Origin of the sequence: Pseudomonas lini (assembly GCF_030812475.1) — a bacterium.
Classification (GTDB): Bacteria; Pseudomonadota; Gammaproteobacteria; order Pseudomonadales; family Pseudomonadaceae; genus Aquipseudomonas; species Aquipseudomonas lini_A.
Genome location: NZ_JAUSSR010000004.1, coordinates 341,426 through 397,823, shown reverse-complemented (window position 1 = coordinate 397,823; position 56,398 = coordinate 341,426). Strand labels below are relative to the sequence as shown.

General features: G+C 59.9%; 55 protein-coding genes (2 of these 55 cut by a window edge). 29 read left to right on the top strand and 26 right to left on the bottom strand.

What is annotated here, in order from left to right; all coding sequences use genetic code 11:
• Positions 1-105: the 3' portion of an MFS transporter gene (locus J2W17_RS10625; protein ID WP_307333285.1), read on the top strand. 1,095 nt of this gene lie to the left of the window's left edge; 105 of the gene's 1,200 nt are visible here — the last part of the coding sequence; its start codon lies off the left edge, out of view; its stop codon occupies positions 103-105.
• Here J2W17_RS10625 and J2W17_RS10620 read toward each other — a convergent pair.
• A complete protein-coding gene (locus tag J2W17_RS10620; RefSeq protein WP_307333284.1) occupies positions 97-654 on the bottom strand; it encodes a hypothetical protein in 558 nt (185 codons plus the stop codon). The two genes, J2W17_RS10625 and J2W17_RS10620, sit on opposite strands and share 9 nt — an antisense overlap.
• 213 nt (positions 655-867) lie before the next feature.
• Between J2W17_RS10620 and J2W17_RS10615 the strand changes: the two genes are divergently transcribed.
• The gene (locus tag J2W17_RS10615; RefSeq protein ID WP_307333282.1) at positions 868-1,470 is read left to right on the top strand and encodes an eCIS core domain-containing protein; all 603 of its coding nucleotides are present in this window, start codon (positions 868-870) and stop codon (positions 1,468-1,470) included.
• On the opposite strand, the gene J2W17_RS10610 is transcribed toward J2W17_RS10615, so the two are convergent.
• The gene (locus tag J2W17_RS10610) at positions 1,448-2,359 is read right to left on the bottom strand and encodes a LysR family transcriptional regulator (RefSeq protein ID WP_307333280.1); all 912 of its coding nucleotides are present in this window, start codon (positions 2,357-2,359) and stop codon (positions 1,448-1,450) included. The two genes, J2W17_RS10615 and J2W17_RS10610, sit on opposite strands and share 23 nt — an antisense overlap.
• Before the next feature lie 123 nt (positions 2,360-2,482).
• On the opposite strand from J2W17_RS10610, the gene J2W17_RS10605 reads away from it, so the two are divergent.
• Positions 2,483-3,568 carry an AbrB family transcriptional regulator gene (locus tag J2W17_RS10605; protein ID WP_373459973.1) on the top strand — a complete coding sequence of 362 codons (1,086 nt, stop codon included), beginning with the start codon at positions 2,483-2,485 and terminating at the stop codon, positions 3,566-3,568.
• Between the two features lie 177 nt (positions 3,569-3,745).
• Here J2W17_RS10605 and J2W17_RS10600 read toward each other — a convergent pair whose 3' ends face one another.
• The 3 genes from J2W17_RS10600 to J2W17_RS10590 form a co-directional block, all read right to left on the bottom strand.
• Complete coding sequence (locus J2W17_RS10600; RefSeq protein WP_307333276.1) at positions 3,746-5,917, bottom strand: ATP-binding protein; 2,172 nt, start codon at positions 5,915-5,917, stop codon at positions 3,746-3,748.
• A gap of 258 nt (positions 5,918-6,175) precedes the next feature.
• Entirely contained in the window at positions 6,176-7,240 is a 1,065-nt protein-coding gene (locus tag J2W17_RS10595; protein ID WP_307333274.1) for an alpha/beta fold hydrolase, read from the bottom strand.
• A gap of 503 nt (positions 7,241-7,743) precedes the next feature.
• Positions 7,744-9,870 (bottom strand): TonB-dependent receptor family protein, encoded by a 2,127-nt coding sequence (locus tag J2W17_RS10590; protein ID WP_307333272.1) that lies wholly within the window; start codon positions 9,868-9,870, stop codon positions 7,744-7,746.
• Between the two features lie 261 nt (positions 9,871-10,131).
• Between J2W17_RS10590 and J2W17_RS10585 the strand changes: the two genes are divergently transcribed.
• A complete protein-coding gene (locus J2W17_RS10585; RefSeq protein WP_307333270.1) occupies positions 10,132-10,827 on the top strand; it encodes a tRNA (adenine(22)-N(1))-methyltransferase in 696 nt (231 codons plus the stop codon).
• A 69-nt stretch (positions 10,828-10,896) separates the two neighbouring features.
• Here the strand turns inward: J2W17_RS10585 and J2W17_RS10580 are convergent, their stop codons facing one another.
• The 5 genes from J2W17_RS10580 to J2W17_RS10560 form a co-directional block, all read right to left on the bottom strand.
• Positions 10,897-11,835, bottom strand: coding sequence for a carbohydrate kinase family protein (locus J2W17_RS10580; RefSeq protein WP_307333269.1), 939 nt, complete (start codon positions 11,833-11,835; stop codon positions 10,897-10,899).
• A 102-nt stretch (positions 11,836-11,937) separates the two neighbouring features.
• Positions 11,938-12,597 (bottom strand): nucleoside triphosphate hydrolase, encoded by a 660-nt coding sequence (locus tag J2W17_RS10575; protein ID WP_307333268.1) that lies wholly within the window; start codon positions 12,595-12,597, stop codon positions 11,938-11,940.
• Between the two features lie 117 nt (positions 12,598-12,714).
• Positions 12,715-13,641 (bottom strand): ABC transporter substrate-binding protein, encoded by a 927-nt coding sequence (locus tag J2W17_RS10570; RefSeq protein ID WP_307333266.1) that lies wholly within the window; start codon positions 13,639-13,641, stop codon positions 12,715-12,717.
• A gap of 47 nt (positions 13,642-13,688) precedes the next feature.
• Positions 13,689-14,651, bottom strand: coding sequence for an ABC transporter permease subunit (locus J2W17_RS10565; RefSeq protein ID WP_373459972.1), 963 nt, complete (start codon positions 14,649-14,651; stop codon positions 13,689-13,691).
• Positions 14,652-14,707: 56 nt separating this feature from the next.
• A complete protein-coding gene (locus J2W17_RS10560) occupies positions 14,708-16,267 on the bottom strand; it encodes a sugar ABC transporter ATP-binding protein (protein WP_307333263.1) in 1,560 nt (519 codons plus the stop codon).
• A gap of 457 nt (positions 16,268-16,724) precedes the next feature.
• Between J2W17_RS10560 and J2W17_RS10555 the strand changes: the two genes are divergently transcribed.
• The 3 genes from J2W17_RS10555 (at position 16,725) to J2W17_RS10545 (ending at position 21,224) form a co-directional block, all read left to right on the top strand.
• The gene (locus J2W17_RS10555) at positions 16,725-17,729 is read left to right on the top strand and encodes a LacI family DNA-binding transcriptional regulator (protein ID WP_082930365.1); all 1,005 of its coding nucleotides are present in this window, start codon (positions 16,725-16,727) and stop codon (positions 17,727-17,729) included.
• A gap of 392 nt (positions 17,730-18,121) precedes the next feature.
• Positions 18,122-19,786, top strand: a complete 1,665-nt coding sequence (pgi, locus tag J2W17_RS10550) for a glucose-6-phosphate isomerase (RefSeq protein ID WP_307333261.1) — start codon at positions 18,122-18,124, stop codon at positions 19,784-19,786.
• A gap of 211 nt (positions 19,787-19,997) precedes the next feature.
• Positions 19,998-21,224: a maltoporin gene (locus tag J2W17_RS10545; protein ID WP_307333258.1), complete on the top strand. Its 1,227-nt coding sequence runs from the start codon at positions 19,998-20,000 to the stop codon at positions 21,222-21,224.
• 145 nt (positions 21,225-21,369) lie between these two features.
• Here J2W17_RS10545 and J2W17_RS10540 read toward each other — a convergent pair whose 3' ends face one another.
• Complete coding sequence (locus J2W17_RS10540; RefSeq protein ID WP_373459969.1) at positions 21,370-22,182, bottom strand: helix-turn-helix transcriptional regulator; 813 nt, start codon at positions 22,180-22,182, stop codon at positions 21,370-21,372.
• A 96-nt stretch (positions 22,183-22,278) separates the two neighbouring features.
• Here J2W17_RS10540 and J2W17_RS10535 point away from each other — a divergent pair, with 96 nt between their 5' ends.
• Positions 22,279-23,235 carry a threonine dehydratase gene (locus J2W17_RS10535; protein WP_307333254.1) on the top strand — a complete coding sequence of 319 codons (957 nt, stop codon included), beginning with the start codon at positions 22,279-22,281 and terminating at the stop codon, positions 23,233-23,235.
• 138 nt (positions 23,236-23,373) lie between these two features.
• On the opposite strand, the gene proP is transcribed toward J2W17_RS10535, so the two are convergent.
• Both proP and J2W17_RS10525 read right to left on the bottom strand, forming a co-directional pair.
• Positions 23,374-24,876, bottom strand: coding sequence for a glycine betaine/L-proline transporter ProP (gene proP / locus J2W17_RS10530; protein WP_307333252.1), 1,503 nt, complete (start codon positions 24,874-24,876; stop codon positions 23,374-23,376).
• Positions 24,877-25,072: 196 nt separating this feature from the next.
• Positions 25,073-25,846, bottom strand: coding sequence for a ParA family protein (locus J2W17_RS10525; RefSeq protein ID WP_307333250.1), 774 nt, complete (start codon positions 25,844-25,846; stop codon positions 25,073-25,075).
• A 560-nt stretch (positions 25,847-26,406) separates the two neighbouring features.
• Between J2W17_RS10525 and J2W17_RS10520 the strand changes: the two genes are divergently transcribed.
• Entirely contained in the window at positions 26,407-26,769 is a 363-nt protein-coding gene (locus J2W17_RS10520; RefSeq protein ID WP_307333248.1) for a histone-like nucleoid-structuring protein, MvaT/MvaU family, read from the top strand.
• 276 nt (positions 26,770-27,045) lie between these two features.
• Here the strand turns inward: J2W17_RS10520 and gudD are convergent, their stop codons facing one another.
• On the bottom strand, positions 27,046-28,398 hold the full coding sequence (gudD, locus tag J2W17_RS10515; protein WP_307333246.1) for a glucarate dehydratase: 1,353 nt from the start codon (positions 28,396-28,398) through the stop codon (positions 27,046-27,048).
• A gap of 42 nt (positions 28,399-28,440) precedes the next feature.
• Positions 28,441-29,808 carry an MFS transporter gene (locus J2W17_RS10510; RefSeq protein ID WP_307333244.1) on the bottom strand — a complete coding sequence of 456 codons (1,368 nt, stop codon included), beginning with the start codon at positions 29,806-29,808 and terminating at the stop codon, positions 28,441-28,443.
• Between the two features lie 375 nt (positions 29,809-30,183).
• On the opposite strand from J2W17_RS10510, the gene J2W17_RS10505 reads away from it, so the two are divergent.
• Positions 30,184-30,894, top strand: coding sequence for a FadR/GntR family transcriptional regulator (locus J2W17_RS10505; RefSeq protein WP_307333349.1), 711 nt, complete (start codon positions 30,184-30,186; stop codon positions 30,892-30,894).
• Between the two features lie 11 nt (positions 30,895-30,905).
• On the opposite strand, the gene J2W17_RS10500 is transcribed toward J2W17_RS10505, so the two are convergent.
• Complete coding sequence (locus J2W17_RS10500) at positions 30,906-31,577, bottom strand: class I SAM-dependent methyltransferase (RefSeq protein ID WP_307333346.1); 672 nt, start codon at positions 31,575-31,577, stop codon at positions 30,906-30,908.
• Between the two features lie 177 nt (positions 31,578-31,754).
• Between J2W17_RS10500 and J2W17_RS10495 the strand changes: the two genes are divergently transcribed.
• From J2W17_RS10495 to J2W17_RS10475, 5 genes are read left to right on the top strand one after another with little or no spacing between them, the layout of a single operon-like run.
• On the top strand, positions 31,755-33,467 hold the full coding sequence (locus J2W17_RS10495; RefSeq protein ID WP_307333242.1) for an FAD-dependent monooxygenase: 1,713 nt from the start codon (positions 31,755-31,757) through the stop codon (positions 33,465-33,467).
• Entirely contained in the window at positions 33,464-33,646 is a 183-nt protein-coding gene (locus J2W17_RS10490) for a DUF2783 domain-containing protein (RefSeq protein WP_307333240.1), read from the top strand. The genes J2W17_RS10495 and J2W17_RS10490 overlap by 4 nt, the downstream gene beginning before the upstream one ends.
• A gap of 42 nt (positions 33,647-33,688) precedes the next feature.
• A complete protein-coding gene (locus J2W17_RS10485) occupies positions 33,689-34,489 on the top strand; it encodes an MFS transporter (protein WP_307333238.1) in 801 nt (266 codons plus the stop codon).
• Positions 34,456-35,013 (top strand): MFS transporter, encoded by a 558-nt coding sequence (locus J2W17_RS10480; RefSeq protein WP_307333236.1) that lies wholly within the window; start codon positions 34,456-34,458, stop codon positions 35,011-35,013. Before J2W17_RS10485 ends, J2W17_RS10480 begins: the two co-directional genes overlap by 34 nt.
• Positions 35,010-35,828 (top strand): helix-turn-helix transcriptional regulator, encoded by an 819-nt coding sequence (locus J2W17_RS10475; RefSeq protein ID WP_307333234.1) that lies wholly within the window; start codon positions 35,010-35,012, stop codon positions 35,826-35,828. Before J2W17_RS10480 ends, J2W17_RS10475 begins: the two co-directional genes overlap by 4 nt.
• A gap of 23 nt (positions 35,829-35,851) precedes the next feature.
• On the opposite strand, the gene J2W17_RS10470 is transcribed toward J2W17_RS10475, so the two are convergent.
• On the bottom strand, positions 35,852-36,151 hold the full coding sequence (locus tag J2W17_RS10470; RefSeq protein WP_307333232.1) for a hypothetical protein: 300 nt from the start codon (positions 36,149-36,151) through the stop codon (positions 35,852-35,854).
• A gap of 156 nt (positions 36,152-36,307) precedes the next feature.
• Here J2W17_RS10470 and J2W17_RS10465 point away from each other — a divergent pair, with 156 nt between their 5' ends.
• The 3 genes from J2W17_RS10465 to J2W17_RS10455 all read left to right on the top strand — a co-directional run bounded on the left by J2W17_RS10465 (position 36,308) and on the right by J2W17_RS10455 (position 37,647).
• Positions 36,308-36,787 carry a VOC family protein gene (locus J2W17_RS10465; protein WP_307333230.1) on the top strand — a complete coding sequence of 160 codons (480 nt, stop codon included), beginning with the start codon at positions 36,308-36,310 and terminating at the stop codon, positions 36,785-36,787.
• A gap of 74 nt (positions 36,788-36,861) precedes the next feature.
• Positions 36,862-37,254: a GFA family protein gene (locus tag J2W17_RS10460; RefSeq protein WP_307333229.1), complete on the top strand. Its 393-nt coding sequence runs from the start codon at positions 36,862-36,864 to the stop codon at positions 37,252-37,254.
• 177 nt (positions 37,255-37,431) lie between these two features.
• Positions 37,432-37,647: a hypothetical protein gene (locus J2W17_RS10455; RefSeq protein ID WP_307333227.1), complete on the top strand. Its 216-nt coding sequence runs from the start codon at positions 37,432-37,434 to the stop codon at positions 37,645-37,647.
• Between the two features lie 448 nt (positions 37,648-38,095).
• On the opposite strand, the gene J2W17_RS10450 is transcribed toward J2W17_RS10455, so the two are convergent.
• The 4 genes from J2W17_RS10450 to J2W17_RS10435 all read right to left on the bottom strand — a co-directional run bounded on the left by J2W17_RS10450 (position 38,096) and on the right by J2W17_RS10435 (position 42,194).
• Positions 38,096-38,986, bottom strand: coding sequence for a DUF2950 domain-containing protein (locus tag J2W17_RS10450; protein ID WP_307333225.1), 891 nt, complete (start codon positions 38,984-38,986; stop codon positions 38,096-38,098).
• Between the two features lie 13 nt (positions 38,987-38,999).
• On the bottom strand, positions 39,000-40,601 hold the full coding sequence (locus J2W17_RS10445; protein ID WP_307333223.1) for a DUF3300 domain-containing protein: 1,602 nt from the start codon (positions 40,599-40,601) through the stop codon (positions 39,000-39,002).
• A 144-nt stretch (positions 40,602-40,745) separates the two neighbouring features.
• Positions 40,746-41,180: a GFA family protein gene (locus J2W17_RS10440; RefSeq protein WP_307333221.1), complete on the bottom strand. Its 435-nt coding sequence runs from the start codon at positions 41,178-41,180 to the stop codon at positions 40,746-40,748.
• Positions 41,181-41,252: 72 nt separating this feature from the next.
• Positions 41,253-42,194: a carbon-nitrogen hydrolase family protein gene (locus J2W17_RS10435; RefSeq protein WP_307333219.1), complete on the bottom strand. Its 942-nt coding sequence runs from the start codon at positions 42,192-42,194 to the stop codon at positions 41,253-41,255.
• 104 nt (positions 42,195-42,298) lie between these two features.
• Here J2W17_RS10435 and J2W17_RS10430 point away from each other — a divergent pair, with 104 nt between their 5' ends.
• Both J2W17_RS10430 and J2W17_RS10425 read left to right on the top strand, forming a co-directional pair.
• Positions 42,299-42,982 (top strand): winged helix-turn-helix transcriptional regulator, encoded by a 684-nt coding sequence (locus J2W17_RS10430; RefSeq protein ID WP_307333218.1) that lies wholly within the window; start codon positions 42,299-42,301, stop codon positions 42,980-42,982.
• Positions 42,983-43,284: 302 nt separating this feature from the next.
• A complete protein-coding gene (locus J2W17_RS10425) occupies positions 43,285-44,427 on the top strand; it encodes an AraC family transcriptional regulator (protein WP_307333217.1) in 1,143 nt (380 codons plus the stop codon).
• 160 nt (positions 44,428-44,587) lie between these two features.
• Here J2W17_RS10425 and J2W17_RS10420 read toward each other — a convergent pair whose 3' ends face one another.
• Positions 44,588-45,484: a LysR substrate-binding domain-containing protein gene (locus tag J2W17_RS10420; RefSeq protein WP_307333216.1), complete on the bottom strand. Its 897-nt coding sequence runs from the start codon at positions 45,482-45,484 to the stop codon at positions 44,588-44,590.
• Positions 45,485-45,706: 222 nt separating this feature from the next.
• Here J2W17_RS10420 and J2W17_RS10415 point away from each other — a divergent pair, with 222 nt between their 5' ends.
• From J2W17_RS10415 to J2W17_RS10375, 9 genes are all read left to right on the top strand, one after another.
• A complete protein-coding gene (locus J2W17_RS10415) occupies positions 45,707-46,783 on the top strand; it encodes an ABC transporter substrate-binding protein (RefSeq protein WP_307333215.1) in 1,077 nt (358 codons plus the stop codon).
• A gap of 69 nt (positions 46,784-46,852) precedes the next feature.
• A complete protein-coding gene (locus J2W17_RS10410; protein ID WP_307333214.1) occupies positions 46,853-47,926 on the top strand; it encodes an ABC transporter ATP-binding protein in 1,074 nt (357 codons plus the stop codon).
• On the top strand, positions 47,913-48,785 hold the full coding sequence (locus J2W17_RS10405; RefSeq protein WP_307333212.1) for an ABC transporter permease: 873 nt from the start codon (positions 47,913-47,915) through the stop codon (positions 48,783-48,785). The genes J2W17_RS10410 and J2W17_RS10405 overlap by 14 nt, the downstream gene beginning before the upstream one ends.
• Before the next feature lie 6 nt (positions 48,786-48,791).
• The gene (locus J2W17_RS10400; protein WP_307333209.1) at positions 48,792-49,589 is read left to right on the top strand and encodes an ABC transporter permease; all 798 of its coding nucleotides are present in this window, start codon (positions 48,792-48,794) and stop codon (positions 49,587-49,589) included.
• The gene (locus J2W17_RS10395; RefSeq protein ID WP_307333207.1) at positions 49,586-50,728 is read left to right on the top strand and encodes an NAD(P)/FAD-dependent oxidoreductase; all 1,143 of its coding nucleotides are present in this window, start codon (positions 49,586-49,588) and stop codon (positions 50,726-50,728) included. The genes J2W17_RS10400 and J2W17_RS10395 overlap by 4 nt, the downstream gene beginning before the upstream one ends.
• Entirely contained in the window at positions 50,718-51,071 is a 354-nt protein-coding gene (locus tag J2W17_RS10390) for a (2Fe-2S)-binding protein (RefSeq protein ID WP_307333205.1), read from the top strand. Before J2W17_RS10395 ends, J2W17_RS10390 begins: the two co-directional genes overlap by 11 nt.
• Positions 51,068-52,444, top strand: a complete 1,377-nt coding sequence (locus J2W17_RS10385; protein ID WP_307333203.1) for an FAD/NAD(P)-dependent oxidoreductase — start codon at positions 51,068-51,070, stop codon at positions 52,442-52,444. Before J2W17_RS10390 ends, J2W17_RS10385 begins: the two co-directional genes overlap by 4 nt.
• Positions 52,437-53,615 carry an NAD(P)/FAD-dependent oxidoreductase gene (locus J2W17_RS10380; RefSeq protein WP_307333201.1) on the top strand — a complete coding sequence of 393 codons (1,179 nt, stop codon included), beginning with the start codon at positions 52,437-52,439 and terminating at the stop codon, positions 53,613-53,615. Before J2W17_RS10385 ends, J2W17_RS10380 begins: the two co-directional genes overlap by 8 nt.
• 9 nt (positions 53,616-53,624) lie before the next feature.
• Positions 53,625-53,978 carry a RidA family protein gene (locus J2W17_RS10375; protein WP_064678426.1) on the top strand — a complete coding sequence of 118 codons (354 nt, stop codon included), beginning with the start codon at positions 53,625-53,627 and terminating at the stop codon, positions 53,976-53,978.
• 284 nt (positions 53,979-54,262) lie between these two features.
• Here the strand turns inward: J2W17_RS10375 and J2W17_RS10370 are convergent, their stop codons facing one another.
• The 4 genes from J2W17_RS10370 to J2W17_RS10355 form a co-directional block, all read right to left on the bottom strand.
• Positions 54,263-54,709 carry an RES family NAD+ phosphorylase gene (locus J2W17_RS10370; RefSeq protein WP_307333198.1) on the bottom strand — a complete coding sequence of 149 codons (447 nt, stop codon included), beginning with the start codon at positions 54,707-54,709 and terminating at the stop codon, positions 54,263-54,265.
• Positions 54,706-55,155, bottom strand: coding sequence for an antitoxin Xre/MbcA/ParS toxin-binding domain-containing protein (locus J2W17_RS10365; protein WP_064678424.1), 450 nt, complete (start codon positions 55,153-55,155; stop codon positions 54,706-54,708). The genes J2W17_RS10370 and J2W17_RS10365 overlap by 4 nt, the downstream gene beginning before the upstream one ends.
• Before the next feature lie 105 nt (positions 55,156-55,260).
• A complete protein-coding gene (locus J2W17_RS10360; protein WP_307333193.1) occupies positions 55,261-56,274 on the bottom strand; it encodes a proline racemase family protein in 1,014 nt (337 codons plus the stop codon).
• 37 nt (positions 56,275-56,311) lie between these two features.
• On the bottom strand, positions 56,312-56,398 hold the 3' portion of the coding sequence (locus J2W17_RS10355) for an ABC transporter permease (RefSeq protein ID WP_307333190.1). 702 nt of this gene lie beyond the right edge of the window; only the last 87 of its 789 coding nucleotides appear in the window; its start codon lies off the right edge, out of view; the stop codon is at positions 56,312-56,314.

Here is a 56,398-nt window from a genome sequence, read left to right as displayed (position 1 = left end):
GGTTACCAGGTTACGTTCATCGCGGGTGGAGTGTTTCTTCTGGTGGCTGCCGTGCTTGCACTGGTTGTTTCGCGGACGCGGACGGATTTGCCTCCATTACGATGACGATGACGATGACGATGACGATGACGATGACGATGACGATGTTGCTGTTGCGTTAGGGGACAAGTCTGTGCATTTTTTTTCCCCGAAACCTTCAGGCTGATGTCTGTTAACAAATTGCCAAAGGCGGGTTTTAAAATGCTTTTCCAACTCGTCCTGTTTTTCTGCCGCAGCCTGGCTAAGTAGTTCTGAGAACACTAGTGTTGCTGTATCGCGGTACATATCCAGCGCTGGCAGTTCTGAGCAATGTACGTGGTTGGCAAGCTCTGCATCAGTCGGACCTCTGCCATTCAAATTCTGAAATTCGCGAAGATATTGTTGTTTGCTTTGTTTGTATAGACAATACGCAAGCTGGCCAATGATGTCATTTTCCTCTTTGACCAACTTTTCGTAGACGATATTGTACTCGGCTCTCGGTTTGGAGATCAGAGCACTAAAAGCAGATGGGGTGGATTCAGCAGGTCGAGACGCTTTAGGAAGTGGGGAATTTTTATGTCCGTTTCGCCTCATGCTATTTGGCTGCTTTATGTTTGGCCTTTGCGAAACGAACATCAATGCTTTCGGCACTTTCGGAGTTGAAAAGCGCTCGTGCAAAAGAGCGTACAGTTTTTGGAGCTATAACGTTCCAGCACCTTGGACGCAAAAAGGCCATAACCCTTCATGCGATATCTTGAGCGCGCCTGGTTCCGGACTACGCTAAAGCTATGCCGATCGTTGCCCAATGACGACCCACCGTTCGCGCTGCGTCCGCCCCTGGAGCGTCCAATGCCGCCCATCACCGCTCGCCTGATGGCGCTGTTTGGCCTGTGCCTGACGCTTGAAGCGCCAGCCCAGACCAACGCCTGCCCACCTGGCGAGAAACAAGTGTGCCTGGACAGCTGCATCTGTCTGCCGGACCCCATGGGCCTGCTCGGCATGCCTGATGGCATCTATCAGATCGCGGCACCTGCCCTGACGCTGTGGCTGGCCCAAGCCCGCGCTGAAGCTGCCAGCGCCGGCACCCAACCCATTCCACCGCACATCCGCGAGCAACTGCTGCGCTGGTACGAACCCAGCGTCCTCGATGCCGCGCGCTACAAAGTCAGCGACAACGGTCAATTCAGCGCCGCCACGGCCATGCTGCAAAACCCCGACGTCGGTGCCGTGACGCTGATCGACATTGTTCTCTTCCGGGACGCTCAAAGCGCGGAGCAGGACATTGCGCTCTGGGCGCACGAATTGAAGCACGTGCAGCAGTATCAGGAATGGGGTGTGGAAGGATTTGCCCAGCGCTATACCCAGGATTTCAATGCGGTGGAGGCGCCGGCATATGCCATACAGGTTGAGGTCAGACGCTGGGGCGGCGCTATACAGCCTGCACGCCCGTAATAAACTGCGACCCTTCATTTTTCAAGATGCCCAGCAGCAATTGCGCGCTCGGCGACAGGTAGGCGCCCATCCGAACGAACACCACGATGGTGCGTTTCATCGTGGTTTCCTTGAGCGTCACCTCTCGAAGGTGCGTCACGCCTTTGACGTCTTCAAGGGTTTCCCGGGCCAGGAAGCACAGCAGGTGGGTCTCGCCGATCAGGCGCGGCAACAGGGAAATTGAAGTGGTCTCGATCTGTACCCGGGGCAGGGGCAGGTCTCGTTCTTGAAAGGCATTGTCTATCCAGCGCCGCGCGGCCACGGTGGTCGCTGGCAGCACCCAGCGGTATTTGCACAAGTCGCGCAGCTGATAGCTGGCATTGAACAGCGGATGGTGCCGGCTGGCGACCACTACCGCTTCATCATCGAACAAGGCATGGGTATCGAGCAGCGGGTCCGCTTCGTACTGCGGGCAGATCACCATGTCCAATCGACCGGATAACAGCCCTTCGCGCAAAAAATCGTCCTGGCCGATCACCAGGTTCAAGGTGACTTCCGGTGCGCGGGACAGCAATGCCCCGGTCAGGTGCGGTAGCAGGTTGTCGGCCATGGATGCGGCGCAGCCCAGGCGTATGTTGCCCATGACCCCGCTGGCAAAATCGCGAACTTCGCGCCGGGTTTCAGCGATGCTCTGCTGCAACTGCGTGCCGCGCACTTTCAGCAGCTCGCCCACGGGCGTGAGTTTGATCCGTCGCCCATCGCGTTCGAACAGGCGGGCACCCAATGACTCTTCAAGTCGTTGAATGCTCTTGGTCAGTGCCGGCTGACTCCGGTTGAGTTTTTCCGCTGCCTTGCCCAGGTGGCCCAGCGCGGCAATGGTTTCAAAATAGACGAGGTCGCGCAGTTCCATACCTATAACCCGCAGTTATCAATTCATCACTATTAGAAAATAGACTTGATCGAAGTCACTATCAATAATTGCCCTTGTCAATAGCGCGCCACCGCCCCGGGGGCGTTCCACGTTTGGAGCGTGATTGTGTCTTTTCTTCCACAGCGACTTCTCCATACCCCTCCCGTCCTATGGATTGCGTTGTTGTTGCTGGCCGGGGCAGGCGGTCAGTTGTTGAAATTTCTGCAGGTGCCCGCCGGAGAGTTTCTAGGGCCGATGCTCGTGGCTATCGGGTTTGGCGTGTGCGGTGCGAACATTCGTGTGCATCGCCATGCGTTCAAACTGGGTCAGGGCGCCGTGGGTATTCTTGCCGCGCATTCCACGACCCTGGCGGTGCTCACTTCACTCGCCCAGTCCTGGCCCATGATCCTTTTTGCAACGATGCTCACCGTGTGCCTCAGTGCGCTGGTCGGCCTTGCCATGGTGCGTCTGGGCGGTATCCCCGCCAGTACGGCGGCTTGGGGGGTAGCACCGGGTGCTGCCTCGGTGATGGTCTCGATGGCTGAAGACTTCGGCGCCGACTCACGGGTGGTCGCCACCATGCAGTACGTCCGGGTGGTGTGCGTGGTGCTGATCGGTTCGCTGGTCAGCCATTGGCTGGGGGCTCCTACCGGACGCAGCGAATTGCACGCGGCCAGCGTTGCGTTGCCACACCTCAACCTGCTGGACGTGGGGCTCACGCTTGCCACGCTGCTGGCGGGTGTCGCATTGGGTAACGCCATTCCGGCCGGTGCACTGCTCATGCCTTTGCTGCTGGGGGCCGCCTTGCAAATGAGCGGCTTATTGCAGATAACCATGCCTGGCTGGCTGCTTGCCACGGCCTACGGGGCGATTGGTTGCTACGTGGGCCTGGGCTTTGATCGCCTGACGATCTTCTACGTTTGGCGGCGGATGCCGGCGATGATCCTGGGCGCGGTGGTGATGATTGCAGTGTGTGCGTTGTCCGCCTTTTTGCTGGCGGCGCTGCTCGATAAGGATTTTCTCTCGATTTACCTGGCCACGAGCCCAGGCGGGCTGGATTCCATGGCGATCATCGCGGTCGACACCCACTCCGATGTCGGTCTGGTACTGGCAATGCAGACCTTGCGCTTGTTCGTAGTGCTGCTGACGGGCGCATATTTGGCGCGCTTGATCATTCGGTTGGCGAGTCGTTGGGAAGTGGCAAGGTAGGGCAGGTGGAACGCGCTTTTCTGGAGGGCGCGGTGAGTTACTTGGAGCGAGTGATGTAGCGCGTTAACCGACCATTACCTGACCCCTGCGTGGGATGCAACGATCTGCGAAGCGACGAACAGGCCCAAGCCTGATCCTTCACTCGGGCCAGTGTCACTGGCTATCGGCAGGGGCGCGCTATGGGCTGTCTGGATGCGCGTTGATCAGCGAGCGGACCCGCTGGCTGAGGTCGTTCAGACTGAAGGGCTTGGTCAGCACCTTGGTCGTTGCATCAGTGGGGACCAGGTTCGAACCGCCGGCAAACCCGGTAATGAACAGCACCTTGAGCTGCGGGTACCTCTCCTTGAATTCCGCTGCCAGACTGACGCCGTTCATCAATCCGGGCAGGCCGATATCCGTCAGAAGTAAATCCAGCTGTTCGAGCTTTTCCGCCTGCTTCAAAGCGGAAACGCTATCCACCGCTTCAATCACGCGATAGCCAATGTCGGACAAGAATTCCGAAGCCATTTTGCGGACGGCGGTTTCATCGTCCACCAGCAAGATGGTTTCGTAGTGACCTGAAGGTTCCGGTGGTTGAATGACCTCCGGGTTGTGCTGGTGGGGGACGGCTTGAGACTGATCGACGGGAAAATACAGGGTGACGGTCGTGCCCAGGCCAAGGCTGCTGTGAACTCTGACTTGCCCGCCGGATTGTTGGGTGAAGCCGTAAATCATCGACAGGCCCAGACCGGTGCCTTCGCCGATTTTCTTTGTGGTGAAGAACGGGTCGAAGATGCGCGACAGATGTTCAGGACTGATGCCCATGCCTGAATCCGTCACGGAGATCGTGACATAGGCCGCCTGGGGCATCATTTTCTCGCGCGACGATGCTTGATCGATCAGGCATCGATCGACCTCCAGGCTCAGGGTGCCGCCATTGGGCATGGCGTCCCGTGCGTTGATCGCGAGGTTGAGCAGGGCATTTTCCAGCTGATTGAGGTCGCAGCGGATACGATCGTTGGCTCGAAACGAGCAATCGACGACGATGCTTGGGCCCACTGAGCGGCGGATCATTTCTTCGAGACCGGCGACGACCGTCCGGGGCTCGAGCACTTCAGGTTCGAGCGATTGCTGCCTGGAGAACGCCAGTAGACGTTGGGTCAATGCAGCCGCGCGGGAGGCGGAGGTCATGGCCACGGTGTTATATCGAGTCAGATCGCTATAACGCCCGGCATCGATACGCCGTTGCATCAGTTCAAGGCTACCGATGATGCCGGCCAACAGGTTATTGAAATCATGGGCTATCCCGCCCGTGAGCTGACCGACCGCTTCCATTTTTTGACTCTGGCGAAGTTTGGTTTCCGCCACCGCACGTTCACGCTGTTCGGCCTCGAGCTGTTCGGTACGCTTGGCGATACGTTCCTCGAGCAGGTCGTTCCAGTCCCGTAGCGCGATCTCCAGCTGCACCCGATCATCGATGTCCTCTATGGTGCCGTACCACTGTTCACATGCCCCGTCGATGCCGAAGCTGCACAAGGCGCGGACTCTGAACCAACGATAATCACCGGTGTGTCGGCGCAAGCGGACCTGCAAATCCAGTGGCTGCAATGTCGCCAGTGAATGATCCCAACGCTTGGCCAGGGCTATCCGATCCTCAGGGTGGGCCGCGTTGGCCCACTGCCGCCCTAATGTCTGTGCAGAGGACAGGCCGGTATAGTCATGCCAGCGCTGATCGATTGAAGTCAGTACGCCGAGCGTGTCAGCTGTCCAGGGCCACAGCGGATTGAGCTCCGCCGCGATTCGGTAGTGCCTTTCGCTTTCACGTAACTTCTTCTCTGTGGATCGTATGGCCTTTAAGGTCTTGGAACGCTTCAAAACGGCGCCAAGCAGGTTGCCGTAGCTGCGCAGAAAATCGATATCGCTGTCGGTGAAATGCCGGGGCGTTCGACTGTCGACCTCGAAAATCCCGAAGGGGCGTTTCTCCGTGGCCCCGAACACCAGGACGTTGACGAAGGCCTGGACGCCATTTTCTTTTTGGAAATCGTGATAACGGAAGCGTGTTTCGGTGGAAACATCCACCGAGATTACGGGAGCGCCGGTGTCGAGCGAGTACTTTTCCGGGCTGCCGTCGATCGCTTGTACCTCAACCTTGCCTACCACATCGGGCGTCCAGCCTACGCCGTTTCGCACGAGGAACGTGATGCCGTCCTCCTTGAGCAGCATGAACTTGGCCAGATGAGTCTCAAGCGCGTCACCCACCAGTCGACAGGCCTCGTTGAGGATGTGCTCCAGGTCGTCGGACAGCAAGGCCAGTTCGCCAAATTCGGCAAGCACTTTGCGCTGTCGTAGTAACGTATCCTCGATCGCCATGGGGCCACTCCGCAGAGGTTTCTATATCCGAGAGTGCTGCTTCGCCGAGGTTCAACTGGCGTGATCAATTGCTCGAACACGGCTAAAAACGCTGTTCAATATAGGAGCGAGCCTGCTCGCGATGGACTCCAGGACACCGCGTTATCCAGCAAACACGCGTTATCGTTGGCGACCATCGCGAGCAGGCTCGCTCCTACACTTGCACAGCACTGTTTTTGAGGTAGCGGTCAGGTTCAGTGCCCGGCTGTCAGCCCGGCCTCAAAGGTGATCCGCATCGATCACCGCCTTGGCGAACGCCTGCGGGTCTTCCTGGGGCAGGTTGTGGCCGATGCCGCCGCTGATCAGCCGGAACTCGTATTTGCCTGTAAAGCGCTTGGCGTAGTCCTCGGGGGCAGGGTGCGGGGCGCCGTTGGCATCGCCTTCCAGGGTGATGGTCGGCACACTGATGGAAGGCGCCGTGGCCAGTTTCTGCTCGAGCGCATCGTAGCGGCTTTCGCCCTGGACCAGGCCCAGGCGCCAGCGGTAGTTGAAGACGGTGATGTCGACATGGTCGGGGTTATCCAGCGCCTTGGCACTGCGCTCGAAGGTGGCGTCATCGAAGGCCCATTGCGGCGATGCCAATTGCCAGATCAGCTTGGCAAAGTCGTGGGTGTTTTTCTCGTACCCGGCGCGGCCGCGGTCGGTGGCGAAGTAGAACTGGTACCACCACTGCAACTCAGCCTTGGGCGGCAGCGGGTTCTTGCCGGCCGCCTGATTGCCGATGAGATAGCCGCTGACCGAAACCAGCGCCTTGACCCGTTCCGGCCACAGCGCCGAGACGATCCCGGCCGAACGCGCGCCCCAATCATAGCCACCGAGCACGGCTTGTTTGATGTTCAGTGCGTCCATGAAGTCGATGACGTCGCTGGCCAGCGCGGCGGGTTGACCATTGCGCAGGGTTTTTTCCGAAAGAAAATGGGTGTCGCCGTAGCCCCGAGCATAGGGCATCAGCACCCGATAGCCCTTGGCTGCCAGCAAGGGAGCGACCTCGTCATAGCTGTGAATGTCGTACGGCCAGCCGTGCAGAAGAATCACCACCGGCCCGTCGGCGGGGCCTGTTTCAGCGTACGCCACGTTGAGCAGCCCGGCGCTGACATGCTTCAACGGGCCGAACGGAGAGGGGGAAGCATGAGTGGCACCGGCAGTGGTCGCGGCGGGCTGCGCGGCAGCGGTGGTTTGCGCCTGGGCCGCACCGAGAACGCCGAACAGGGCGAACGCGAGGAGCGACGAGCCGAGCAGACGGCGGCAAGTTTTGCCTGTTGTATCCTGCAGTGCCATTTTCATGCTGATGTCTCCGTTACAAACCGTTGGTCAGAGGGCTGAATGATCCCGTTGAATCCTGGGTTGCATTTGAACGCGGCGACGTATCCGGCCTGTGTCGAATCCCGGGTCGGGTGCAAACTTGTGTATCAAGATCCCAGTTAGACATACGTTGATACATAGTGCGGCAGCACAATCGCTACGGATGATTGAAAACTAAGCGGGCAGAACGATCCGGCGCCACACGGCGCCGATCACGCAGTATTGCTCGCGCCGGATCGGGTTTGAGTCTTGCGTGTCATACAACCGATTGGAGGTAAATCCGCCAATCCTTGAGTCAATAACAATATGTATATTCCTACCCAATGGTCCAAAACATTCAGTGGGGCGCCTATTGAACGACAAACTGAGCGTCTTCGCTGGATGAACCGGTCAGACCTGCCTGTGACACCGCTGCGCGAGAACACCAGCCATACAAAAAGCAGCACACTGCAGCCAGGCGCGACGAAAACGCGGCGCCTGAGCGCTCAGCGCAAGCTCCAGGACACCCCGACATACATCGCCAGCCCCTCGCCCGGCGTGGACCGCGCCGCATCCAGCCCCTGGTCGTCGTAGCCCGGCGTGACGGTGCCGGCGTAGTGCTTGTCGGTCAGGTTGCGCATATCCAGCCAGGTCTGCCAGTCGCCCTTGGGCGCGTTGTAGCCCAGGGTCGCGCCGAACAGCGCGTAGGGATCGGCGTAGTAGCTGTTGGCGTAGTCAACCGCCACCTTGGACACCCACTGGGTATTGAGCGCAGCGAAGAAACCCTGGGGCCAGTCATAGCGCAGTTCGCCCTGGTAGTAGTGCATCGGCAGGCCGGGCAGGCGGTTGTCGCCGAAGCGCTCGTCGTCGCGATAGTGGAAGTCACTGAAGGTATAGCTCTGGCGCAGGCTCAGCTGGCCGCCATCGTCTGGCGACCACAGGTTGCTCGACAGGCTGGCTTCCACGCCCTGGTGCACGGTGGGGCTGGCGTTGAGTTCGTAGGGCGTGGTGGCGTTGGCATCCGGCAACACCGAGAGCAGTTCGTGGCGCACCTGGGCGTAGTACCAGGCCAGGCTCCATTGCCCCATTGTGCTGTCGCCGCGGCCGCCGATTTCCAGGGTGGTCGCGGTCTGGTTTTGCAGCTTGATCGGGTCGCGCTGGGCGCCGGTGGCGGCGCCGCTACCGGCCGGGAAGCGCTGGTTGGCGCTGTAGATCAGCGACCAGGGGTGTGGCGCTTCGACCGAGCGGCTGAGGTTGCCGAACAACTGCAGGTCAGGTGTCAGTTGGTAGCGTAAGCCCAGGCGCGGGGCGTAGTCCCAGTCGCTCAGGCTGGTCTTGCCGCCGCCTTGGGGATAGGTGACGGCGCTTTCGCGGCGGGTGTAGATGGCGGCGAGGCCGGTGGTCAGCCACAGGTCGTCGGCGATCTCCAGGTCATTGCCCAGATGCAGGACGGTGTCCGAACCCTGGTAGGTGAAGTTGCGCATGGGCGTGCCTGGCGCGTAGCCGGCGGTGTTGCCGGTGGGGATGCGCACCCGTTCGCTGGCGCCGGCATTGGGCAGGTGCTTGGTCACCCGCAGGCCCACCGTGCTCCGGCTTTCCAGGCCCCAGAGGGTGTCGCGTCGCTTGTAATCGAAGGTGCCGCTGACGTCGGTGTACGCCACCTTCAAACGGTTGGGTCCCTCGCGCAAGTCCATGGGATAGTCGTGGTAGACAAGGCCGGCCTGGACGCTCGAATCGTCATCGATGTAGTAGGTGGTCTTGTTGCCGATGAAAGTGCTGCCCGGTTGCTCGCGGCTGTCATCCCGCGAGACGTAAGCGGGGTTGGCGGCCCGTGGATCGTGCTCGATGGCGTGCTTGGTCACGCGCCCGGCGAGCTCGTTGTCGGTCTGGCGGTAGCGCAGGTAGAAGCGGGTTTCCAGGTTCGGGTTGAAGCGATAGCCGAAGTTGGCAATGACGCCCTGACTGTCGCTGGCGGTATGGTCCTGGTAACCGTCGGCACGCGCGTCGGTCATGGCCACGTAATAATCGAAGTCGCCCAGTACTTGCCCGGAGCTGACCTGACGCTGTTGATAGCCGTGGCTGCCCATGGCGTAGCGCACCTGCAACCGCGGTGCGTCGTAGCCGGTGTGGCTGATGTAATCGATGGCCCCGCCCAACGCCAGCGCGCCCCGGTCGAAGCCGTTGGCACCGCGCAGCACTTCCACATGGTCGAGCCACAGCGGCTCGAGCAATTCATAGGGCGTGCCACCAGGGCCGCTCAGCGGCAGGCCGTCGAGCATGGCGTACAACCCTGAGGCATGGGCGCCGGGTGCGCGGTTGATCCCTGATCCGCGGATCGAAATCTTGACCCCTTCGTTGCCCGCCGACTGGGCATAGACCCCCGGTTGATAAGCCAGCACATCCTGGTTACTCGCTACGCGGCCTTGCAGGGGCCGGCGCAGGTCGACCACATTGGTGCCGCCGGGCACTTGGGCCAGTCGGGCCTTGGCGTCCTCGATCGACGCGTCTTCGCCGCTACGGTCCTCAGCCCCGATCAGCACTTGTCCCAGCTCCAGGCCTTGGGTCTCGGCCATGGCCGGACAGGCAAGGGCCAGCCCCAGCAGCGCAGCGGGCAAGGATTTGGGCGAGGGCATTGGGAGAACTCCAGACGGACAGGAACGGGCAGTGAAGAACTGCGACGTAGAGAAGAACGAAGGAAACACATGTTTAATTTAAGTCAGTGAAGATTCCAGCGCTTTGCTTCTCTGAGTGTTTCGGGTTGAAACGGTCCCGGGTGGGTGGCAAGGTTTCCGGCCGTTGCCGCAATAAATTTGAAATGCTCGGCGTAGCTCGACAGAATCGCACCCCGATCCGGCGCCAAGGTGCCGCACGTCCGTGGTGAAAAGGAACTGCAGTTGAACGAACAGACATTGTCCATGCGCCTGGAGCGGGTGGCGGCGCAGGTGCCGGCCGGTGCGCGCCTGGCCGATATCGGCTCGGATCACGGCTACTTGCCGGTGGCGTTGATGCGCCGTGGCGCCATCGCGGCGGCGGTGGCCGGTGAGGTGGCATTGACGCCGTTTCGCTCGGCCGAACGCACCGTGCGCGAGAACGGCCTGGAACTGCACATCACCGTGCGCCTGGCCAGCGGCCTGGAGGCGATCGAGCCGCAAGACGGGATCACGGCGATCAGCATCTGCGGCATGGGCGGCGAGACCATCCGCGACATCCTCGACAGCGGCAAGACGCGCCTGAGCGGCCGGGAACGGCTGATCCTGCAGCCCAACGGCGGCGAGCAGCCACTGCGCCAGTGGTTGATGGAAAATGACTACCGCATCCTCTACGAGGAATTGCTGCGGGAAAACCGCTTCGACTACGAAATCATCGTCGCCGAGCGCGCCGGGCCGGTGTTGTACACCGCCGAGGCGCTGTACTTCGGCCCGCTGCAGATGCAGGCGCGCACCCCGGCGTTCCTGGCCAAGTGGCAGCGCAAGCTGCGCCACAAGCAGCGGACCCTGGACGACTTCGCCCGGGCGCGGCAGGCCGTGCCCGAGGAGAAGGTGCAGGAAATCGCCCGGCAGGTCCGCTGGATCACCGAGCTGCTGGCTTGAGCCCGGTCCAGGCGGTGTACGAAAATCCATGCTTGCCGGCGTTCGGCATCATCCAGTCCTGACCGGATCTCAGTCCAGCTGATGCCGAAAAGGCAAGTCCGGCCCTGTCTTGCCGCAAGTCAGGGCGGCGGCGCTGACGGCGAAGCCGAGCATTGCGTCGATCTGTTCCCGGCTCAAGCGCTGCAAGCTCTCCACCGAATCCGACCGCTGCTCGGTCAGCCAAGCGATCAATGCCGCCTGGAAGGTGTCGCCGGCGCCCACGGTATCGACCGTCACCACGGCACGGGCCGGCACCGACCAGGTGCCATGGCGGCGGCTGAACACGGTCGCGCCCTGACCGCCGCGGGTGAGGAACACCAGTTGGCAGCGGTATTCCAGCCAGCTCCCGATCACGTTCTGCGGATCGCGCCCGGGGTAGAGCAGGTTCAGGTCTTCGTCACTGACCTTGATCAGGTCGGCATGCTCGACCAGCGTGCTGATCCGTTCGCGCCAACGTTCGATATCCGGCTCTGGGTTGAGTCGCACGTTGGGGTCGAGGCTGATCAGGCGTTTGCCGCTTTCCCGGCGGACCAGCGCCAGCAGGGTATCGGCAATCGGCTGCACCACCAATGAGAACGAACCGATATGCAACCCACGCACCCCAGCGTCCAACTCAGGCAAATGCTTTGGCAACAGCTGGCGGTCGGCGCAACCTTCGCCGCGGAAACTGTAGTGCGGCGAGCCATCGGCACCGACGGCGACCATGGCGAGGGTGGTCGGTGCATCGAAGTCCTGCAGGTAGTCCAGGCGCACGCCTTCCTCCAGCAGGACTTGCTGCAAACGCCGGCCCAGGTGGTCGGTGGACAATCCGGCAAATAGCGCCACATCGATGCCCAGGCGACGCAAGCCGATGGCGACGTTGAACGGCGAGCCGCCGGCAATCGCCCTGTAGTTCACGTTTGAAACTTTAGCGCCGGCGTCGTTCTCACTGAAGAAATCGAACAGCGCTTCGCCACATACCAGATACATAGTCGTTTGCTCTTTAAAGGTTCGATACAGGTTGTCATTGAATCAATTGCGGCAAGGCGGATAGCAGATCAAGCGCAGCTGTTGGTCAACGGCATGATTGATTCAAGGAGAACCAGCGGGTTGTTCATCGGTGAGCGTAAAATCGGCTTCGCGGCTGGCCGACATCACAAGTTCGGCATTCGGAAGGTCGTTTCGACAGACTTTTTCAGACGAGGCCGATTCATCGAAACCGAATGACCGCCATCGATCAAGCAGTCGCGCCTCCAGGGTTTTGCGATCGACGTGCAGCATAATGGTCGCGTCAAAACAGTCTCTCAAGGACGCCCATGGGGCGACGTTCAATAGAAGGTAGTTGCCTTCCACGATGAGATATTTCACTTCAGAGCAAACCAGTCGTCCTGCAGCACGGGATATCTCCAGGCGTCGATCGAATACCGGAACGGCAACCGTGGGTTCGTTGTTCGCACGAAGCCGCAGCAGTAGATTCCTGAAGCCACCCACATCGAATGTATCCGGGGAACCCTTACGATCCAGGAGGTTCAAGGATTCGAGAACCGCGTCATCGTAATGAAAGCCATCTCCGGGAATGACCGCTGCGCTCCCAGGCACACTATTATTGAGGGCCTGTACCAAGGCCTCGGAGACGGTGGACTTACCGGCACCAGGCGGTCCCGCTAACGCAACGACGATTCGATCGCCAGGCCGTGCCTTGATGTAGTCGAGTAGCGCTGTGCTTACAATAGTGTTTGCGTAGGTATACATGCCCGGATTTCTCTTCAGCAGGTGTCGCCCTGTCTTTGCCCAGGCTGCTGCGAGCACCTCGCAGCAGCCATTCCCGGCATCACTGGCTCAAGATCCTTATGCCGCTGGATTCAACCGTCAATGGTCAGCTTGCCAGCCTTTGTACTCCGTGACATTGGCCCGGGTTACCAGCGAGGGTTGCAGCAGTACCGTTGTGCTTTCCAGGGTTTTGCCATTGAGCAGGTCATTGCCCATCGTGACCGCCTGTTGTGCCTGGCCCCAAGGGGACTGAGATGCAGAGGCCTGGATCTGTGTATCGCTCTTGAGTGCTGTCTCTATGTCGGGCGCTCCGTCCACCGATCCGATAATGATGCCTTTACGCTTGAGCTGCTTTGCGGCCAGGTCTGCACCTATGGCTTGGGGATCATTGATGGCGAACACTGCGTCGACTTTTGCGAAGCGTGTCAGGTCGCCTTGCATCACGCTGTAGCCACCTTCGCGCGAGCCTTTTGCATCCTGATTATCGGACAGTACCTTGATATCGGGTGCCTGTGCGAAAACACTTTTGCAACCGTTGACCCGGTCCAGGACTGCGGACGTTTGCGTTCCGTTCTGGATAATAACGTTACCCTTGCCACCCAACTGCTCGGCAATGTACTGACAGACTATCCTGCCGGCTTCGACATTATCCGTCTGTACGGTAGCGTTGGCACCTTGCACCATGACATCCACACCCACCACCACGATGCCGGCCTTTCTCGCTTTGGCAATCGCAGGCGCAATTGCCACAGGGTCGACGGCATTGACAAGAATCAGGTTGACGCCCGATGAAATGAAGTTATCGATCTGGGTGAACTGCTTGTTTAAATCGTAGTCGGCCGAGACTGAGGTAAATTTTGCGGCTGGATTGATTTGCAAGGCCTGCGCTTTGGCGCCATTTACCATCGCAACGAAATAAGGATTACCCAACGAGCCAACGGTTATTCCTACGGATTTCAATTCTTGCGCTTGAGCGGTGTTAAATGCCAGGCATGCACACGCCGCGGCCAATATTGTTTTCTTCATGAGTGCAGTCTCTTATTGTTGGAATATCAGAGGGGGGGTTACAGGATTCAGGTGCGTGCGCCGGTCTGCCGAAAGCGATCGAGTGCTACCGCCCCGATAATGACGACACCCTTGATGATGTATTGCCAGATATCCGAAACGCCCAGCAATATCAGGCCGTTGGACAGTGTCGCGATGATGAGGGCGCCAATCAGCGTACCGACGATGGTGCCGACGCCCCCGGTGAAACGCGTGCCTCCCAGGATAACGGCGGCAATAGCGTCGAGTTCATAGGACTGGCCCATTTGCAGTCCGTTGGCAGCCATCAATCGAGCGGACGTCATGATGGCTCCCACACCCGCCAGCAAACCGGATATGGCATAGACGAAGAGCAGGACTTTCCAGACCTTGATCCCCGATAACCGTGCGGCCTCAGGATTGCCGCCCACTGCGTAAATCTGTACGCCTAAAACGGTCCGACGAAGAATAAGCCACGACAGCGTCACGACTACCAAGGCGATCACGACCAGCCATGGCACCCCGAACAACGTATCGTTACCAATATAGGCAAACGACAGATCGGGGTTGAACACTGTCTTGTCTTCGCCAATGAGGCGTGCGATCCCGCGCATCGCCGTCAATCCGCCCAGTGTGACGATAAAGGCAGGCAGCTTGCCGAAAGCGACCAACACGCCGTTGACGAGCCCCAGCAACAGGCCGATTCCAAGCCCCGCAGGAATGGCCAGGGCAGCCAACTCGGGAACTAGCGATACCAACAGCGCCACTACCGCGGAAACAGCCAGGATCGAACCCACCGAGAGGTCGATACCCCCGGTCAAAATCACGAACGTCAGACCGGATGCCAATACCACGTTGATAGAGGCTTGCTGGCTGATGATGGAGAAATTTTGCGCCGAGAAAAAGCTGTCGCTCATCAGGCTGAAGCCCACACACAGGAGCAGCAGTACGGGGAGCATGCCCGCCACCCTCATCAGTTGGCGCATTTTATCCTGTGCGCCAGGTCCGGCCATGTTCCGTGCATTGGGGGTGATGAAATCACTTGCTACTTTGCGTTGCAGTGGGGAAGTCATTGGACTAAGTCTCCGTTGGCTAGAGTCAAGCTGTCGCTGCCTGTGGCAAACGCGATAATGGTTTCAGGTGTGATATCAAGACCGCTGCGGCCACCGAGTTCGGCGACAAGTTTTCCTTCACACATGACCAACACACGGTCAGCAATTGCGACAATCTCTGGCAGTTCACTTGAAATCATCACTACACAAACGCCGGCGGCGGCCAATGCATTGATTATTTTGTATATTTCGGTTTTGGCTCCAATATCGACTCCCGAAGTAGGCTCGTCGAGGAACAGCACTCTGGGCTTCATTTCAAGTAGACGAGCCAGCAAAACCTTTTGTTGGTTGCCCCCAGACAGCGCGCCGACATTGATGTCCGGGGAGGCTTTGATATTGAGTGCTTCAATGGCTTGTTTAACGCGTGCGGTTCCAGCCGATCGGTTCACAACACCCGTCAATGAAGCATCACTTCCCAATACACAGACATTGATATTGTCGTGGACACTCATATCGAGAAAGAGGCCCAAGGCTTTACGGTCTTCCGTCAGATAGGCGATACCTGCATTGCCTGCATCGCGAGGGGAGCGTATGGCTACAACTTCGCCATCCAGTTCGATGTGTCCACCGGCGTACGCATCGACACCTGCGATCAATCGGGCAAGTTCCGTTCTCCCTGAACCCACCAGTCCTGCAATCCCGAGAATTTCGCCCGCGTAAAGATCGAAGCTGCAATCCTTGATCTTGAATCCGTCTGTCAGGTTGCGAATGCGCAGTACTGGTTGCTCATAAGTACATGACGCACGCTCGTGGGCATAGAAACCGGAGACATCGCGGCCCACCATCATCCGGACCAGGGTTTCGGCCGATAGCGTGCCACGGTCCAGCGAACCCACGTAATGACCGTCCCGAAGCACCGAAACAAAATCGGACAGCGCATATATTTCAGCCATTCGATGGCTGATATAAATGATCGCGACACCGTCATCACGTAACTGGCGAATCAGGGTAAACAGTTTTTCAGTCTCTTTTGAGGAGAGCGGCGTCGTAGGCTCGTCCATCACCAGGATTCGCGTATCGGCATGAATTGCACGGGCGATTTCAACCAGTTGCTGGTCCGCAATCGACAATGTAGAGACTAACGCGTGTGGATCGAATGTGACGCCAAGTCGCTTTAGTACAACCTGCGCGCCTTCGGCCATGGCCTTGTGGTTTATAACGCCGAATCGACGAATTTCTCTACCCAGGTAGATGTTTTCGACCACGGTCATATTCGCGCACAAGCTGAGCTCTTGATAGATAACCGAAATGCCATGACGCTTCGCATCATTGAGGCCGTAATGTCGAATATCACATCCATCGATCCGGACAGTGCCACTGTCGGCGATATAGGCCCCCGACAGTACTTTCATCAGCGTGGATTTTCCGGCGCCGTTTTCGCCCATCAGCGCGTGGATTTGTCCGGGGAAGATACTGAGATCGATGTCATGCAGGACGCGTACGCCATTGAATGACTTGGAGATGGCGCGCATTTCCAGTAGAGCAGGGGGAGGACTTTCAGATCCGGTATTCAGCATAGCGGTTGACTCCTTATCTACCGATTTGAGAAGCGGTGAAGCCCCTCATCGGTTGTTCTTGTTCGACAAACATAGTTCAAAGGAAAGCGCTTGCGCAAGCGCTTTCCTTTGCCGGAAGAGGGAATGTTGAAAGTTAGGAAAGCGCTTGCGCAAGCGCTTTCGTCTCGGCTATGCTTTTTCCACAGCGTCCCTGCTCCCGTTAACGGTTAGCCAGGGGATCGCCAAAATAATAAAAAGGAGTGCCCGGCCATGCTGCATAGCGCAGTCCATCATCTCGCCGCACCCGCTGTCGGTGTACAGCGCACCTCGCCGGGTCTGACCCGACATTGCACGCCTGTCCCGACATCGATTCCCGGAGCTTGCGACACATTTTCTCGCCGTGAGCTTTACAATGGCTTACTGCCGGGCATGCGCCCGGCGCTATCCATGAATTCACGCGAGAAAGGAGTGGTACACAGTGGGCGCAAAGATGAGTGATGTCGCGCGGGCCGCAAACGTATCAATGTCTACGGTATCCCACGTACTCAACGGTACTCGCAAAGTACATCCGGACACCGTTCGTAACGTGAATCAGGCTGTAGAGGCCGTAGGCTATATTCGAAACTCCCTCGCACGGTCCCTGGCCCGTTCCTCATCAGGGGCCATAGGGGTGGCGATCGCTACGCTGTCAAACTATTACTTCAGTGAAACAGTACGTGCCATCGAAGCGGCCTGCGCGAAAAGCGGTTTGATGATGATACTGGTCAATACGCAAAAAGATCCGGAGCAAGAGCTCAAAGCGGTCAAGGCACTGCATGAAAGACGGGTTGACGGCATAGTACTGGCCTCGGAATATGATCCGGAAAATAGAGTCTTCAATTACTTGAAGGCCAACAATATACCCACGGTTCTCATCGATCGGCTGCTGTCGACGTCTTTCGACCAGGTGGGAGTAGAGAACAAGCAATCATCTCAAGAGTTGATTGCACATTTGATTAAACTTGGACATCGGCGTATCGGGATGGTCTCCGGGCGATTGACCCAGTCTTCTTCTCTTGAGCGTATTGACGGTTACCGTGCGGCCTTGGCTGAGGCTGGAATTGCCTACGACGAGCAATTGGTGTGCTGTGGTGAATCGGCAATTGCACCTGCCATGGAAGCCACTCGCCGTTTGCTGGCGCTGGAGCACCCGCCGACCGCCATCATGACTGCCAATAATCTGATGACCATCGGTGCGATGCAGGCTCTTCGTGCAGCAGGTCTTGAAGTGCCAAAGGACATTGCGCTGGTCGGCTTTGACGACTTCGACTGGGCGGATGCTTTCAGCCCCCGATTGACTGTTATGGCACAACCTCTCGAGGAATTGGGAGCCCAGGCGGTGAAGCTTCTATTGAAGCGTATCAAGCAACCTGAGGGGCGCCGCCAGACGCTTCGATTGAAACCCTCTTTAATTCAGCGGGACTCTTGCGGCTTTCCCAAATAATTGTACTCAGGGATTGATCCTGATGAACCGGCGGTTGCGGGCGTGAAGTATTTTGATTTATTTCCACGTCTGGCCGCCTGAATGGACGTTGAAAGCAAGCGGCCAGTATCTCGTTTTTCGTTTGTCGTGCACATTTACATAATGTTCATCTTTTTTATTGATTGATCGGCGTTCATTTTTTTAATTGTTTGATGGCTTGGTTCTGAGACTGGATCTATTTAGATTGCGTTGGTCATGCCGGTTTCTTGCAAAAAAGTCCGATAATGCAAAGTAATTAAACACTGTAGCGCGTACTGCTGCCCGGCACTTGTGCATCCGCAGAAGTATAAAACAACCCGATTGAAATCGTTGGTTAAAACGGCGCAAGCCGGATTGGCAAAGAGGGACTGAGCATGAATAACTATAACAAAGCGAGTGACGTGACTGCATTGCCGGCATGGCGCAAGCTGCTCGACCACCGGGAGAGCATGAACAATTTCAGTATGCGCGACGCTTTTCGGGATGACAGTCAACGCTTCCAGGATTTTTCCCTGGCAGGCTGCGGACTGTTTCTGGATTACTCCAAAAACCTGATCACTCACCAGACGCGTTCACTGCTTGTCGACCTTGCGCGTGAGGCTGGCGTGGAACAGGCCGCGCACGCCATGTTCAGTGGAGAAAAAATCAACTGTTCCGAGGGGCGTCCTGTGCTGCATACCGCGCTGCGGCGTCCCGTGGGGGAGCCGTTGATGGTCGATGGCCGCAATCTGATGCGCGATGTGCATGGTGCCCTGGCGCAGATGACCGACGTGGTGAGCCGTATCCATAGCCACCTTTGGCGTGGTTACAACGACAAGGTCATCACTGATGTCGTGAACATTGGTATCGGCGGCTCATTTCTGGGCCCCGAGCTGGTCTCTGAAGCCCTGGCGCCTTTCGCTCGGCATGGGGTGCGGTGCCATTACCTGGCTAATATCGACGGCAATGAGTTTCGAGAGGTGACTGCCGATCTGAACGTGGAAACTACGCTGTTCATCATCTCCAGCAAAACCTTCGGGACGCTGGAAACCTTGAAGAACGCGCACGCGTGTCGAAGCTGGTACCTGGCAAAAGGCGGGACGGAAGAGAAGCTGTATCGCCATTTCATTGCCGTGACCAGTAATCGCCAGGCTGCACTGGATTTCGGCATCCGTGAAGCCAACGTTTTTCCCATGTGGGACTGGGTCGGAGGTCGTTATTCACTATGGTCGGCAATCGGACTGCCGATTGCGCTGGCCATTGGCATCGCTAACTTCAAGGAACTGCTGTCCGGCGCCTACGCGATGGATCAGCATTTTCTGAATGAACCGTTGGAACAAAACCTTCCCGTTCTTTTAGCAGTACTCGGGGTTTGGTATCACAACTTTTGGGGGGCGCAAAGTTATGCGTTTTTGCCCTATGACCACAACCTTCGCAACTTCGTAAAGCATTTGCAGCAGATGGACATGGAGTCCAATGGTAAAAGTGTCCGTCGTGACGGCACGCCGGTTTCCTACACCACTGGCCCGGTCATCTGGGGCGGCGTGGGATGTAACGGACAGCACGCTTACCATCAGTTGCTGCATCAAGGCACGCCTCTGATTCCGGCTGATTTCATTGTACCGGTGGTCAGCCATAATCCAGTGGCTGACCATCAGGAATGGCTGTACGCCAATTGCTTGTCTCAAAGCCAGGCGCTGATGCGCGGAAAAACCCGTAGTGAAGCCGAGGCAGAACTAAAAGCCAAAGGCCTGTCATCCAGTGAGATTGAACGGCTGGCGCCGCATAAGGTAATCCCCGGTAACCGACCAAGTAATACAGTCGCTCTTGAAGTCATCAATCCACATAGCCTGGGGGCGCTGATTGCGCTTTATGAACATAAGGTCTTTGTCCAGGGTGTCATTTGGGGAGTCAATTCGTTTGATCAATGGGGTGTGGAGTTGGGCAAGGAACTGGGCAACAGCGTCTACAACCTTCTGACTCGCTATAACGCGGAACCGGCAGATGATTCCTCGACGCAGGGCCTGATAGATTTCTTCCGGGGACGTCATCGGGGTTAGAAGTTACTTAAGTTGTGATGTCATTACTGTGCTCTCGCACCGCCTGGTTTTCTAATGTTTTTAGTCAAATAAGGTGGTGTGTTTTCTGTTTGATTTAACTTGGCATTCCGTCCGGGCATCTGTGTGCGGTGTTAGCTGCGCACGCGTGTAAAAAGTGCTAACTCGCATTATCAGCCTTATCCAACAACTATAAAAACGAAAGGTGTCATAAATGAACGTCAAGACTCTCAGTGCAGTTCTGGGTGCGTCCTTTGCTGTCGGTTTTTTACCTGTCGATGCGTATTCAGCCGATTTCAGTGGTTATTTCAGAACCGGGGTAGGGGATTCGACCCAAGGGGGGAGACAGTCGTGTTTTCAGCTGCCCGGCGCGCAATCCAAATATCGTCTTGGCAACGAATGTGAGCAATATCTGGAGCTGGATTTGCGCCAGGATCTGCTTTCACTGGACGACGGCTCGGTGGTTAGCGTGGAGGGCATGGCGCAGTTTTACAACGAGTATGGCCATGAGCCGAAATTTGACGGAGATCACGGTTATACGCGAATGAGTCAGCTCTACGCAGAATGGAGCAAGATGCCGGCATTGAATGGCGGTTCTTTCTGGGCGGGCCGTCGTTACTACAACCGAAACGACATCAATATTTCCGACTACTTCTACTGGAACCAAAGCTCAACAGGCTTTGGGTTCGATCAGGTCGCATTGGGAGATCTGAAATACAGCTACGTGTTCTCGCGCAAGGACAATGTCTTCCAAAAGGATTTTGTTACCCGGCATGATGTAACCGTCAGCGGATTCAACACAAATCCCGGTGGCGAGGTTCAGTTGGGCGTCAGCTATCTGGACAAGCCGAGTCGCGAGGACGCTCATCAGGGCTGGTCGGTGGTCGCCCAGCACAAGCAGGTCGCGTTTCTGGGCGGAATCAACAAGTTCGCGGTTCAATACGGCCGAGGGCCGGGCACCGCCTTGGGCTACACCGGTGATTCCACGCTGGATCAGAGCAACAAGAGCTGGCGGGTCGTGGAGTTTTTCGATTGGCAAATGACCCATGCCTTCAGTGGCCAGGTCGAATTGGTCTATCAAAAAGACACGCGTCCTGATGGTGATGACCAGAACTGGTTATCCGTTGGTGTCCGGCCAATCTATGCGATCACGGATCAGTTCAAGTTGATCACCGAAGTGGGGCGCGACCAGGTTGAAGCCGCAGACGGTACCCGAAAACTGACTAAATACACCGTCGCGCCGACGTGGTCGCCGAAGGGACCGGGGTTCTGGGACCGGCCGGAAATTCGCCTGTATTACACCTACGCCACCTGGAACAAAGCTGCGCAACGCGCAGCCGGCTTGCAGTCTCCGGGATCGGCTCTGTCTGATACCGGTGCGTTTGGCACAGACCTGCACGGCTCCAACGTCGGGGTCCAGGTCGAGTATTGGTGGAAATAAACGCCCGGGATGACGTTACGCTATGGGTTGCGCATTGGGGTCCATAGCGGTCCAGCGGACCCCGTGTTCGACGCGTCGCTTCAACGCTTCGCTACTGTTGATCAGGTTGATCACAGACTAAAGCGGTAAACGGTTTTTTACGGTGCTATGGACGCGTTCGTAATTGCGCCGGGCTAACACCCAGCCGCTGCTTGAAAGCCGTCGTCATGTGCGCCTGGGAGCTGAAACCGCAGGTGAGGGCGATCCCGGACAGGCTGGCTGTCGAGTCGCGCAGCAGGACGCGGGCCTTGGCGAGTCGTCGGTCGATCAGGTAGCTGTGCGGGCTTTTGCCCGTGGCCTGCTTGAACGCCCGCATGAAAAATCCTTCGGACAATTCCAGCAGTCCTGCCATCGCCTGCACGCTCAGCGAACCTTCAAGGCCTGCGTCGATGAATTCATCCAGCAGGCGCAGGCGGCGGCCGGTGATGGAGCCTTGGGGTGGCGTCGGCAAGGTCTTCTGCGCCATGGCCCGGTCAGCCAGGGCCAGCGCCCAGGTCTCCCAATCGTCATCTACCGAGGCGTGCAACAGCGCGTTGCGCATTCGCAGTGCAAGGGCAATGGCCTGTGGATCGATGCGGTTGTTGAATGGCCGATCACCCATCAATGTCATACCGTCGGCGCGCACGACCCGCAGATATTCACCGCCCTCGGCGGATTCGGACAACACGTCACACCCGGCCGGGACAAATGCCAGGCCGTTCGGCGTGGCAACGAACGGCAGCACCCGGTCACTGCCGATGGCGTGCAGGCCTTGCTGGCTGTCGAAGGCAAAGCCGATCGCCGCATGGCTCGCCACGTATCGGGCTGCGTAGGCGGAGCCGGGCAACAATTCGATCGTCCAGGGCCCGGCCTCGACACGGCGGACCGGTTCGGTCAGGAGCGAGGGCGGCGGGTGGTTTCGAAGGTTCATGAACACCATAGTAGTGAAGATGGCGCACAAAAGTCAGGTCGGTTTTTTGAAAGCCGGCGAATGGGCAGTGCGTCCAGACTAGACAAAATCCCAGGGAGAGTGCTCATGCACAGACTGACTCGCGACGACATCGAACAAGCTGCCCACCAGGTGTACCAGGTGATGCCTGCCACTGCCCAATACGCTTGGCCATTACTGGCTGAGCGGTTGGGATGCACGGTATGGGTCAAGCATGAAAACCATACGCCTACAGGGGCATTCAAGGTGCGTGGCGGCATTACCTTCATGCACTGGCTCAAACGCACGCACCCAACCGCCAGGGGCATCGTCACCGCTACCCGCGGCAACCATGGCCAGAGCCTGGCGCTGGCGGCACGTGCGTTGGGTTTGCGTGCATTGATCGTAGTGCCGGAGGGCAACTCAGTAGAAAAAAACAAGGCCATGCGCGGCTTCGGCGGCGAGGTGGTCGAATGGGGCCGTGATTTCGATGAGGCCCGGGAAGAGGCCGCCCGCCTGGCGCAAACCCATGGCCTCTACCTGGTGCCGCCGTTCCACACCGAACTGGTCAAAGGCGTGGCCACGTATGCGCTGGAGCTGTTCATGGCAGCGCCGGACCTGGACACCGTCTACGTGCCGATCGGCTGTGGCTCGGGGATTTGTGGGGTGATCGCCGCGCGCGATGCGCTGGGCCTGAAAACCCAGGTAGTGGGTGTGGTTTCCACCGAGGCTGCCGCCGCGAAACTTTCTTTTGACGCGGGAGAGATTTGCGAAACCGCGACGGCGAATACCTTTGCCGATGGCCTCGCCGTACGTAAGCCGGTGCCTGAAGCCTTTGCCATCTACGGTGCGGCGGCGGCGCGGATCGTCTGCGTCGGTGAGGAGCAGATTGCCGAGGCCATGCGCGTGTATTACACCGATACCCACAACCTGGCGGAAGGGGCAGGCGCGGCGGCCCTGGCGGCGCTGATTCAGGAGCGGGAAGCGATGGCGGGGAAACGGGTAGGGGTCATTCTGTCTGGCGGGAATGTCGATAGAGCGGTGTATGCGGGCGTGATTGGATGACCAGGCGGCGCCAGCGCTGGCGTTCAGGCTGCCCATGCTGGCGGTCGCTTTCCAAACGCAGACTTGTAGCCAAAGCGTTTCATCAGCGCAATTTGCGCTGAAGTCACAACGTTGGCAATCCTCCCTCGACTGCCCCGATTACTCGATGCGCGGATGCTGCTGTACGAGATGCTCGCGCTTGGCTTCCAGCTCGGCGATTTGTGCGTCGATGTCCTCGATCTTCTGCTCGATGTCGTCGTGATGTTCCTGCAGCAGTTCATGCGCTTCCTCCATGTCGGAAGCCGCAGGAGCTGCTCCACGCAACGGTTTATTCGCCGTTTCTTTCATCGTCACGCCGGTGATCAGGCCTACGGCGGCAATCACCATCAGGTAGTAGGCCGGCATGTACAGGTTGTGGGTGCTTTCCACCAGCCAGGCCACGATGGTAGGGGTCAGGCCCGCAATCAATACCGAGATGTTGAAGGCGCTGGCCAGTGCGCTGTATCGGATGTGGGTGGGGAACATCGCCGGTAGCGTGGACGCCATCACGCCGATGAAAAAGTTGAGCAGCACCGCCAGCACCAGCAATCCGGAGAAGATCAGGCCGAGCTTGCCGCTGTTGATCAGCATGAAGGCCGGGATGGCGAGGAAGAACAGGCCGACGCTACCGCAGATGATAAAGGGGCGGCGGCCAATCTTGTCGCTGATCAAACCAATGATCGGCTGGACGAATAACATGCCGACCATGATCGCGATGATGATCAACACGCCGTGATTTTCGCTGTAGTGCAAGTTGTGTGTCAGGTAGCTCGGCATGTAGGTGAGCAGCATGTAGTAAGTGACGTTGGTGGCCGCGACCACGCCGATGCAGGTCAACAGGCTGCGCCAGTGCTGGGTGGCCACTTCCTTGAAAGACACCTTCGGGCCCCTGGCCAGGCCTTCACGATCGTCCTGTTCCAGCTTCTCGACATGTTGCTGGAATGCCGGCGTCTCTTCGAGGGCGTGACGCAGGTAGAGCCCGATCATGCCCAAGGGCAGGGCGAGGAAGAAGGGCAGTCGCCAGCCCCATTCCTCAAACTGCTCTTCGCCCACAAGGGTGGAAATCAGCACGACCACGCCGGCGCCGAGGACGAAACCGGCGATAGAGCCGAAGTCCAGCCAGCTGCCGAGGAAACCGCGCTTGCGGTCCGGGGCGTATTCGGCGACGAAGATCGAGGCACCGGTGTATTCACCGCCCACCGAAAAACCCTGAACCATCTTGGCCAGCAGCAGGAGGATGGGGGCCCAGATGCCGATCGAGGCGTAGGACGGTATCAGCCCGATGGCGAACGTGCTGAGCGACATGATGACGATGGTGGCCGCCAGGACTTTCTGCCGACCGTACTTATCCCCCAGCGCACCGAAGAACAAGCCGCCCAGGGGACGAATCAGGAAGGGTACCGAGAAGGTCGCCAGCGCGGCGATCATCTGCACGTCGGGATCGGCGCCGGGGAAAAATACCTTGCCCAGCACATAGGCGACAAAACCATAGACGCCGAAGTCGAACCATTCCATGGCGTTGCCCAGTGCAGCGGCAGTGATCGCCTTGCGCATCTTGACGTCATCGACAATGGTGATGTCTTTCAATCGAATCGGTTTGACGTTGTTCTCACGAGATTCCATGCGATCCGCTCCGTCACTGGTCTATCTTGCCGCAACCGCTGGGGCCGGTGTGGCGCAGGCCAGGTGGATCTGCCTTGGCCGACGCCAGCTTTCTAATGGCGCGGCTTCTTCAGGATCAGATACAAGCGCAAACGAAATAATTCACCTATCACCAGTCTTTTTTGCTATCGGCAACAAGCTGAACCGAAAAATCAACTCAGGCTGCTCGTTCCAGGACGTCCAGCAACTCTACAAATTGCCTCGACAGCTTATGACGCGGGGCCAGATGAATAAGGGGCATGGAAGCTTCGTGGGACTCGCGCATTTTAACTGAGCTACTTAAATAAACCGGGAGTACGGGAAGACCTTCTACAAGCAATTCGTCTACGAGCATCTGATGTAAACCGGTGTGGGCGACAAATTGATTAACCACCACGCCCTCTATCTGCAGCGATTCATTGTGATCCATGCGCAGATCGTCCACTTGAGCGATGACGCTATTCAAGGCCTGTCGGGAAAAGCTGTCGCAATCATAGGGAATCAGCAACCGATCAGCGGCGACGAGGGCGCTGAAGGTGAAGAAATTCAGCGAGGGCGGGGTGTCGATATAGATGCGCTCGTAGTCCTCGGAAAGTTCTACCAGCAACCTGCGCAGCTTGTTGATCTTGAACTTGCTCTCAAGCTTTGATTGCAGATCTGAAAGGTCCGCACTGGCGGTCACGAGATGGAGGTTCTCGTAGGGAGTCTCGGTTATGGCCACTCGGCACCTTTTGCCGGCAAAGCCTCCAGACAACGTTTGTCTGAAGAAGTCGGCAATGCCCGTGGGGATGTCGTCCTTGAGCAGGCCCGTGAGGTAATGAGTCGAATTCGCCTGGGGATCGAGGTCAACCAACAATGTCCGGTAGCCTTGCGCTGCACTCACTGCGGCAAGATTGCAGGCGATGCTGGATTTTCCAACACCACCTTTTTGATTGAAAATGACACGACGCATGGAGTAATTCATCCGTGAAGGCGGCCTGAAGCCAGGATTATGTAAGCGGATGATTACAATATATGACCATAAGGTTTCAGTTTTAAGACAGTCGCTTGAAGGCGCTTGGAACGGCTGGCGAAGGCCTCCTCGTACCCCAAGCGCTAGCCGCTATCCCGCGACCGGCGCCATCGCAAAGGCCTCGGACAGACAGGCTATACAAGACCGACAAACGACAGAATAACCAGGACGATCACAACGGCCCCAACGATGTAAATGATGTTGTTCATAACGATCTCTCCAGTTTGGCAGGATGTACGACACCAGGGTGTCTACTACAAATGACACCCTGTCTCGCGGTTCCGTTCCACAAACCGTGTTCAAGAGGCGGCGCCATCGAACCGGTGTTTCGTTTACGATTTTACGAACCTTCTTTGCTCACCAGATGTCAACTGATAGACATTTGCACAAGTGCGAATCCCGCAATGGAAGCGACTTGATAAGCAAAGTAAACTCGCTGGCTTAATGCAAGTCGGCGTTTTTAGTGTAACGTTAGGATAACAATCACTGAGAGATGTCCCATGTCCAAACTCGCAGAATTTCGCCAACTTGAAAAACACCTTGCCGAACAGCTTCAAGCGCTCGAAGCATTGAAGGGTGACGCTGGCCTGAAACAGGAAATTGAGTTCGAAACGAAGCTGCGCGCACTGCTCGCCAAGTATGGCTACAGCTTGAAAGACATCGTCAATCTGCTGGACCCACACGCCGGTCGCCGTGCGCCTGCTGCCGAATCCAAAACCGGCAATCGCAAGCCTCGCCAGGTAAAGGTCTATAAAAACCCTGAATCCGGCGAAGTTGTAGAAACCAAGGGTGGCAATCACAAGATATTGAAAGAATGGAAAGCGAAATACGGTTCCGACACTGTGGAATCGTGGCTGGCATAGTGATTTGATTTGAATGCAATGGGCCCTTAGGGGCCCCCTGTAGGAGCGAGCTTGCTCGCGATGGACTCAAGAGCGCCGCGTTTAACCAGTAAACACGCGTTATCGTTGGCGACCATCGCGAGCAAGCTTGCTCCTACAGAGCGCCGCGTTTAACCAGCAAGCACGCGTCATCGTTAACGACCATCGTCGGAACGCCGCCCGGAGCAAGCTCGCTCCTACAGGGACCGCGATGAACCATGGCTTCAGAGGCTTCCACCCCGGTGGGGCAGCCAGGCGTTAGCGCACCAGGCAGGGTTTCTTATTGTTGAAGCTCCAGCCTGGAATCAGAAACTGCATCGCCTCGCTATCGTCCCGAGCGCCGAGGCCCATGGCTTTGTACACTTCGTGCGCCTTGGCCACGGCGTCCATATCGATGTCAACGCCCAGACCATGTCTTGTCGGAACCTTGACGTAGCCGCCTTCGATTTTCAGCGGCTCTTTGGTCAGGCGCTGGCCGTCCTGCCAGATCCAGTGCGTGTCGATCGCGGTGATCTCACCTGGTGCGGCTGCCGCCACCTGAGTGAACATGGCCAGGGAAATATCAAAGTGGTTGTTGGAGTGAGAGCCCCAGGTCAAACCCCATTCGTGACACATCTGCGCAACCCGGACCGAGCCCTGCATTGTCCAGAAGTGCGGGTCGGCGAGCGGGATGTCGACCGATTGCAGCTGGATTGCGTGGCCCATTTCGCGCCAGTCGGTCGCGATCATGTTGGTCGCGGTTTTCAGGCCTGTGGCGCGACGGAATTCGGCCATGACTTCACGACCCGAGTAACCGTTTTCGGCGCCGCATGGATCTTCGGCGTAGGCGAGGACGTGATGCTGATCCCGGCACAGACGGACGGCTTCCTTGAGCGACCAGGCGCCATTCGGGTCAAGGGTGATGCGCGCGTCTGGAAAGCGTTCAGCCAGTGCGGTAACGGCTTCGATTTCTCCGTCGCCGCTCAACACGCCGCCCTTGAGCTTGAAATCGTTGAAGCCGTATTTCGCTTTAGCGGCTTCAGCCAGGCGCACGATGGCTTCGGCGCTCATGGCTTTCTCGTGACGTAGCCGGAACCACTCGTCTTCAGCGTCGGGCTCGCTGCGGTAGGCCAGATCGGTCACCTTGCGGTCGCCGATGTAGAACAGGTAGCCGAGCATTTTCACCGAGTCGCGCTGCTGCCCTTCGCCGAGCAGTGCGGCAACCGGAACCTCGAGGAATTGACCGAGCAGGTCGAGCAGGGCCGCTTCCATTGCGGTCACCGCATGAATGGTGATGCGCAGGTCGAACGTTTGCAGGCCGCGACCGGCGGCGTCACGCGAGGCAAAGGTCGTGCGCATCTGGTTGAGAATGCGCTGGTACTGACCGATGGACTGACCGACCACCAGAGTGCGCGCGTCTTCGAGTGTCTCGCGAATGCGCTCTCCGCCGGGGACTTCGCCCACGCCGGTATTGCCGGCACTGTCCTTGAGGATGACGATGTTGCGGGTGAAGAACGGCCCGTGGGCGCCGCTCAGGTTCATCAACATGCTGTCGTGGCCCGCTACCGGGACGACTTGAAAACTGGTGACGACAGGCGATTTAGTTGTGTTGGCAGTCTGTTCAGCGTTCATGGCAAATTCCTGCAAAATTGGATCGATCAGCGTTCGATGGGGTCAGTGCGATTTGCTGACCACCGCACCGGGTGACACGGCGTTCGGCGGCGTCAGCAGGGATGACGGTTTAGGCGAGGTCTTGGCGAAGAACACCAGTATTGCCGCGAGCACCGAGGTGCCGGCCAGACCATAGAGTCCTCCCTGGATAGAGCCGGTGGTCTGTTCCAGGAAACCGAAGGTTGTCGGTGCCACGAAACCACCCAGGTTGCCGATCGAGTTGATCAGCGCGATGACGGCGGCCGCAATACGGGCATCCAGATAGCCTTGAGGGATGGGCCAGAACAGCGATGAGGCCGATTTGAAGCCGATGGCGGCAAAGCAGATGGCGACAAAGGCGAAGATCGGCCCGCCGGTGGTCGACAGGAACATGCCGGCGGCGGCAATCAACAGTGCGGTCGCGACCCAGGCTTGCTGGAACTTGAACTTGCCCGACAGCGAAGCGAAGGTGTACATGGCGATGATGGAGATCAGCCAGGGAATCGAGTTGAAAAAGCCCACCTGCACATCACTCAGATCACCCATTTTCTTTATGATGCTCGGGAGCCAGAAGGTGGCCGCGTAGATCGTCAGCTGAATGCAGAAGTACAAGGCGCAAAACAGCAGGATCTGGCGATCTTTGAGCAGCTTGCCAACGGTCGGCTTGACCGTGGTCAACGCCTCACGCTCACGCTGTTCCTGATCGATAGCGCCTACCAGTGCATCCTGCTCTTCACGACTGAGCCATTTGGCATCATGGGGTTTGGAGTCCAGCCAGAACCAGACGAAGAAACCCAGGAATACCGAGGCCAGGCCTTCGATGGCGAACATCCATTGCCAGCCGTGAAAGCCGAAGCCTTCGATCTGCAACAAGACACCCGAGAGCGGACCTGAAATCAACGACGCAAGGGCCGAGCCACTGAGGAAAATGGCGATGGCTTTACCGCGTTCTACGCCCGGCAGCCATCGGGTGAAGTAGTAGATCACGCCAGGGAAGAAGCCGGCTTCGGCGACGCCTAGCAGGAAGCGCAGAATGTAGAAATGGGTTTCGTTCTGAATGAACGCCATCATCGTGGCGACGATGCCCCAGGTGAACATGATGCGGGTCAGCCAGATACGAGCCCCGACCTTTTGCAGCAGCATGTTGGACGGCACTTCGAACAGTGCGTAGCCAATGAAGAACAGGCCTGCGCCCAGCCCATAGGCGGCAGCACCGATACCGAGGTCGTGCTCCATGTGCGTGCGCACGAAGCCGATGTTGACCCGGTCGATGTAATTGAGGATGAACATGATGACGAAAAGCGGGAGTACATGTCTCTTCACTTTGCTCACGGCGCGAGCCAGAACCGAATTGCTTTCTGGTACGACAGATGCGTTGCTTGAATTGTTCACAATTCAAATCTCCCACTGATTATTTTTATGCGGGTTAGAGCTTACCGGCGGCGAGGCACGTTAAGTTGATAGACATCATACAAGTGGTTTTTCTGTCTCGCAATACGGGACGCAGCGATTTGTTTTCATAACGGCAGAGGAATACGGGCGTTTTGGTTATGGTTTCAGTGTTTACTGGGCTGTTAGCGCTGTAAAGGCAGTTATCGATGGGAAATATCGTGGCGGCGTGGGCGGAAGCGTCAACCGGGTAACGTACCAGTATAGATATGTTGTCATACAAGTAAGGGCGATTTTTTGATTGAATATCAGCATTTCGCCAGAGAATGTATGGCGGGTGGTAAGCTCTCTCAAGCGCCAATTTTGTGGACTGAATCTATGCAAGTTGAAAGCGGAACCCCTGTCCGTAGACGCTCCAGTAATCTGGCTCAAGGCGTGGTCGAAGCGCTGACCCAGCGCATTTTGCTCGGGCAATTGAAGCCCGGCGAAAAGCTGCCTTCGGAATCCACCATCGTTCTCGAACAGGGTGTGAGCCGCACCGTGGTCCGGGAGGCTATTTCCAAGCTCCAAGCGTCGGGGCTGGTGGAAACACGTCACGGCATCGGCACGTTTGTGCTGGAGCAACAATCCCGGTCAGGACTGCGCCTGCATGTAGACACGGTCGCCAGTGTCAGGAGCATGCTGGAGCTGCGATTGGGCCTGGAGGTGCAGGCGGTCGCGCTGGCAGCTATGCGCAGGACCGAAGATCAACTGGTGCGCATGCGTCAGGCGCTGACCGACTACCAGGCATCGCTAGCGAATAACGACAGTTGCGTCGAGGAGGACAAGCGCTTTCATCAGCTGATCGCCGAGGCCACCGGCAATACGTTTTTCACCGAAATTATGCATCACCTGGGCAATGCGATGATTCCGCGTACCCAGGTCAAGGTCGACGAGCGCGGTGGTGCCGACTTTTCCCGGCTCGGTCAGTTGGCGAACCTGGAGCACGAAGCGATTCTCAACGCGATCAAGCGACAAGACCCCGATGCCGCCCGGGCAGCGATGGTGCTGCATTTAACCAACAGTCGGGATCGGTTTTCAGGGAACTGAGTACAACGCGATCACCTCTGCGGCTTGGCCACCAACAACAACGACTGCGGCACCGGACTTTGCGGGTGCTGTGGCTCCTGCAGGCCGACCAGGCGAAAGCCGGCCATGTCCAGTGCATTGAACCAACTGGACAAGGTGCGCAGGTACCAAGGCATGGGTCGCCACTGGCCCTTGAATCCGGCGAAGGTTTCTTCCCGCCAACCATCCTGATAGTCACCCGCCGCCGCAGTCCATGGATGCAGCGTCTGGATCACCAGTGCGCCTTCAGGGGCGAGCAGCGCATTCATGGCGGTGAGCAGAGGGATGATGTCCTGCTGCAGCAAGGCGAAGTTTGCGCAGATCAGGTCGTAGTCGCGGCCGATGTCCGCCTTTTCTTCCACCAACGCTTCATAGCTCGCCAGATGCACCGGCGAAGAGCCCGCCGCCCGCGCCGCGCCCACCAGCGTTGCATCGCCATCGACACCGACTGCCGTGATACCCCGTTCGGCCAGCGCCCGCAACAACCAGCCCTCGCCACAGCCCAGGTCGAGCACGCGGTCCGGCTGACGGCCCAGCACCGCCAACAGGATGGCCTGGTCCGTGACCTTGAGGCGACTGGCGATGGTGCCGGTGCGAACGGCTTCGATCCAGAGTCGGGCGTTGTGGTGCCAGCTTTGGAGGAGGGGGGGGTCGGGGGCGGGCATTGTGCTGTCCGGCGTTGTCGGGTGGTAATCGGAAGAATAGAGCATTTGCAGCCATGGAAAAGCCATTGGAGTCATGAAGATGTCCCCTCCAGGGGACATCCCCCTGCGCGCTTGGATCTAGAGTGACCCGAGACAAACCCTGTCCCCGAAAAAAAATAAACCGGGAGCCACCGGACCATGCATCAGCCGCAAGTCGTACCCCATCAATCCCTGTATTTCCCTTATCAGGTTTACCCTGCGTTCATGCCGTCTCCAGCCATCCTCAATCGCTCCCCCGTGGTGATCGTGGGCGCCGGCCCCATCGGCCTGACGCTGGCGCTCGAGCTGGCGCGCCATGGTGTCAGAAGCATCGTCCTGGCGGCTCAGCAGCAAGTCTGTGAAGGCAGCCGCGCGATTGTGTTCACCCGGCGTTCCATGGAGATTTTCCAGCAAGTGGGGGTATCCGGGGCGGTGACCGAGCAGGGCCTGCCCTGGCGTTTCGGCAATTCCTACTACCGCGGCCAGCGGGTATTTCGCATGGAAGCTCCGGTCGATCCGCACGATCGTTTTGCGCCGATGACCAACTTGCAACAGCAGTATCTGGAGCAACATCTGGTGGAGGCCGCCCAGGTACAGCCGCTGATCGAATTACGTTGGGGCAATAAAGTCATCGATATCGAGCAAGGCGTCGACGGTGCCGTCTTGCAAGTCGATACCCCGGGCGATACCTACAGCCTGGAGGCCGATTGGGTGGTGGCCGCCGATGGCGCCCGCTCCGGACTGCGCTCGTTGCTGGGGCTCAAGCTTGAAGGGGCGTCCTATGAAGGGCGGTTCGTGATTGCCGACATCCGCATCAAGCTCGATCTGCCGACCGAACGCCTGGCGTTTTTCGATCCCGCCTGGAACCCCGGCAACACCGTGTTGATGCACCGCGAGCCCGGTGATATCTGGCGCATCGATTACCAATTGCCCGTGGACGAAACGCCCGAGCAGGCGCTGCACCCGGACTCCTTGCGTGAGCGCATCGATGCGCAACTGGCAATGCTCGGCGTCGAGAACCCGGTCTGGGAGCTGGATTGGAGTTCAGTGTATTCGGCCCGGGCGTTGACCCTGGCGCAGTACATCAACGACCGGGTGATTTTCGCCGGAGACGCGGCGCACCTGTTGCCGATTTTCGGCGTGCGCGGGGCCAATACCGGGTTCCAGGATTGCCACGACCTGGGCTGGAAACTGGCTCTGCACATCAAAGGCCTGGCCGGTGCCGGACTGCTGGCGTCCTACAGCGACGAACGGGTCAAGGCGGCTCGGGAAATCATTGAAGAGGCAGGCAAGAGCACGCGGTTCATGGCGCCACCCAGTCGTGGCTATCGGCTGTTACGTGATGCGGTGCTGTCACTGTCATTGACCCGCGAGTTCGTACGCCCGCTGTATCATTGGCGGACCTCGAGGGCTCACGACTACGCCGATTCGCAACTCAATGCGGTGGACGACGATAACCTGCTGTTCACCGACGGGCCGCGCAACGGTGCGCCGTTGCGCAATGTTCGCCTGGCCGACCAGCACTATTTGTTCGATGAACTGGAACCTGCCTTCCATCTGATTTGCTTCACCGACGCGGCGGTACTCGATGCCGACGTGAATACCCAAGTCCAGGCACTGCGCCGTCGGGGAGTGCCGGTTCAAGTGATCGCGATCGCCATGAACGGCGTCAGTCAGGTGGAACACGCCGATCTGACACTGGCCGATCCCGACGGTCTGTTCAGCACGCGTTATGGCGTGCAGCACCCAGGCGCCGCGTACCTCGCACGCCCGGACCAGCACGTCTGCGCGCGCTGGCTGCAACTGGATGGCGAGCGTTTGCGCCATGGACTAAACCAGGCCCTCGGCCACAACGGGAGTAACCAACCATGAGTCAGTCGATGAACGTGGCAGACCTCGAACGCGTCTATGATCGGCTCGCCGAGGCGGTCGACCGTACGGGTAACGACAGCGAGTTGTTCCTGGTGAAACTGGCGCTGTTGGCGGCGCAGGCACTGAACGATGCCGAGCGTTACGACGCACTGGTCGAGTGCGCCCTGCAGGACCTGTAAAAGCCTTGCGTCAGCCAATAATTACAAAAACAGGATCACCCTATGCCATCCCGTTCTGCTGTGATCTCTGGCGAGGAGGCCGGCGCTCATCCGCCGGTCATCGCCAAAGTTTCGAAACGCCTGCTGTGGTTTCTCTTCATCTGCTTTGTGTTTTCGTTTCTGGACCGTATCAATATCGGCTTCGCCGGGCTGACGATGATGGACGACCTGGGCTTGAGCAGTACCCAGTTCGGCATGGCAACCACGATTTTCTACCTGGCCTACATCGCGTGCGGCATCCCCAGCAACATGGTCCTGGCGAAACTCGGCGCCCGCCGCTGGATCGGCAGCCTGATGATTGCCTGGGGCATAGCGTCGACCGCCACCCTGTTTGCCCATGATGCGGCCAGCCTGTATTGGTTGCGTGCGTTGGTCGGTATCACCGAGGCGGGGTTTCTGCCCGGTGTGCTGTTGTACATGACGTTCTGGTTTCCGGCGGCGTACCGGGCGCGGGCCAATGCGTTGTTCATGATCGCCATGCCGTTTACCGCGGGCTTTGGTTCGGTGTTGTCCGGCGCTATTTTGGGGCTGGATGGCCACTGGGGACTGGCAGGCTGGCAATGGCTGTTTCTGCTCGAAGGATTGCCCAGCGTCGTGCTCGGCGTGGCAGTGTACGGTTATCTGGACGATAAACCGCGCCAGGCGCGCTGGCTGAGCGACGATGAGAAGCTGCAGCTGGCCGAGTTGCTGGAGCGGGACCGTCAGGCACCTTCCCCCCACGCGCACTGGGGACGCGAGTTGTTGTCGCCAGCGGTGCTCTGTTCTGTCTGGTGTACTTTTGCCTGGTCAACACCCTGGCGATGATCGCGGTCTGGACGCCGTTGATCGTCAAGAGCTTCAGCGCTGGTCAGAGCCATACGCTGATCGGACTGTTGTCGGCAATTCCGCAGATATGCACCATTGTTGGCATGATCCTCTGGGGCCGACACTCGGACCTGACCCAGGAGCGGCGTTGGCACCTGGCGCTGCCGATGCTGATGGCCGCTGCGGGCTGGTTCTGCACGGCCTTGTCGAACGAGCCGATCGTGCAACTGGCCGGGGTCTGCATGGCGGCGACGGGCTCCTACACGGCCATGTCGATTTTCTGGACTTTGCCGGATCGCTCGTTGAGTTTTCAGGCCCGGGCAGTGGGCATCGCGGTGATCAACGCTGTGGGTAATCTGGGGTCGGCCCTTAATCCGTTGGTGGTCGGCTGGCTCAAAGACTTGACCCATACCTATACCGCCGGTTGTCTGTACGCGGCCCTGCTGTTATTGGTGGCTGCCATACTGGTGCGGGCGCTTCCCCACGAACGCCAGAATGCTTCGCGCGAATGGGTCCCTGAATGAACCACTGGCCGCTCACCACCGTTTACCACCAGGTCCCGTTGACGACAGGGCAAATCGCCCATCTGTTAGCGCGGGTGGGCGAGGACTGCCGCACCTGGCTGGCGGCAGAGTTATTGACGTTGGTGCGGGGGGTGATGCCGCTGGCTCAGTGCACTATTTTCGCTTACCCCGAGGGCCAGGAGCCGCAGGTATTGTCGTGTTCCGATCAGGCGAGGCTGGTGCAGATATCGCGTATTTCCCGGGACTACGTCGAGCGTTTCCACAGCCTGGATGGCAACCGCCAGGCGATGCTCGGTCACAAGGCGAAATACGGTGGTGCGCGCATCCTGGCTCAGCTTCAGTCAGTCGACGACATCACCCATCGCGACTATCGACGAGTCTGTTACGAACAGCCGCAAATTTCCCAGCGCATGGCCTTGCTCAATCATCAGGAGGAGGGCGGGGGCTGGCTGTCGATCAACTTCTATCGAGGTCGTGAGCACGGCAACTTCAACCAGCGCGAAATCGAATTTATCGAGTCGGTTGCGCCGTTACTGATTCAGGTCACGCGACTGCACTATCGCGCCTATATCGAAGCCAACCAGATGCCGTCTTTGCTGAGTCAACGCGTCGAGCGGCTTTATCCTGAACTGACTCGTCGGGACCGTGAGCTGCTCAGGCATCTGCTCAGTGGCCTTGGGGCGGAAGACATCGCGCCGCTGATGGGCGTCCAGCGCTCGAGCGCCGCTACCTATATCAAGCGGCTTTATCGAAAGACAGGCGTCAGCGGCCATCGAGAGTTGTTGGGGCTGGTCGTCAGAGGTCGTTGGTCCTGAGCGCGCGCTGATCTCGCTGGCGATTAATGTCGACACTCCGCCAACACCACTCGGCAGGTATCCGGCGTGCCACCGGATCGGCCGGCATAACGTATGCAGTTATTCAGGGATTTTTTGCGAGCGGTGTTCAAGGTGGAGCCCCAGGCCAGGCCGCCCTCGCCTGAAGTGGGGAGCGCTTTTGCATAGCAGGCATCGCCCAGGCTCGCGGTTGAATAGCGCGCCGTGGCGGCTTTGCCTGCACATCCCGCGGTCAGCGCCAGATTGATGACGAGCAGGGAAGGGAGGACCCAGGACGAGCATTGGCGCGCTGTTGTTCCGGTCATCCCGGTTCCCCTGCATGAAGAGGCTGGAGACGTGTATGGGGTGGTGCCCTATTCAGCTTAGACGGAATTGAGCCTGCCCCCTGGGTCTTTGTAAAGCAGCGCTCGTTGCCTGCGCTGCTAGAATGCATGTCTGAGTTCCAATTCTGGAGAATCAAGATGCTCAGCAAGAATACGATTTGCCTCTGGTACGACGGCACAGCACTGGACGCTGCGACGTTCTATGCCGAAACCTTTCCCGACAGCGCCGTGGGCGCCGTCCACCGCGCGCCCGGCGATTATCCGGCGGGCAAGCAGGGCGATGTGTTGACGGTCGATTTCACGGTGATGGGCATCCCTTGTGTCGGGCTCAACGGGGGCTCGGCGTTCAAGCACAACGAAGCGTTTTCGTTCCAGGTGGCGACCGATGACCAGGCCGAAACCGACCGCTTGTGGAACGCAATTGTCGGCAACGGCGGCCAGGAAAGTGCGTGCGGCTGGTGCAAGGACAAGTGGGGACTGTCGTGGCAGATTTCACCACGGGTGCTGACCAGCGCGGTGACCCACCCTGATCAAGCCGTGGCCAAGCGCGCCTTCGACGCCATGATGACGATGCGCAAGATCGATATCGCTGCGATCGAAGCGGCGGTGAAGGGCTAAATTGCGCCCTCGCTGGGGGGTGGGACAGGTTGGCGCAGGCTTCGCCGACCGCTTGATGCCAGAGGAGACGCAACATGGACCGATTCACCGGCGGTTGCCTGTGCGGCAACGTCCGGATCGAGGCGGCGGGACGTCCCTACCGGGTCGGCCTTTGTCACTGTCTCGATTGCCGCAAGCACCATGGCGCGCTTTTTCACGCGTCGGCGATATTCCCTCGGGATGCGGTGACGATCACCGGCGAGACACGCGACTACGCCGGAAGGTTTTTCTGCCCCCGCTGCGGCTCTTCCGTCTTCGCCCGCACCGGCGACGAAATCGAAGTGAACCTGGGATCCCTGGATGCCCCTGACCAACTGAAGCCCACTTACGAAAGCTGGACCTTGCGTCGCGAGTCCTGGTTGCCAGCGTTTGCGCTCACGAGGCACTACGAGCGGGATCGTGACAACACGGGGCGCTACGAGGAGTAGGGCACAAGAACGGTGGGAAAACCCGTCACCCATGACGGGAAGGGATGCCTTGATCGCCTCCTTTGAACAGGAACTCAAGTCGGTGCCGGTGGGGCCTTGGTTGGCTTTCGGGACTGAAACATTGGCGCAACATTGGCCCCCTATGATTCGCGTCTATCGAAACCAGGGAGGCAACAGATGAATCGGCCATCAAGGAGCATGCGCAAACTGCTCGACTCCATCGCAACCAACAACGAGACCGCCGCGCTTGATGTCATGCGCGCAGCTGAGCAACTGAAGGACGAGCTGTTGCGCCAGCGGTTGCTCAACCTGATTCACCAGCTCAATCAGGATGCCTGCGACTTGCGATTGGCCCGAGACGATATCCAGGGCGGCACCATCAAATTCGCGTGACCGGGCAGGCGCTTTTCTGTAGGAGCGAGCTCGCTCGCGATGGTCTTGAAGGCAACGCGCTTATCCTGGATAAACGCTTCATCGTTAACGCCCATCGCGAGCGAGCTCGCTCCTATATAGACATAAGGGGATCGACAACGTCGTGGCGTGCGATGCACACGTCAAGGAACACCAACGCTAAGCAAACCCGAGGAAAGACAGGATAACCACGACAATCACAACTAATCCGACGATGTAGACGATGTTGTTCATGAAACCCACCTCTCAACCTGAACAGGATTGCGTACGAGGATGTTGCAATTACAAGGTACTGCACCGCTGCGCACAATGCCATTTGGCAAATACAAATAACCTGGTTCTCCCCGCGCGCTGATCCCGCATTCCTCTGGCGCAGCCTTACCCGACATTGTCACGCCTGATGACCGGCCGTAACCTTTCACAGGGCAGGTTAAGGTCCCGTCTGCTCGTCGACCTCGTTCCAACTGCTGTCCGGGTCGAAGCGGCGCATGGACGTCGCCAGTTTGGCGCTGTCCGGACCCAGGTCTTTCTCGAACAACTCGCCCTCGTGGCTGATCATGAAGCTCATCACGCCGCTGTCGCCGTACTTTGCCGGCCAGGCGATCAGGGCGAAGCCGCGGCTCATGTTGTTGCCCAGCTTGTAACTGTAGGCGCCGCCTGGCGCCGAAGGTCCCTGGGCGTCGAGGATACGGTACTGATAGCCATGCCAATCGTCGCCGGGTTTGGCGTCGCCGAACAACGGGCCAAGCGGACTCTCTTCCATCCCGGACTCCTCGGCCCAGTACAGGCCATCCTGCTTGCCATTGCTGCTGATGAACTTTTGCGCGTACTCGAGCACGCCGTCGCCGTCGCGGTCGGCCGTGGCGTAGTCCATCTGGGCATCGTAATAGGCCAACGCCGATTGCACGGTGGCCAGTTCGTTGCGACCAATGCGTCGCTCGCGGATCTCCTCGCCACCGGCCTTGGCGTTGAAGGCCCACCCTGCCTTGCCCTGGATGATCGGCAGCGGCAAGGTCCAGGGGTCGTTGCCGACCACCAGATGCGCCCGGCCTTGCCCGTCGGGTTGGGTGCCGTGTTTTTCCTTGTAGCGGGCGAGGAAGGCATCGACATCGTCGCGGTCGATGCCTTCGAGCGGTATATAGGAGCGCCAGTCGGGACCGAGCAAGGCCGCGAGGCGCGCGGGATCGGCCTGCCGGGTGCCGAGCGCGGCGACCAGGGCCTCTGCGGCCGCATCCGGACTGGGAAAGGCCTGCTGCGCACGCGCGTCCAGGGCCAGGATCGCCAGCAGCGTAAGCGGGAAAATACGCAAAGCAGCCTTCATGGCGAGTCTCCTGTCAGCGCCGATTGCCGCCACCCCGGGACGGTGCCCGGGCCGGCCGTTGTACAGTATGACCACTGGCGCGTTCCGCGCGCGGCCGACTGGCGGAAACGTGACTGGCCTGGCCGCGGCTGGCTTGCAGTCGCGACTGCGAAGGGTTGCTGGCGCCGGCAAAGGCATTGTTGCGCGGCCCCTGTGTACTGGCCTGCTGCTGACGTGCTTGCTGGCGGACCTTTGGATTGTCTGGCGTGCCCTGGCGCTGCTGCGCACCGGCCTGAGTCCTCTGCCGCGCCTGGACACTGGCTTGCGCCTGCTCGCGCTTCTGCTCATTGGCCTGGTTATTTTGGCGCGCCTGTACATTGGCTTGCGCCTGCTCGCGTTTCTGCGCGTTCGCCTGGGTAGTCTGGCGCGTCTGCGCACTGGCTTGCGCGCGTTCGCGCAGCTGCGGTTGTTTGTCCAGATCGCGGCTCGCCGCCTGGGCCCGCTCCCGCGCCTGGCGATTGCTGGTGGCCGCAGGTTCGATGCCGCGTTGCGCCAGTGCCTGGCTGGCGCGCTCGCGCTCGGAGGTGCGCACCGGATCGCGGCCGCGGAACGCGTCGCGCTGCTCGCTGCCGGCCAAGCGCCGGCTATTCTGTTCGCGGTTGGCGCGATCGCGGTAGGGCACGCCGTCGCGGTTGATCGAGTTGTGGCTCCAGTTGTTCTGGTTGGCATTGAGCTGGCGGTTGGTGTTGATGTTGTTGTAGCGGTTGACGTCGATATCGATGTCGCCGCGGCCCCAGTCGCAGTCGCCCCAGAGCGAATCGACGATGGCCACGCCTGCGCCGAAGGCCAGGCCGGTGGCGAGCGCGGTGCCGAGGTAGTAACCCGGCGGCGGTGGGTAGTACGCCGGCGGGGCGGACGGATAGGCCCAGGTGCCATAGACCACGCTTGGGTTGTAGCTCGGCACGTAAATGGTCTGCGGCTGGGCCGGCTCGATGATGATGGTCTGGGTGGCGGCAGGCTGCTGCACCACCACCGTCGAACTGGTCGTTGCAGGTGCAGGTGCAGGTGCCGCCGCGGGCGCGGCCGGCTGCACGGTGACGCGCTGTTGCGCGTTGGATTCGAGGTGGCCGGCGGCTTGCGCCTGGCGGCGCAGGCGTTGCACCGAATCCATCACGGCGTCGGGCTGCGCAAGGAAGGCGTCGCCCACACGCTGCACCCAGGCCGGATCCTGGCCCAGGATCACCAGCGCTGCCGGGAAGGCGACCAACGATTGCACACTCGGATCCCAGGGTTCATTTGCCACTTGACGCACGGCGGCGTCACCGCTGCTGTCCGGATGCGCCTTGGACCAGGCTACCGCGTCGGCGACGTCACCCGGATAGGTTGCCGCCATCAGGACCTGGGCCAGTAACGAATCCGGATACAGGGCCAGCGGCGCCAGCATCTGGTCGAGTTCCTCCGTCGTGAAGACCGTCTCGGCCGGTGCAGTCGGTGCGGGTGCGGGCGCAGCACCCGCGGCATCGGCCTCGGGGGCGGCGGCCAACACCGGCGTCATCAAGAACCCGTCCTCATTCGAACCGCCGGACAAGCACAGCACGGCGAGCAGAATTGCGCTCAAGCAATGGCAAACACGCATGACGCTTCTCCCGGGGGAAGAAAAAGCGGAACGGGTCGCAGCGACGACCGTCGGCGGGGCTGGATGCTGTAGATCATAGCCGGGCGCAGGGCGGGCGTAGTAAATATCGGATGGATCACTGACCGCCCGCCGGCCAACCTTGCGTTATTCGTCCAGGCTGATGCCCGATCCCCCCAGTTCCTTGGGGACATCCTTCAGCTTGGGCAAGCCATCCTTGATGCGCAGCACGGTCTCCTGATAGTGCACGTGAACGCCTGGCGAGTACGCGAGTTCCGGGATGAGCGCCGCATACACATCGATCAGCCCCATCCCCGGGTGATCGGTGAAGAGGTGTCCGCCGCACGTCTTGCACCACTTGCGGTAACTCTGCGCTGTCTTGTTGTAGGTGCCGATGTTGTCGGCACCCCGAGTCACATGCACCGCCTCGGGTTTCCACAGGGTGAAGGCATTGACCGGCCCTGCCGACCAGTGCCGACAGGATTCGCAGTGGCAATAGCCCATTGCGGCGGGCTCGCCGCTGACGGTGAATTCGACTGCGCCGCAAAAACAACTGCCCTTGTAAGATCGTTCATCGTTCATGACCTGACTCCTTGTTCAATGGTTAGGCGATACCGCCGCACAGGGCATGGATCGCCAAAACCGTGCCTGACTTCACTCATCTATATAGCGCACCGCTGTCGCCGGCGTGCGCCGTACCTGCAGTTCGAAAATATCCGGGCGCGCGTAGTGCCCGGTGACATCGAGCGCCCGCCGTGCCGGTGCCACGAGTGCGACGTCGATGTCCGCATACAGAATGCCGGCCTCGCGGTGCAACGGACCGGCCACGACCCGGCCTTGCGGACTGACCACCACCGAGTCGCCGTCGTTGATCCATTCGTCCGGATCGGCAAACAGGTGCGCACGGGCCGGAAAGTCGTCGGGGATGTCGCTGCCGCGCAACACCGTGCCACTGCCGAGCACCCAGCAGCGGCCTTCCAGCGCAATGTGGCGCATCGTGCTGATCCAGCCGTCGCCCGTGTCGTAGGTGGGAGCGACGTAGATCTCCACCCCTTGGGCATACAGGGAATAGCGGGCCAGCGGCATGTAGTTTTCCCAGCAGATGAGCGTACCCACGCGACCGACCGGCGTATCGACCGTGCGCAACCCGGACGCATCACCGAAGCCATGCACCATGCGTTCGGGATTGGTTGGCATCAGCTTGCGGTGGCGGTTGAGCACTTCGCCGTCGGGGCCGATTACGACTACGCTGTTGTAGAGCGTACCGCCGCCATTGCGCCGGTCGCATTCATCTATGCCGCACACGATCGTCACGGCGTGAACGCTGGCGGCCTCGCACAATGGGCTGAGGTCACCGTTGGCAATATCGACGGCGTTGGCCAGCAGCCGCGTGTGCAACTGGCCGATGACAGCCCCGTCCTTTCCCGCTGCCAGCCGCCAGATCCATGACGGGTAACCCGGAATGAAGGATTCGGGCAAAACGATCAGCGAGGCGCCTGCAGTCGCGGCCTCGGCGACCGATTGCACGGCCCGGGCGATTGTGGCGCTGCGATCGAGCAGCACGGGCGGGCGCTGAATGATGGCGACCTTGGTCATGGCGTTCTCCTTTGGCGATTGGCTTTGGAAGGCTTCAGCGTGCGCGTGGTGAAGCTGCGGGGCTAGTTCAGAATCTGAAGCGTTGCAGTTGTGGAGTCCCGGCGATGGAAGAAAGCTACGGTCAGTTCTGCACGGTCGCGCGCGGTGCCGAAGCCCTGTGCGAGCGCTGGACCCCTCTGGTCGTGCGCGAGTTGCTGTGCGGCAGCAAGCGCTTCAATGAACTGCACCGCGGCGTACCCCGGATGTCCACCGGCCTGTTGGCCCAGCGGCTGCGTCACCTGGAAGATATCGGTGTGGTGCGTCGCACGGCCGTCGGCAAAGTCTGGGAGTACAGCCTGACCGAGGCGGGCGAGCAATTGCGCCCCATCATCATGGCGCTGGGGCACTGGGGCGCGCGCTGGATTGGCAGTCGCCTTCGCGATGACGAACTCGACGCGGGGCTGCTGATGTGGGACGTGCGCCGGTTCGTGCGCATCGAGACGTTCCCGCCTCGGCCGGTGGTCATCCATTTCAAGTTCCACGATGCGCGGCCCGGCGAGCAAGCGTGGTGGCTCGTGGTCGAAGAGGGTGTGGCAGACCTTTGCCGCGACGACCCCGGCCGCGAACTGACGCTGGTCGTGGCTTCCAGCGTGCGCGCGTTGACCGAGGTGTGGACCGGCGACCGCACACCGCAAGAGGTACTGAAGTCGAAAGAGCTGCGGGTCGACGGCGCGGCGCAGGATGCGCAAAACCTGTGGCGCTGGCTGGGTACGAGCGCGTTCGCCGGGACCCGCAGCGCTGCGCGCTAGCAGGATGAGCAGTTTTTTCTGTAGGAGCGAGCTCGCTCGCGATGGTCAAGGGCAATGCGTTTATTCAGAATAAACGCGTTTTCGTTAACGTCCATCGCGAGCAGGCTCGCTCCCACAAAAGGCCCTCTGGCTCTACGATGGGGCTATTTTTGGCGCTATCAGGATTTCGGGACTACGCTGGCCTTGGGGTGTGTTTTTTGCATGCATAACCACCCTGTAATGAATGGCCATTAGGATGAATTTCAGAGCAAATTCAATGGCTCGCAAAGGGATGCGTGGTTTAACAGGTTTTTGAGGTCGTCATGTATAGAGTGGGTACCGGCTATACCAGTGTGTTAGTGAATACGCTCGCGGCCGAAGGTTTGGATGTGATCAATTTATCCCGGGAAGCCGGGCTGGATCTGACGATTCTGGGTCAGCAGCAAGCCTTCTACGAACGAAGTGTCATTTACCGTCTTTGGGAGTTGGCAGCGCAGGCGTCTGGTGACGCGAATATTGGACTGAAAGCCTACGGGCAGGTACATCCGGGTAACTTCCAGATTGTTGGATACACGATGATGTCCAGCTTGAACCTGAAGCGGGCGCTTGAACGCCTTGTGCGTTTCAGCCCATTGATCAGCTCTGGCCTCAGCCTGTTTTTGGGTGAGGAAGGACACAATTATCGATTGGCCGGCTTCGATCACCAAGGCGACTCGGTCAAGCCACGGCAGTACACCGATGCCGGAATCGCTTCGCTGCTGGGATTGTGCCGTTGGCTGTCCGGCGGCAAATCGCTGCAACCGTTACGTGTGGAATTCACCTACCCCGAACCTGAAGACATCAGCGAGCATGAGCGGCTGTTTGGCTGTGAGCTGCGTTTTGGCGCCGCCTATGACAGCATCCTGTTCGACGGCCAGGCGCTTCTGCGTCCGTTGAGCATGGCCAATGAGGCGTTGGCTGTACTCCATGAGAGTTTTGCCGAGGCTCGGATGGACTTGTTGTACGGTTTCACCACCGTATGCAGGATTCGTGCATTGATCACCGAGCGCCTGAGTCAGGGGCAAGGGCAGTGTGATATGGAATCGATAGCTACCGTGCTCAACATCAGCAAACGAACGTTGCAACGAGCACTTGAGAAGGAAGGTGCCCAGTTCAAGGACGTGCTGAATGATGTGCGTCGCCAGTTGGCCGATTTCTACCTGCGCCATTCCCATTTCAATATGAAGCACGTGACTCACCTGCTCGGGTTCCACGACCACAGCAGTTTCCACAAGGCCTGCATCCGCTGGTTCAGCATGACGCCCGGTCAGTATCGAGCCGATGAACCCTTGCCAGCGATACAGCAAAACAAGCTCCGTCTGGTCAGCCAGTCGTTAGTGGCTCAAAAGCGGACACCCTTGGGCGTTCAGCCCGGACTGATGCAAGCCGTACCGGTCAGGCGCGGTGGCATGGCCCTTGGGATGTAACCCGGGGTCACTCCCGTAACGGACAATAATTGACTTTTGACCACCGGTACCCTGCACAAGAATGGGCACGCGCTTGGCTATTCTTGAACACACGACCCGCGAGGACCATTGTGCAGGACCGGTGCATGAGAGCCAGACGTTGCTTCTGTTTGGTGCACCGTTAAACAGTGTCTACCGCGTCCTGGTAATACACCTTCAACGTATCGACAAATTCCTCGGCCAGTCGCGTCCGCGTGGGTGCGCTCGGCCAGATCACGTAGGTCGGCAGCAGGATGCCAGGCCTGAACGGTCTGATCACGATGTCCCGATGCCGATAGTCCTTGGCCACCAACGGGTGGGCGAGGGTGATGCCCATGCCGAGCGCGACCATTTCGCAGTTGATCGCACTGTACTGCGCTTCGACGGCCATCAGCCGCTCGACGCCTGCCTGTTCGAACAAACCATCGACCAATGCCCGTGTGCCATCGCCATGACAGAGTGAAATGAACGGTTGCCCTTCGAGATCGCTAAAGGTTATCTGCGCGCGTTCAGCCAGCGGGTGTGAGCGCGGCAATACGCACACGGCCGCTATCTCGGCGAGCAACTCGACCTGCTGGCTATTGACGTCGCCGGGGTGCACCACGATGCCGATGTCGCAGAATTGCGATTTGACCCATTGCTCCACGGTGGGCGAGGAGTTCACGTGCAGCGACACCGTGAGTTCCGGGCGGGTTTCGGTGAAGTGCTTGATCACGCCTGGCAGCACGCTCATGCCCGTCGAGGGCACGGCTGCCACCCGCAAGCGGCCGGTGCCCAGGTTGCGGATGTTCTTCGCCGAATGTTTGAGGCTGTCGAGGCCGACATAGGCGCGTTCCACTTCATGGAAAAACGCCTGGCCCTCCTGGGTCGGAATCAGCCGCACGCCTGCGCGCTTGAACAGGGTCAGCCCGGTGCTCAGTTCCAACTGGGCTATCAACCGACTGACGTTGGGCTGCGAGGTGTACAGCACCTCTGCCGCGGCAGTCATGGAGCCCAAGCGCATGACACTGCGGAATGCTTCTATCTGCCTGAGGTTCATGCCCACCTTCCATATCAAATATGAATAACTGACCCGAATATTGTGATTTGACCCTATGGATAGTGCCTCGCAATACTCCAGACCAGCAACCCATAGCGCACATGAAGATGCGCCATCCCGTGATGTATTCGCCGGGAACATGCAGCGCGCTGCATGGCTTCGATTGACGCCGAAGCAACTGACGCATTGTTCGATCTGCCCCACGCACTTCGGAGATAGTCTGTGAATAATCATAAATCGACCTTGATGACACCGTCATTTCGCCCCCTGACCCGCATTGCCGCTGCTGTCGCTGTCGCCCTCCTCGGACTGGGCAGTGGCGCCGCCTGCGCCGAGCCAACGCTGTATGTCGCCGGTGTCGGCGGTTCCACCGAGCAGATGTACAAGACCAAGGTCATCCCCGCGTTCGAGAAACAGCACAATGTCAAGGTGGTGTACGTCGCCGGCAACTCCACCGAGACCCTGGCCAAGCTGCAGGCGCAGAAGGGACGTCAGCAGATCAACGTCGCGATGATGGATGACGGGCCGATGTACCAGGCACTGCAACTGGGCCTGTGTGAAAAACTCAGCGACGCACCGGTCTACAAGGACCTTTATCCGCTGGCGCGGCTCAGCCCTGAAGCGACCGGGGTCGGGGTGGTCGCCACGGGCATCGGCTACAACGAAGAAGCGTTCAAGAAGCGCGGCTGGGCGGCGCCGGACTCCTGGGAAAACCTCACCGATCCGCGCTACAAGCAATTGCTGGGCATGCCGCCGGTGACCAACACTTACGGCTTGCACACCCTGGTGGAAATGGCCCGTCTGCGCGGCGGTGGCGAAAAGAATATCGACCCGGGCTTCAAGGCGCTGAAAGACGAAATCGGCCCCAACGTCCTGGCCTGGGTCTCGGCGCCGGGCGAGATGGACGGCATGATGCAGAACGGCGACGTGGTCATGGCGGTGTATGGCAGCGGTCGTGCCGTGGCGTTGCAGGGCACCGGTTTTCCACTCAAGTTCATCTACCCCAAAGAGGGCGGCATCGCCTTGCAGATCGCCGCCTGCGGCATCACCCCCAACGCGCAGCCGGAGCTGTCGCAGCAATTCATCCAGTACGTATTGTCGCCTGAAGTGCAGATGATCCAGGCCAGGGAAAACGGCTTCGCCCCGGTCAACCAGACCGTCAAACTCACGCCGGACATCGCCGCGCGCATGCCCTACGGCCCGGAGAAGGTCAACGCATTGATCAAGGTCGACTGGGACACGATCAACCAGCAGCGCAGCGAGTGGACGACGCGCTGGAACCGCACGGTAGAACGCTAGCCGCGCAGTGGCTCCGATCCTTCCCGACCTCATTCTGGAGACGCAGGCCCGCGCCTGCGTGGCAAGCCAATGGCATTTCTCACCCTTGAAGGCATCGTCAAGACCTATGGCAGTTTCAGGGCCATCGACGGTCTGAACCTGGAAGTCCGCCACGGCGAATTCATCGCCCTGCTCGGACCTTCCGGCTGCGGCAAGACCACCACCCTGCAGTCCATCGCCGGTTTCGTGCAGCCCACCGAAGGCCGCATCGTGCTCGATGGCCGCGACATCACCCATGTGCGCCCCGAGCAGCGGGGCCTGGGCATCGTCTTTCAAAGCTATGCGTTGTTCCCGCACATGACCGTGGCGCAGAACATCAGTTTCGGCCTGGAGATGCGTGGCGTGCCCAAGGCCGAACGCAGCAAGCGCATCGATGAAGCGCTGGATCTGGTGCGCCTCGGCGGCCTCGGCGAACGTTATCCGAAAGCGCTGTCCGGCGGGCAGCGGCAACGGGTCGCCATCGCCCGGGCCCTGGCCATTCGGCCGAACCTGTTGCTGCTCGACGAGCCGATGTCCAACCTCGACGCCAAGCTGCGCGAAGAGATGCACATCGAGTTGCGCGCGATCCAGCGCGACCTGGGCATCACCACGATCCTGGTGACCCACGACCAGGTCGAGGCCATGACCATGAGCGACCGCATCGCGGTGATGCAAAAAGGCCGGATCGTGCAGATCGACACGCCCTACGAAGCCTACGAACGTCCGCACTCACCCTTTGCCTCGGCGTTCCTGGGCAAGACCAACGCCTTCGCCGGCGCGGTGCAAACCCGCAATGCCCGGTGCTGCCATGTGCAGGTCAAGGACACGATGTTGCACGTGCCCCACGAAGATCGCTCCCTGGGCAACGAGGTCAACGTCTATATCCGCCCGGAAAAAATCCGTCTGGCGCAGGCGGGCATGGGGCGGTTGCACGGGCGCATCCGCTTGCGCGTGTTCCTCGGCAACCTGTGGTTGATCGCGGTGGAAACGAGCTTCGGGGTGGTGCACATGACCCAGCCCAATCTGGGCACGCCACCGCCTGATGAAAACAGTGAAGTCGGGTTGGACTGGTCCGACGACGACCTGCGCCTGCTGGATCGGGAGGTCGCCCATGGCCAGGTATGATGCCGAACACGTCGGCGCCGCGCCGTGGTTGCTCAGCGGACCGGCGTTGCTGGTGTTCGTCGCGCTGTTGCTGGTGCCGCTGCTGTTGACCGCGGTGCTGTCGCTCAACCTGTTCAGCGACACCGAAGGCGTGGTGCCGGTCTACAGCCTCGGCAATTACCTGGAGGTGTTCAAAGACGGCTACTTCCACGAAATCTTCTTGCGCACCGGCGGTATGGCGCTGGCGGTCACGGTGCTCTGCGTGCTGCTCGGGGTGCCGGAAACCATCATCATTGCGCGCATGGCGCCGCGTTGGCGGTCGTTGTTTCTGCTGGTGGTGCTGGGGCCGCTGCTGATCTCGGTGGTGGTGCGCACGCTCGGTTGGGCGATCCTGCTGGGCAACAACGGCCTGATCAACGATGCCTTGCAGGCGTTGGGGATCACCGAGCAGCCGGTGAAGATGCTGTTCACCCAAGTCGGGGTGATCATCACCCTGACCCATGTGCTGGTGCCGTTCATGGTGATTGCCGTGTGGGCCACCTTGCAGCGCCTGGACCTGCAAGTGGAATGGGCCGGGCTGTCCCTCGGCGCGTCGCGGCTGACGGTGTTCCGCCGCATCATCCTGCCGCAGATCATGCCCGGCATTCTTTCAGGCTCGATCATCGTCTTCGCCCTGGCGGCGTCAGCCTTCGCCACCCCTGCGATCATTGGTGGCCGACGTCTGAAAGTGGTGGCAACGGCGGCCTACGACGAATTCCTCGGCACCCTCAACTGGCCCCTCGGTGCCGCCATCGCGATGCTCCTGCTGGCCGCCAACCTGATCATCATCCTGGGTTGCAGCAAGCTGGCCGAGCGCCGCTTCAAGCAAGTCTTCGAGTAAGCCGCCATGCACAAGAACGGATTTTTCTCTCTGCTGTTCCATTTGCTGTTCATCACTTTTATCGTCGCGCCGCTGCTGGTGGTGATGGCGATGGCGTTTACCGACAAGGGCTACCTGTCGCTGCCCACCGATGGCTTGTCGTTGCGCTGGTTCCGGGCGCTGCTGGAGAACCAGGAGATGCTCGACGCATTTTTCCTGTCGCTCAAGCTGGGCCTGGTTTCGGCCACCGTCGCCACGTTACTGGCGGTTCCGGCGGCCCTGGCGATCAGCCGTTACGAGTTTCCGGGGCGCGGCACCCTGACCGGTTTCCTGCTGTCGCCGCTGATGATTCCCTCCGTGGTGCTGGGCATTGCGTTCCTGCGGTTTTTCTCCATGGCGCAGATTGGCGGTTCTTTCTGGGCCCTGAGCATCACCCATGTGATCGTGGTACTGCCCTATGCCTTGCGCCTGACACTGGCCTCGACCATCGGCTTGGAGCGCGACATCGAACAGGCCGCCTTGTCCCTGGGGGCGCGGCGCTGGACGGCGTTTCACCGGGTGGTCCTGCCGCGCATTCGCACCGGCGTGATCGGCGGCTGGATGCTGGCCTTCATCCAGAGCTTCGACGAGCTGACCATGACCGTGTTCGTCGCCACGCCCGGTACCACGACCTTGCCGGTGGCCATGTACAACCAGATTTCCCAGACCATCGATCCGTTGATCACCGCCGTCTCCACGGTGCTGATCGTCGGCACCCTGGTGTTGATGCTGGTGCTGGACCGCATGGTCGGGCTGGATCGGGTACTGATCGGAGAAGGCAAATGAGCCAGGACAGACTCAACGTCGTGCAGGCGGACGTGATCGTGGTCGGCGGCGGGCTGGTGGGGACGGCGGTAGCCTATGGCCTGGCCCGCAGCGGTATCGACACCGTGGTCCTGGATCAGGGCGACGATGCGTTTCGTGCGTCCCGGGGCAATTTCGGCCTGGTCTGGGTCCAGGGCAAAGGCCATGACATGCCGGACTACGCGCGCTGGACCCGGTCTTCGGCGAGTCGCTGGCCGGCGTTCGCGCAAACGCTGATGGCCGACAGCGGGGTCGACGTGCAGCTCAAGCAGCCGGGTGGTTTTCACCCATGCTTCAGCGACGAAGAGTTGCTGGAGCGCCAGGCGCGATTGCAGACCTTGCAGGATGCCCTGGGCGATTACCCGTACGAGATGCTGGACGCCGCCGAAGTGAAAGCGCGGTTGCCGCTGATCGGACCTAAAGTGATCGGCGCCAGTTACACGTCGCAGGACGGCCACGTCAATCCATTGAAACTGCTGCGGGCCTTGCACACTTCGGCGCAGGCCAAGGGCGCGCAAATGCATGGCGGCGTGCAGGTCGATCGCATCGACTGCGCCCCCGGCGAGTTTCGGGTCAAGGCCGGGCAGCGCAGCTTCGTCGCGCCCCGCATCGTCCTGGCCGCCGGCCTGGGCAACGCGGCGCTGGCGCGTCAAGTGGGCCTGTATGCACCGGTGGCGCCCAATCGCGGGCAGGTGCTGATCAGCGAACGGCTGCGGCCCTTTCTCGAGTACCCGACCCTCAATGTCCGCCAGACCGACGAAGGCACCGTGCAGTTGGGCGATTCGATGGAGGAGGTGGGCTTCGATGACGGCACCTCGACCGAGGTCCTGGCCGCCATCGCCAGACGCGGCGTGGCGACCTTTCCCTTGCTGCGCGATGTGCGGCTGGTGCGGGCCTGGGGCGCATTGCGGGTGCTGAGCCCGGACGGATTTCCCATCTACCAGCAGTCCAGCGCGCACCCGGGCGCCTTCGTGGTCACCTGCCACAGCGGCGTGACCCTGGCCGCCGCCCATGCCTTGCGCATCGCGCCGTGGATCATGGGCGGGGCGCGACCCGCGGAGCTGGCGGTGTTTTCCGGTGATCGTTTTCTAACTGACAAGGTGTTTTCACATGCGCACTGATCCGCTGTTTCAACCGGTCATGAGTGAGGTCAGGGCGACGCGGACGGTGAGCCTGACCTTCAACGATCAACCGCTGAATGTGCCCGCCGGCATCAGCGTCGCGGCGGCCTTGCTGATGTCCGGCATCAGCCGCTTTCGCGCCACGCCGGTCAGCGAGTCGCCCCGGGCGCCGTACTGCATGATGGGCGTGTGCTTCGAATGCCTGGTGGAGATCGACGGTGTTCCCAACCGCCAGAGCTGCCTGATCGAAGCGGTTGACGGCATGCGTATCCGTTCCCAGGAAGGGGCTCGGGATTTGATCTATCAACCGCTGAATGTCCAGGCCGTGGAGGTGCAGTCATGAACCGTGAAAGCGTGGAGGTGGTGGTGATTGGCGCCGGCGCGGCCGGCATGGCGGCCGCGACGCGGATGGCCGGGCTGGGCTTGCAGGTGGTGTTGCTGGATGAGCAGGGCAGCCCGGGTGGCCAGATTTACCGGGGCATCACCCTGGCGCCGCTGTCCCGCCGGGACCTGCTGGGGCCGGATTACGCCCACGGCAATCAGCTGGCCCAGGCCCTGGCCTCCTCGAGCGTGCGTTATGAAAAAGGCGCGTCGGTGTGGCAAGTGACCCGGGAGCATCAGGTCAGCTACCTGCGCGAAGGTCGGCTGTATACCCTGGACGCCAAGGCCGTGCTGCTGGCGACCGGCGCCATGGAGCGGCCGTTTCCGATAACCGGCTGGACCCTGCCCGGGGTGATGAGCGCCGGCGCTGCGCAGATCCTGCTGAAAAGCGCTGGCCTGGCACCGAGCGAACCGGTGGTCCTGGTCGGTTGTGGCCCTCTGCTGTATCTGCTCGGCTGGCAGTACCTGCGGGCCGGCGTGACGATCAAGGCCCTGGTCGACACCACGCGGCCCGAAGACTACTGGCGTGCTCGCCGCCACCTGTTTGCCGCTTTGCGCGCCTGGCCCTATCTGCGCAAGGGGCTGGAATTGATGCGCAGCCTGCGCAGTGCCGGGATCGCTCACTACACGGGAGCCGAGCAACTGGCAGTCGAGGGCGGCGAGGCGGCCCAGGCCCTGACCTTCAGCGCGTCCGGCAAGGCGCAGCGCATCGACACCCGCTGCGTGCTGCTGCACCAGGGGGTGGTGCCGAATATCCAGTTCAGCCAGGCGTTGCGCGCGCGGCATGAATGGGACCTGGATCAGCTGTGTTTCCGGCCCGTCACCGATGCCTGGGGCGAACTGGATGTGCCGGATGTCTTCGTTGCCGGCGACGGTGCCGGCATCGGTGGCGCCCAGGCAGCGGCAGTGCAGGGCCAACTGGCGGCGCTGGGGATTGCCGCCCGACTCAAGAGCATCGGCACTGCGGAACGTGATGACCAGGCGCGACCGTTGCGCGTGCAACTGGAGGCCAACCTGCGGATCCGGCCGTTTCTCGATGCGCTGTATCAACCCAAAGAACAAAACCGTATTCCGGCCGATGAAGTGATGGTCTGCCGCTGCGAAGAAGTGACGGCGGGTGAATTGCGCAGCTTTGTCGCCCTGGGGTGCGCTGGCCCGAACCAGGCCAAGTCATTCGGGCGTTGTGGCATGGGGCCCTGCCAGGGGCGTATGTGCGGCCTGACCGTGACCGAAATCATCGCCAAGGCCCGCGGCGTATCGGCGGCCGAGGTGGGTTATTACCGCATTCGTCCGCCGATCAAGCCCATCACCCTGGGAGAACTGGCCGGTGAGTGAGTCGAGCAACCGCCAGGCCGACGTGTTGGTGATCGGCGGCGGCATCCATGGCCTGAGCACCGCGTTGTACCTGGCGCAGGCCGGGGTCAAGGTGACCGTACTGGAAGCGGAGTATTGCGGACGCCATGCCTCCGGCGTCAATGCCGGTGGCGTGCGCACCCTGGGCCGTCACGTGGCGGAAATTCCCTTGGCGCTGTCATCGCGTGATCTGTGGCATGAGCTGAAACATACCCTGGGCGACGACGGCGGTTTTGTCCCCAGCGGTCAACTCAAACTGGCGGAGAGCCAGGCCGATCTGGAGGAATGCCGGTTGCGGATCGAGCAGCTGCAGGCGCTGGGTTTCTGCCATGAAGTGTTGGTCGATCAACAACAGGTGTTCGACACTGTGCCGACCGTGTCACGGCACGTGACGGGCGGCATCTGGGTCAAGGACGATGGATACGCGGTGCCTTTCAAGACGGTCACTGCGTTCCGCCTGGCCGCGCAGAAACGCGGGGTGCGGATTCACGAAAACACCCCGGCGCAACGGATCGAACAGACAGGTACCCGGTGGCGGGTGAGCACCCCCGCAGGCCATTTCAGCGCCGAGCACCTGGTGGTGACGGCGGGCGCCTGGGCCGGAGGACTGGCGGCGCAGATCGGCGAGCCGGTACCCGTGCATCCAGAAGGCCTGATGCTGATGGTCACCCATCGTGTCGCGCCGTTCTGTGTTCCGGTGCTGGGTGCCACTTCACGCGCACTGTCGTTCAAGCAGTTCAGCAATGGTACGGTAGTGATCGGCGGCAAGCTGGTCGGCTCGCTGGATTTTCTCGCGCGCCATGGCGAGGTCGAGATGGAGCGCCTGGGCAGCAGCGCGCGCACGGTCACCGACTTGTTTCCGCATTTGCGGCATTTGGGCGTCAACCGCGTCTGGGCCGGGGTCGAAGCCTTCACCGCCGATGACCTGCCGGTGATAGGCGCCAGTCGCAAGGCCAGTAACCTGAGTTATTCATTCGGGTTTTGCGGCAGCGGCTTTCAGATGGGCCCCGGCACGGGTAAACGCCTGGCCCAACTCATTCTTGGCGAACACTCGGACATTTCACTGGAACCGTTCGCCATCGACCGTTTCAACCGGGCGGCCAGCGCGCCGCCGGGAGCTTTTCAATCCGCTTCAACCATCGCACACCCTTAAGGAGTTCACATGCTGGACATCAAACGCATCGAAACCAATCAACGCATGAGCCGCGTCGTTCAATGCAACGGCTTCACCTTTCTCGGCGGCCAGACAGCCACCGACCGCACCCAGGACATCAAGGGCCAGACCGCCCAGGTGCTGGCCAAGATCGACAATTTCCTGGCCCAGGCCGGCCTGGACAAAACCCGCATCCTCACCGCTCAGGTCTGGCTGTCGGATATCCAGGCCGACTTCGCCGGCATGAACGAGGTGTGGGACGCCTGGGCACCCGAAGGCCACGCGCCTGCCCGTGCCACCGTCGAATCGCGCCTGGCCGCGCCGGACCTGCTGGTGGAAATCACCGTGGTTGCGGCGGGCTGATCGCCAGAGATTAATCGAGTGGACCGGTAGCACCGGTCTATTCCACGTTCGAAAAAACGCTTTCTCGTGATCGTGAAGGTAGCCGTCGGGCTAATGCCGTTCAGTTAAGCGAATGCGGTCCCTGTAGGAGCGAGCTTGCTCCGGGCGGCGTTCCGACGATGGTCGTTAACGATGACGCGTGTTCGCAGGTTAAACGCGGCGCTCTTGAGTCCATCGTCGGAACGCCGCCCGGAGCAAGCTCGCTCCTACAATTTCCTTAACTGACTGGCATTAGGCCGTCGGGCTTACGCTTTCTTGAACAGTCGGTTGTCGAGCCTGAACGGCTCGGCGGTAATGACGGCCTTGACCGAATCCAGGTGCATAGGGTTGAACAGGTAGTTCAGCGAATGCGGCATGATAGCGCTCGGTACCGGAAACAGCAGGGCAGGGCATCCTTTGAGGAATAAATCGCCTATGCCCTTGGTGTGGTTCAGCTCGAATTCCCAATCTGGCTTGAGTACCGGGGCAGGGGAGAGGCTGACATCGTCAGGCACCTCGACCTTGAGCAACTGGAGCGTCTCTGGAAGGTCTTCCTGATCGATCTCGAGGTGTACCAGGATTTCGAGCATTGCGCCGGCAGGTGTCCCGGCAAGATAGACGACCGGTCGCCCCGCCGTATGCCAGCGTCCCCCCGCGAGGGTGCCGCCACGTCCCGTCAGATCTGCAAAAGCGCTTATCCGCCAAAAGATCAAAAGGCGTAGCCCTCGGCCAACTGGATCAGCGTTTCCTCGACCTGGCGTGTTCCCTGTACCGTCGACAGCATTGCCATTGGGCTGCGGCCCGAAAATCGCTCCTTGGGTTTCGACAGCCAGCGTTTGGCTTTTTCATCGTTGCCAAATACAGCGTCTGCCATGGCGGTGATGTGGGCGGCGCGGAACAGCCGATCACTCTCGTCGACCGTGAGGTTCTGGTCTTTAGCGACCCGGGTCTTCAGGGTTTTCAGAGGGATGATCTGGTCGCGCTCAAGCGGCGTCAATTCACCCTGTTCGCAAAGCGACACAAGACGGCCAGCTGCAAAGCCGATCTGGATGATGTCGTGGATTTCCAGGTCAGACGCATTGGTGGGAATTTGCAGCAAGGCGTGCAGCCGAGCGCGGTAGGCACCGTAGGCGGGTTCACGCATGATTTCAGCTAGCATGGCCTTCTCCTGGGACGGCGTTCACCGACTTAGTCGGCGTTTACCGAATTGTACCCGGTAAATGCCGACTATGCGAGCGGTCTTGAGAAGTGCCGCTTCAACCCGTCAGTTGACGACGAACCCCGCCCCCACCGGGTCATTGCGCTCGATGACCCAGCGCGATGTCCCCAGGATGCTGGCCGTGCCCTTGACGGTCGGGCGCACCGCGCGGGTGCCGTTGAGGTCGACTTCGCCGAGCAGGCAGCCTTCGAAGGTGCCGCTGCCCAGCAGGCCTTCGGAGAGGATTGGCTGGTTCAGGCCCAGTTTGCCCCGGGCCTCGAACATCGCCATCATCGCGCTGGTGCCGGTGCCGCCGGGAGAGCGGTCGAGCTGGCCGGCGCTGAACACGTGGACGTTCTTGTAGAACGCGCCTTCAATGGTCGCCGGGTGCCAGAACGTGATGAAGTTGAGGTCGTTGATGTGGGCTTCGGTGGGGTGCTGGATCTTCAGTTGCCGGTTGATCTGGTCGCGGGCCAGCAGCCCCAGGCGCGACAGTTCGCTGCCGTTGTCCGGGCTGATGCGCAGGGCGCAATCGGTCAGATCGATGATGCCGAAGTAGTTGCCGCCCCAGACCAGGTCGGCCTTGAGGTCGCCATAGCCGGGAAGGTGAATCGGGATGTCCTGGGCGGCGACGTAGGCCGGCACGTTTTCGAATCGGGTCCAGAGCACGTTGTCACCTTCCGAAGCCACTTCGGCGACCACCAGGCCGGCGGTGGTTTCAAAACGGATTTTGGTGATGCCATCGGCGCCACGCGGCACCAGGCCCAGGGCGACCATCGCCATGCTCACGGCGATGGTGCCGTGGCCGCACATGTGCGAATACACGCTGCCGTCCATGTAGATCAGCCCGGCGTCGAACTCGCTGCTGGAAGGCGGGGTGAGAAACACCCCGAACATGTCCTTGTGGCCGCGCGGTTCCTGCATCAGTGCCTTGCGCAGCCAGTCGTAGTTTTGCTCGAGAAAAGCCCGCTTAGCCAGGATGCTCGAGCCGGCGGGGTAGGGAATGCCGCTGTGGACGATGCACAGTGGTTCGCCTTCGGTATGGGTATAGATGACATCGAACGTGTCTTGCATGCGCATGACTGAACTCCTGGCTTACGGGATGTATGGGTGGGGATTATTTGCGTTCTGACAAAAGGTCGAGGCCGATGCACAGATCCAGCACGATCACCGCGACCACGACGACGATGATGGTGGCGCCGGA

Excerpts from the sequence above, each read along its gene's own strand:
- J2W17_RS10410 (WP_307333214.1), top strand. The coding sequence starts at position 46,853 with ATGGCATTTCTCACCCTTGAAGGCATCGTCAAGACCTATGGCAGTTTC.
- J2W17_RS10475 (WP_307333234.1), top strand. The coding sequence starts at position 35,010 with ATGAACCACTGGCCGCTCACCACCGTTTACCACCAGGTCCCGTTGACG.
- J2W17_RS10435 (WP_307333219.1), bottom strand. The coding sequence starts at position 42,194 with ATGACCAAGGTCGCCATCATTCAGCGCCCGCCCGTGCTGCTCGATCGC.
- J2W17_RS10400 (WP_307333209.1), top strand. The coding sequence starts at position 48,792 with ATGCACAAGAACGGATTTTTCTCTCTGCTGTTCCATTTGCTGTTCATC.
- J2W17_RS10525 (WP_307333250.1), bottom strand. The coding sequence starts at position 25,846 with ATGCGTCGTGTCATTTTCAATCAAAAAGGTGGTGTTGGAAAATCCAGC.
- J2W17_RS10470 (WP_307333232.1), bottom strand. The coding sequence starts at position 36,151 with ATGACCGGAACAACAGCGCGCCAATGCTCGTCCTGGGTCCTCCCTTCC.
- J2W17_RS10535 (WP_307333254.1), top strand. The coding sequence starts at position 22,279 with ATGCACAGACTGACTCGCGACGACATCGAACAAGCTGCCCACCAGGTG.
- J2W17_RS10375 (WP_064678426.1), top strand. The coding sequence starts at position 53,625 with ATGCTGGACATCAAACGCATCGAAACCAATCAACGCATGAGCCGCGTC.
- J2W17_RS10455 (WP_307333227.1), top strand. The coding sequence starts at position 37,432 with ATGAATCGGCCATCAAGGAGCATGCGCAAACTGCTCGACTCCATCGCA.
- J2W17_RS10395 (WP_307333207.1), top strand. The coding sequence starts at position 49,586 with ATGAGCCAGGACAGACTCAACGTCGTGCAGGCGGACGTGATCGTGGTC.
- J2W17_RS10575 (WP_307333268.1), bottom strand. The coding sequence starts at position 12,597 with ATGTATACCTACGCAAACACTATTGTAAGCACAGCGCTACTCGACTAC.
- J2W17_RS10610 (WP_307333280.1), bottom strand. The coding sequence starts at position 2,359 with ATGGAACTGCGCGACCTCGTCTATTTTGAAACCATTGCCGCGCTGGGC.
- J2W17_RS10520 (WP_307333248.1), top strand. The coding sequence starts at position 26,407 with ATGTCCAAACTCGCAGAATTTCGCCAACTTGAAAAACACCTTGCCGAA.
- J2W17_RS10590 (WP_307333272.1), bottom strand. The coding sequence starts at position 9,870 with ATGCCCTCGCCCAAATCCTTGCCCGCTGCGCTGCTGGGGCTGGCCCTT.
- J2W17_RS10445 (WP_307333223.1), bottom strand. The coding sequence starts at position 40,601 with ATGCGTGTTTGCCATTGCTTGAGCGCAATTCTGCTCGCCGTGCTGTGC.
- J2W17_RS10595 (WP_307333274.1), bottom strand. The coding sequence starts at position 7,240 with ATGAAAATGGCACTGCAGGATACAACAGGCAAAACTTGCCGCCGTCTG.
- J2W17_RS10485 (WP_307333238.1), top strand. The coding sequence starts at position 33,689 with ATGCCATCCCGTTCTGCTGTGATCTCTGGCGAGGAGGCCGGCGCTCAT.
- J2W17_RS10505 (WP_307333349.1), top strand. The coding sequence starts at position 30,184 with ATGCAAGTTGAAAGCGGAACCCCTGTCCGTAGACGCTCCAGTAATCTG.
- J2W17_RS10620 (WP_307333284.1), bottom strand. The coding sequence starts at position 654 with ATGTTCGTTTCGCAAAGGCCAAACATAAAGCAGCCAAATAGCATGAGG.
- J2W17_RS10580 (WP_307333269.1), bottom strand. The coding sequence starts at position 11,835 with ATGTATCTGGTATGTGGCGAAGCGCTGTTCGATTTCTTCAGTGAGAAC.
- J2W17_RS10600 (WP_307333276.1), bottom strand. The coding sequence starts at position 5,917 with ATGGCGATCGAGGATACGTTACTACGACAGCGCAAAGTGCTTGCCGAA.
- J2W17_RS10385 (WP_307333203.1), top strand. The coding sequence starts at position 51,068 with ATGAACCGTGAAAGCGTGGAGGTGGTGGTGATTGGCGCCGGCGCGGCC.
- J2W17_RS10365 (WP_064678424.1), bottom strand. The coding sequence starts at position 55,155 with ATGCTAGCTGAAATCATGCGTGAACCCGCCTACGGTGCCTACCGCGCT.
- gudD (WP_307333246.1), bottom strand. The coding sequence starts at position 28,398 with ATGAACGCTGAACAGACTGCCAACACAACTAAATCGCCTGTCGTCACC.
- J2W17_RS10460 (WP_307333229.1), top strand. The coding sequence starts at position 36,862 with ATGGACCGATTCACCGGCGGTTGCCTGTGCGGCAACGTCCGGATCGAG.
- J2W17_RS10430 (WP_307333218.1), top strand. The coding sequence starts at position 42,299 with ATGGAAGAAAGCTACGGTCAGTTCTGCACGGTCGCGCGCGGTGCCGAA.
- J2W17_RS10440 (WP_307333221.1), bottom strand. The coding sequence starts at position 41,180 with ATGAACGATGAACGATCTTACAAGGGCAGTTGTTTTTGCGGCGCAGTC.
- J2W17_RS10540 (WP_373459969.1), bottom strand. The coding sequence starts at position 22,182 with ATGGTGTTCATGAACCTTCGAAACCACCCGCCGCCCTCGCTCCTGACC.
- J2W17_RS10360 (WP_307333193.1), bottom strand. The coding sequence starts at position 56,274 with ATGCGCATGCAAGACACGTTCGATGTCATCTATACCCATACCGAAGGC.
- J2W17_RS10570 (WP_307333266.1), bottom strand. The coding sequence starts at position 13,641 with ATGAAGAAAACAATATTGGCCGCGGCGTGTGCATGCCTGGCATTTAAC.
- J2W17_RS10490 (WP_307333240.1), top strand. The coding sequence starts at position 33,464 with ATGAGTCAGTCGATGAACGTGGCAGACCTCGAACGCGTCTATGATCGG.
- J2W17_RS10565 (WP_373459972.1), bottom strand. The coding sequence starts at position 14,651 with ATGGCCGGACCTGGCGCACAGGATAAAATGCGCCAACTGATGAGGGTG.
- J2W17_RS10615 (WP_307333282.1), top strand. The coding sequence starts at position 868 with ATGCCGCCCATCACCGCTCGCCTGATGGCGCTGTTTGGCCTGTGCCTG.
- J2W17_RS10500 (WP_307333346.1), bottom strand. The coding sequence starts at position 31,577 with ATGCCCGCCCCCGACCCCCCCCTCCTCCAAAGCTGGCACCACAACGCC.
- J2W17_RS10405 (WP_307333212.1), top strand. The coding sequence starts at position 47,913 with ATGGCCAGGTATGATGCCGAACACGTCGGCGCCGCGCCGTGGTTGCTC.
- J2W17_RS10450 (WP_307333225.1), bottom strand. The coding sequence starts at position 38,986 with ATGAAGGCTGCTTTGCGTATTTTCCCGCTTACGCTGCTGGCGATCCTG.
- proP (WP_307333252.1), bottom strand. The coding sequence starts at position 24,876 with ATGGAATCTCGTGAGAACAACGTCAAACCGATTCGATTGAAAGACATC.
- J2W17_RS10560 (WP_307333263.1), bottom strand. The coding sequence starts at position 16,267 with ATGCTGAATACCGGATCTGAAAGTCCTCCCCCTGCTCTACTGGAAATG.
- J2W17_RS10545 (WP_307333258.1), top strand. The coding sequence starts at position 19,998 with ATGAACGTCAAGACTCTCAGTGCAGTTCTGGGTGCGTCCTTTGCTGTC.
- pgi (WP_307333261.1), top strand. The coding sequence starts at position 18,122 with ATGAATAACTATAACAAAGCGAGTGACGTGACTGCATTGCCGGCATGG.
- J2W17_RS10425 (WP_307333217.1), top strand. The coding sequence starts at position 43,285 with ATGTATAGAGTGGGTACCGGCTATACCAGTGTGTTAGTGAATACGCTC.
- J2W17_RS10495 (WP_307333242.1), top strand. The coding sequence starts at position 31,755 with ATGCATCAGCCGCAAGTCGTACCCCATCAATCCCTGTATTTCCCTTAT.
- J2W17_RS10465 (WP_307333230.1), top strand. The coding sequence starts at position 36,308 with ATGCTCAGCAAGAATACGATTTGCCTCTGGTACGACGGCACAGCACTG.
- J2W17_RS10420 (WP_307333216.1), bottom strand. The coding sequence starts at position 45,484 with ATGAACCTCAGGCAGATAGAAGCATTCCGCAGTGTCATGCGCTTGGGC.
- J2W17_RS10390 (WP_307333205.1), top strand. The coding sequence starts at position 50,718 with ATGCGCACTGATCCGCTGTTTCAACCGGTCATGAGTGAGGTCAGGGCG.